The organism is Arthrobacter gandavensis (genome assembly GCF_039528575.1).
Classification (GTDB): Bacteria; Actinomycetota; Actinomycetes; order Actinomycetales; family Micrococcaceae; genus Arthrobacter_B; species Arthrobacter_B citreus_B.
The window spans coordinates 445,176-500,667 of record NZ_BAAALV010000001.1 but is presented as its reverse complement, the minus strand read 5'-3'; the positions used below and the strand labels follow the sequence as shown (position 1 = coordinate 500,667).

Below are 55,492 nucleotides of genomic sequence, written 5' to 3'. Positions count from 1 at the left end.
CCCGCGAACGACCGCGCCGGACGATTCCTCGCCAACGCCGTCGTAGGCATCAGCTACCAGTGGTGGATGAACAAGCACAGCCGGCACCATGCCAACCCGAACACCGTGGGCAAAGATCCGGACATCGAGATGGACACGATCTCTTTCCAGGTGGAGCAGGCCGAGACCCGCAAGGGCATCATGGCGTGGCTGACGCGCCGCCAGGGCTGGCTGTTCTTCCCGCTGCTGCTGCTTGAAGGCATCAACCTGCACGCCACCTCCATCAAGCACTTGTTCTCGAAGAACAAGGTCAAGGGACGCTACACGGAGATCACGATGGTCTTCCTGCGGCTGGGTCTCTACGTGGCTGCGGTGTTCTTCTTCCTTCCGGTTGGCATGGCGTTTGCCTTCCTCGGTGTCCAGCTAGGCGTCTTCGGTGTGTACATGGGTGCGTCCTTCGCACCGAACCACAAGGGCATGCCGCTGATCCCGCGTGACTCCAAGGTCGACTTCCTCAGCCGCCAGGTCCTTACCTCGCGCAACGTCACCGGCCGCGGCATGAACACGTTCATGGGCGGACTGAACTACCAGGTGGAGCACCACCTCTTTCCGAGCATGCCCCGCCCGCACCTGGCCCGTGCCTCCGAAATCGTCAAGGAGCACTGCGCCAAGCACAAGATCCCGTACACGGAGGCGACCCTGGTCGAGTCCTACGGAATCGTGGTCAAGTACCTGAACCGCGTTGGCCTCTCTGCGCGCGATCCCTTCGACTGCCCGGTGCGGTCCCAGTACCGGTAGTCAACCGGTACCGGTAACCACGCAACAGACATAAGGACGGCTCCCCAACCGGGGGCCGTCCTTTGCGCTATCCGCAGCTGAAGGCGGATATAAAGTGCCCTGTGCGTCTGCGAGACTGGGGGCATGCCTTCAACATCTGTCCCCGGACTGCCCGCCGTGAAACGGACCAAGGACCAGGCAATGCACATTGGTGCAAGGCTCGAGGACCGGATCCACTCCACCCGGATGAACGCCGCCCGCAAACGCGGGGGAGTTCAGACCGTCCTTTCCTTTACGGGTTACGGGTCGACTTCCTGGGTACGGGTGCTGGGGCGGGTGGTCCTGGCCAAGCCCGGCAAGCTGTCGGCTCGCACCGGCTCGGCACAGGCACTGCGGGACGGCGTGCGCGGCTGGCGCAATTTCATCAGTCCGCCGGTCAACGACGCCGTGGTCTGTATCGAGGTGGGCGAGGAAAAACACCTGGTGACCGCCGACCGCGGGGGAGTCATCGACGTCGTGCTCCCGGCGTCCCTTGCTCCGGGCTGGCAGAGCGTCACGCTCCGTCCGGAGGCAGAGCCCGACGCCGCGCCCGTCTCGTCCCCGGTGTACATAGTGGATCCGGCGGCCAAAACCGGCGTCATTTCCGATATTGACGACACGATCATGGTTACGGCCCTGCCGCGCCCCCTGCTGGCGGCGTGGAACACGTTTGTGCTCGATGAGCACGCCCGGACTCCCACGCCGGGCATGGCAGTGCTGATGGACCGGCTCATGAGGGAGAACGGGGGCGGCCCGGTCTTCTATCTCTCCACTGGTGCCTGGAATGTGGCTTCGACCCTGACGCGCTTCATCACCCGCAACCTGTACCCGGCCGGTCCGCTGCTGCTCACCGACTGGGGTCCTACCCGTGACCGCTGGTTCCGCAGCGGGCCGGAGCACAAGCGCACCCAGCTTGAGCGCCTGGCCAAGGAATTCCCTGAGATCAGCTGGCTCCTCATTGGCGACAACGGCCAGCACGATGAATCGATCTACGCGGAGTTCAGCCGTACCCATCCCGGGAACGTCCGGGCCGTGGCTATTCGGGAACTCTCCCCGAGCGAGGCCGTTTTGGCCGGCGGACGGTCATCCGGCCCCGGGGCCCCGCCGCGGGATATTCCGTGGATCTACGCTCCGGACGGCGCGGGCATGTCGCGGCAGCTGATGGAGAAAGGACTGCTGCCCGACGCCGGTTAGGGCTGGTCTTCCTCCGTGCGGATCGTGCGCATGATCCGCCGGAGGCTCATCGCCAGTGACGCGGTGGCGTCCATGGGAGAGTCCGGTGAAGCCTTGCCGTTCATGGTGGTGACAAGCTCCTGGACCGCGTTGACGGCCTCGGTGTATTCCTCGGTGTCCGCATCCCATGTTTCCACCGCTTCGGCGGAGGCGAGCATGGCACGTTCCAGGGCATCGGCCACCGTTCCCGGAACCGGAGTCTCCTCCGGCGAGGTCCAGATTGCAGTGGCCAGCACCTCCGTCATGTCCTCCACGTAGAGCGTGACGCGTTCCATGGCTCGAAGGGCTCGGAAATCGGCATTGACGTCGTGCTGATGGCGTCTGCGGCGCAGGTTGCCATACCGGCTGGAGTCCGCCAGCTGCACAGCTTCGCGGACTTCGCGGCTGAACGTGATCAGTTCCGTGCGCCGGTTGGACCAGTCCTCGTGTTCCGGCGGCCACGACTCGCCTACCGCCATCCCCATTTCCCGCAGCTGGCGGGCCAGGGTCAGGCGCAGCGACGCCAGGCCGTCCACGGCGCCGTTGAGGTGCAGCGGGGGATACAGGACGGCGTTCACGGTCAGGCCGACCAGCACACCGACGCACATTTGCACCGCATAGCCGTAGGAGTAGCCGTCGGCATCGTCCCCGCCCAGCACCAGGACAAAGAGCGCGGCCATGGGCAGGTAGTCCCGTCCGGCGCCCAGCCGGGGGATACCGGCCAGCAGCACGCCCAGACCAACGATCAGTGCGATGGTCCAGACGGTGGGCCCGCCAAAGAGCAGTGCAATCAGGGCCAGCCCGATTCCAATGACCAGGCCGATCAGGGTCTGGACGCCGGCGCGGGCTGATCCGGCCACTGTGGGGTACATGCTGACCAGTGCCCCCAGCGGCGCGTAGTAGGGATACTGCGAGGCAACGCCGGGTACCAGCGGGGCAATGCTCCAGGCGATTCCCACGGCTACTGCGGCCTTCACCGCCAGCTGGAACCGGGTGTAGCGCAGCATCCCGGTCAGCCGGTTGGACACAGTCGCCAACGACGGTTTGGGCAGGGACTTGCCTCGGAGAGCCATGCCGCAAGTATGCCTGCTGGCCCGCGGGAGCGTCGATTTATGCGGCCTGGCCCACTATCGGGGCACCGATGGCCCTAGTTTCGTGACGTGAGCGGCGGGCCGGGGGAGGGAGAGATGCTGATGCCCTCAAGCACATCGGCCAGCCGGTCCAGGAAGACCCGGGTGCGCGGACCCTGCCTGTCGTTGATGACCAGGGCAAAGATGCTGCGGGCCAGCCGGATCTCCGGGACGTCAAGGACAACGAGGCCGCGGCTGTGGTTCAGCATGGCAAGTTCGGGAACCAGCGCAGCCCCGATGCCTGCCGCAGCCATCTCAAGGCTCGCGTTGAAATCGTCGCAGTAGGCGGAGACCCTCGGGTGGAGGCTGCAGCTGGCGAACAGCCTTTCGATGACGAGCGCGTCCGGGGTGCCGGGGTGGTGCATGATCCACGGCATGTCCGAGAGCTGTTCAGCGGTGACCTTGGCACCCGGGCGGATTCCCCACGCCTCGGGCAGCACTACACGGAAGTTGTCATCCCCGAGCCACTGCCGGCTCACCGTTGCCGGCCATGCCAGGCCGCCCTGTCCTACCTGGAACACCAGGGCCACATCCAGTTCTCCGCCGCCGCGGAGCCCCTGGATGGTCTGCCCGGGTTCGGCCACGAAGATCTTCAGGTCGATCCCCAGGTCCTTCCAGTCCGGGGAACCAACCAGCCGCGGGAGGGCGAACGTGGCCAGGCTGGGAAAGATGCCCAGGCGCAGTTCGTGTCCGGTGCCGGCTTCGGCACGGGCGGCGGCTGCCAGCAGCGCGTCCATGTCCGTGAGCACCTTCGAGGCGTGGCGGGACATAACGACGGCGGCTTCCGTAGGCACTGCCGCGCGTGCCGACCGCTCGAAGAGAGTGGTTCCGGTTTCCCGTTCGAGTGCCGACATCTGCTGCGAAACCGCTGAGGCGGTGTAGCCGAGGTGCACCGCGGCGGCAGCGAATGACCCGCAGCGCATGACTTCAAGCAGCGTCTTGAGGTGGATCGGGTTGACCACGGCCGTCGTTTTCCCCTCTGTGGTGCGTCGGATCGACGTCGACCACAATATCTAGTGGTAGCAGCTACTACGCGCGACACGCCCAGCAGCGGCGACACGCGATCATTCATCTGGCCCCACAGCCTGTGCACCCAATCTCCACAGGCTGTGGAGAAGTACAGGAATCCCTGCGGAAACCCACGTAAATCAACGGGCTTGCCTGTGCAGAAACTGTGGACGGCGGACGTGTCGAATGACATACTTGTAATACATCATCTAGGGGTAGGGCATCGGCTGTCGCACTAGATGTAGTGGCTGGATGTAGTATCAATGGACAGACTTCAGCATTACCTAGGGGAGACCACCATGACCGTTACGGTTTACACCAAGCCTTCGTGCGTACAGTGCAACGCCACCTACCGCGCCCTCGACAAGAAGGGCATCGCGTACCAGAGCGTGGACATGTCCCAGGACCCGGAGGCCCTTGAGCGCGTACGGGCACTGGGCTACATGCAGGCTCCCGTCGTCATCACCGAGCAGGACTCCTGGTCCGGCTTCCGCCCGGACAAGATCGAGGAACTGGCTCAGGCCAGCGTCACCTCCGTCGCCTAACCTGGCCTGGCACGCCGGCCGCCGGGCCCTGCCAGGAAGGCACGGGGCGCCAGCCGGACCGCAGCACACAGCAGGGCAATAAACAGCCAGACCGTTGTCAAAGAAGCAGGATGCAATGACATTGGGAACCGTGATTCCGGGAGCCGGAGCCGCCGCAGGCTCCGGCGCACTGCACGTCCCGGGCCATTCGGCCGGTGGCGCGGGATCCCCCGAACCGAATCCTGTCACCGACGCGGACCTGGTGTTCTTCACCTCGGCGTCGGGCTACACCGGACGGTTTGCGGCCAAACTCGACCGGCCGTCCGCACGGATTCCGCTGCTGACATCGGCCCCAACTCTGCTGGCACGCCGGCCGTACGTCCTGCTGCTTCCCACCTACGGCGGAACGGCAGCACAGCCGGGAGCCGCAGCCAAGGGCGCGGTTCCAAAGCAGGTCATCAAATTTCTGAACGTCGAGGCTAACCGGGCACTTATCCGGGGCGTCATCGGCGCGGGCAACACGAACTTCGGCGAGAATTACTGCCTGGCCGCGGACATCATTTCCGCCAAGTGCCAGGTCCCCGTTTTGTATCGATTTGAACTCATGGGCACGTCGGAGGACGCTGCCAAGGTAAACCAAGGATTGGAAGAGTTTTGGACACATCAGTCGCAGAAGCCGGCATGACGGACTCCAAGGAGCTGCCGGAAGCCTATAAGGGCCTGGGCTATCACGAGCTCAACGCCATGCTGAACCTCTACGGCAAGAACGGTGAAATCCAGTTCGACGCCGACCGTGCGGCTGCACGCCAGTACTTCCTTCAGCACGTCAACAACAACACCGTGTTCTTCCACGACCTGGAAGAGAAGCTGGACTACCTGGTCAAGAACGACTACTACGAGCGCGAGACGCTCGACCAGTACACGATGAACTTCATCCGTGAGCTCTACAACCGGGCCTACAAGAAGAAGTTCCGCTTCGAGACCTTCCTCGGTGCTTTCAAGTTCTACACCTCCTACACGCTGAAGACCTTCGACGGCAAGCGTTACCTGGAGCGCTACGAGGACCGTGTGTGCATGGTTGCCCTGCACCTGGCCCGCGGCAACGAGCAGCTGGCAGAGCAGATGGTGGACGAAATCATCGAGGGCCGTTTCCAGCCCGCCACCCCGACGTTCCTGAACGCCGGAAAGAAGCAGCGCGGTGAGCTGGTTTCCTGCTTCCTGCTGCGCATCGAAGACAACATGGAGTCGATCGGCCGTTCCATCAACTCCGCACTGCAGCTCTCCAAGCGCGGCGGCGGCGTTGCCTTCGCGCTGACCAACATCCGCGAGGTCGGAGCCCCGATCAAGCAGATCGAGAACCAGTCCTCCGGCGTCATCCCCGTGATGAAGCTTCTTGAAGATTCCTTCTCCTACGCCAACCAGCTCGGCGCCCGCCAGGGTGCAGGTGCCGTGTACCTGCACGCCCACCACCCGGACATCAACCGGTTCCTGGACACCAAGCGCGAGAACGCGGACGAAAAGATCCGCATCAAGACCCTTTCCCTCGGCGTCGTCATCCCGGACATCACGTTCGAGCTGGCCAAGCGGGACGAGGACATGTACCTGTTCTCCCCGTACGACGTCGAAAAGGTCTACGGCATGCCGTTCTCCGACGTCTCGGTCACCGAGAAGTACTACGAAATGGTCGACGATTCCCGGATCAAGAAGACCAAGATCAAGGCACGCGAGTTCTTCCAGACCCTCGCCGAGATCCAGTTCGAATCCGGCTACCCGTACATCATGTTCGAAGACACGGTGAACCGGGAAAACCCGATCGACGGCAAGATCATCATGTCCAACCTGTGCTCGGAGATTCTCCAGGTTTCCCAGCCCACCACGTACAACGATGACCTTTCCTACGACCAGACCGGCAAGGACATCTCCTGCAACCTGGGTTCGCTGAACATCGCAAAGACCATGGATTCCCCGGACTTCGGCCGCACCATCGAAACCGCTATCCGCGCCCTGACCGCTGTGTCGGACATGAGCCACATCGGGTCGGTTCCGTCCATCGCCAAGGGCAACGACCAGTCGCACGCCATTGGCCTGGGCCAGATGAACCTGCACGGATACCTGGCCCGTGAGCGGGTCCACTACGGATCCGTTGAAGGCATCGACTTCACGAACATCTACTTCTACACGGTCGTTTACCACGCCGTGCGTGCCTCGAACCTGCTGGCCATTGAAACCGGCCGTACGTTCGCCGGCTTCGAGAAGTCCAAGTACGCCTCGGGCGAGTTCTTCGAGAAGTACGTGAACGGGGAATGGGTTCCGCAGACCGAGCGTGTGCGGGAACTGTTCGAGAACGTGCATATCCCCACCCAGGCCGACTGGGCTGCGCTGCGTGCCTCCGTCATGGAGCACGGTATCTACAACCAGAACCTGCAAGCCGTGCCGCCGACCGGCTCGATCTCCTACATCAACAACTCCACCTCCTCCATTCACCCGGTGGCCTCCAAGATTGAGATCCGCAAGGAAGGCAAGCTGGGGCGCGTCTACTACCCGGCTCCGTACCTGACCAACGACAACCTGGAGTACTACCAGGATGCGTACGAAATCGGCTACGAGAAGATCATCGACACCTACGCCGCTGCCACGCAGCACGTGGACCAGGGCCTGTCCCTGACGCTGTTCTTCAAGGACACCGCCACCACGCGTGACATCAACAAGGCGCAGATCTACGCATGGCGCAAGGGAATCAAGACCATCTACTACATCCGCCTGCGCCAGCTCGCCCTGGAAGGCACCGAAGTTGAGGGCTGCGTCAGCTGCATGCTGTAGCCGCCGTCCATCTTCAACTTCTTCAAGACAAGGAAAACAATGACCGAGAAGCTTAAGCTGATCGACCACGTGCAGGCGATCAACTGGAACCGCATCCAGGACGACAAGGACGTAGAAGTCTGGAACCGCCTGGTGAACAACTTCTGGCTGCCTGAGAAGGTACCGCTGTCCAACGACGTCCAGTCGTGGAATACGCTGACTCCCGAAGAGCAGCAGCTGACCATGCGCGTGTTCACGGGCCTGACCCTGCTGGACACCGTGCAGGCAACAGTTGGTGCCGTCTCCCTGATCCCCGATGCGCTCACCCCGCACGAGGAAGCTGTCTACACGAACATTGCGTTCATGGAGTCCGTGCACGCCAAGAGCTACTCTTCGATCTTCTCCACCCTGGCTTCCACCAAGGAGATTGACGAGGCGTTCCGCTGGTCCACGGAGAACGAGAACCTGCAGAAGAAGGCCCACATCGTCACGGATTACTACCGCGGCGATGATCCCCTGAAGCGCAAGGTGGCCTCCACCCTGCTGGAGTCCTTCCTCTTCTACTCCGGTTTCTACCTGCCGATGTACTGGTCTTCCCGGGCCAAGCTCACAAACACGGCCGACCTGATCCGCCTGATCATCCGTGATGAGGCTGTGCACGGCTACTACATCGGCTACAAGTTCCAGCGCGGCCTGGAGACTGTTTCCGAAGAGCGCCGCCAGGAGCTGAAGGACTACACCTACGAGCTCCTCTACGAACTGTATGAGAACGAGGTCCAGTACACGCACGACCTGTACGACGGCGTCGGGCTGGCTGAGGATGTCAAGAAGTTCCTGCACTACAACGCCAACAAGGCCCTGATGAACCTGGGCTACGAGGCCATGTTCCCGTCCACCCTGACGGACGTGAACCCGGCAATCCTGTCGGCGCTGTCCCCGAACGCGGATGAGAACCACGACTTCTTCTCCGGCTCGGGCTCCAGCTACGTGATCGGCAAAGCCGTGAACACCGAAGACGAGGACTGGGACTTCTAGCACCCCGGGCAGGTTCTTCTACAGCAACGCCGCAGCAGGCTTCACAGCCCGCTGCGGCGTCGCTGTTTAACCGGCTGCGGAAAAGGGGCTGGAGGCTGGGAACGCCCTAATCCCTCATCGGCTTCCGCCGCTGCTGCTTGGTGGCTGAGCGCTGCTTCTTCGCATCCAGGCGGCGGAAGGTAGAACCCCGGGTGGGTTTGGTCCGGCGGCGTGTTGCAGGGCCGGGTGCGAGCCCGTCAGCCACCATCTCGGCGAGCTTGGCCAGGGCTATCTCCCGGTTGCGCAGCTGGGAACGCTGTTCGGAAGCCGTGACAACCAGTGCTCCGGCAATCAGCCGGTTTTTCAGACGGTGCATGAGTCTCGCCCGCTGGTCTTCGGACAGCGCCGCCGATTCGGCAAGGTTCCAGGTCAGGGCTACACGGCTGTCCGTGGTGTTGACGTGCTGGCCACCCGGGCCGGACGAACGGGAGAACCGCCACTCAAGTTCGGCTGCGGGGATCGTCAGCGCAGGCGATACCAGTAAGTCCATGGATCCAGCGTCGCACGAATTCGGCGGAGGCGGCCCCGCTTTTACATGTCCGGGACGGGGTGGGAGTCAGGTGTGCTGGAAAAGGTGCTGCCGGCGGCCAGGCCCACAAAACGTCCGTTGACCTGCAGCTAAGGTGAGAACCAACGACTGGTTGGCGATGCACATTCGGGAAAGAAGGGCATCGAATTCTCATGGGGGGGGAGACGTTGAATATGAACAGAGGTCCAGTTTTTCGGAGGCCCTGGCTGGCGGGGAGCCTGCTGGCAGCGGCGGTACTGCTCTCCGGCTGTGCAAGCGAAGCAGCCGATGAGCCGGCGCAGGAGATGCAGCTGTCCAGTTTCAGCTCAGCGGATGAGCTGCTGGCCGCCGTCAACGGACTTCACGGCTGCGATCCGGACACGACAGCGGAGCCGGTGACTATCGTCTTTGACGGATACCAGCCCCAGTACGCGATGTGCTCTGAGGCGCTCCAAGTTGTCCGCTACGAGAATGAGGAAGACCGGATCACCGTCTCCGAGATGCTGCCGAACGGCCAGAATGCGCCAACGGGCATTGCCGAAGGCGCCAACTGGCATGTGCTGCCTCTGCCCGGAACCGCGGCTCCAGACGAGAAGGAAATGAAGGACCTCGCCTACCAGCTGGGCGGCCGCTACATGGAACTCACCGAAGAGGGATAAGACACGGCGGGACAGTCATGGACGCTGATGCAGGCGGTCCGTTGGAAGCATCAGCTCGATCCCGGCGGTCACTGTCTGCCGACTTGGCGATGGCCCCCTCAACCGCAGGTGCCACGCGTACACGGTCACGGCGAACTTCCTGGATGAGGACCTTCATCCGCTGTCCTTCGACCTCGAGCCACCAGTCCTCGGTAAACATGCGCAGTCCCAGCTCATCGAGCAGCTGCTCTGCAGCCTCCAGCTCCATGGCTTCCGCCCGCTGGCGGCGCAGCAGGTCGAACGGGATGAACTGGCCGGAGCTGGTCATGTGGATGTACCCGACGTGTTCACCGTCGCTAGGGCGCAGATGGTCGAAGGTGTTTTCAGCGGGCAGGATGCCTGTCATGGACAAACCCTAACCGAGCGCGCGGACACAGACGACGCTGAATAAACAGGCTTGCCGGGTGCCGCACTAATGTGAGGGAAAGAAGGATTCCATGATCAGAAAAGCGAGTTGAACGTGAATATCCCTACGGCGGAATTCGACACAGTTGTTGTGGGGGCAGGAGTGTCGGGCCTCAGTGCCGCGCGGGCGCTGGCAGCCAACGGTCAGCGGGTGGTGGTGCTTGAGGCACGGGACCGTATTGGCGGCCGGCTGCACACCGAACGCCTCGACGGCCGGGTTACGGACCTGGGAGCCTCCTGGATCCACGGGATCGACGGCGGACCGCTGCACGCTCTCACACGCGCCTTCGGCATGGCCGACGCCGAGTTCACGGTTGGCAGTTACCAGGCCGGCGGCCGGCCCATCGCCTACTACGGGCCCGACGGCGCCCGGCTCTCCGGCAGCGACGCCGAACAGTTCATCGCCGACGCCGCCCGGGTGGAAGTCCAGCTCAGCGCCGTTATCGAGGCACTGCCGCCGGGCGCCAGTTACGCGGACGCGGCCCGCACCGCCGTCGCCCAGGTGGCCGACGCGGAAGGCTGGGACCCGGAACGTGCGGCGCGCGTCGTCGAATACCTCGATCACCGCTCCGAGGAACAGTACGGCGCCGACTCGCGCCTGCTCGACGCCCACGGCCTGGAGGACGAAGTCATCATCGGCGACGAAGTGGTCTTCCCCGGCGGGTACGACCAGCTGGCAGCGAACCTCGCGGCAGGGCTCGACGTGCGCCTTGAACACGCGGCGGCCCGCGTAGCCCGGGCCGGAGCCGCAGGGGTTGAGTCCGGCGTCGTCGTGGAGACGGGCCGCGGCAGCTTCAGTGCCCGGCACGCGGTGGTGACGGTTCCGATCGGTGTCCTTCAGTCTCAGCTCCTCACGTTCGACCCGCCGCTGCCGGAGGGAGTTGCCGCCGCGGTCTCCAAATTCCGGATGAACGCCTTCGAGAAGATCTTCCTGCGCTTCCCGGAAAGGTTCTGGGATGAGGATGTGTACGCCGTCCGCCGCCAGGGCAAAGCCGCCCGGTGGTGGCATTCCTGGTACGACCTCACGGGCATCTCCGGCGAGCCGACGCTGCTGACCTTCGCGGCAGGGGAGTGCGCACAGGAGATTCGGGGCTGGTCCGATGAACGCGTGGTGGAATCGGTCATGGCATCACTGCGGGAGATCTACGGTTCCGGGATTCCCGCACCGGTGCACGCCAGGATCACGGACTGGCAGGGTGACGAGTTCGCCCGCGGGGCGTATGCGTACATGACGCGGGGTTGTACGGGGGAGGACCACAGCCGCATCGCAACGCCCGTTGACGCAGTGCTGCATCTGGCCGGGGAAGCAACCTGGGAGGATGATCCTGCCACCGTGAACGCTGCCCTCTGCTCGGGGCACCGGGCAGCGGAACGCATCCTCGGAACGAAAGTGCCCTACCACGTCCTGGGCGAACCGCTCTAGGCAGCCCGAACCTGCGCCGGGGTAGGGCAACCGCCGGCACGATGGGCTGCCCGCGAGCAACGCGTTTTGAGCGTGTCCGCCTGGTGTGCGGCGTGTGCACGCGTCATTTCCAGGGACCGTGAATGTTCGCGTCGGTACTCCTCCGCGCTGCCGGATTGTGGGAAAGTTGCAGGGGAGGAACAAATGCCGCGCCAGCTCGTCAAGACACACATCGCCCTCATCGGCTGTGTGTGCCTTTGCCTGCTGGGGTATCTCTCCTGGTTCGAGTCACAGGCGCAGCAGGCTGCCGCACAAACAGCGCAGCTGGACTTTGACTCGCCCGCCAGCCTTACCGTCGTCGTCAACAAGAACCGGCCGCTGGCAGATCCCGCCTATGTGCCGGCGGAACTGCACGACGCCGGGGGCGTGCTTTTGCGCCCCGAAGCCGCCGGAGCCTACGGCCAGCTAAGCGCTGACGCGGCTGCTGCCGGTGTTGGGATAACGGCCGTCAGCGGCTACCGCACGGCTGTGGACCAGGCGCACATCCATGAGTCGTACTCTGCCAGCTACGGGGCCCCAACAGCGGACGGCATCTCGGCCCGGGCCGGACACAGCGAACACCAGACCGGGCTGGCCGTGGACATTGGCAACGCGGATGGCACCTGCGCCCTCGAGGCCTGTTTCGAAGCGACGCCGGCCGGGGCCTGGGCTGCAGCCAACGCCCACAAGTACGGCTTTGTGGTCCGTTACCCCGCCGGGGCCGAGACGGTCACCGGCTTTGCCTACGAGCCCTGGCACCTGCGCTTCGTCGGCACGGAGCTTGCGGCCAAGCTCCACGGCTCCGGGCAGACCCTGGAACAGTTCGCCGGCCTTCCCCCGGCCCCTAACTACTGAGCTTCCCGGCGCACAGCTTCCCGCTCACCGTTAGGCCTGGTCACTGCTGTGACCTCACGAGGCACCATCCGTAACGAGAGCTGGGAAGCTGTGCCGCTGGCGTCCGGAACTACCTGGCCACCGCGCGGGGACTAACCGGCCGACGCCGCCCACCGCCCGGAATCGAGCCCCGCCACTACGCCGCCGTCGACCAGCAGATCCACGCCGGTAACAAAGGACGCGTCCGAGCTGAGCAGGAACGCCGCGGCATTGGCAATGTCCCCGGGAGTTCCTACCCGCCCGGTTCCCGAGCCCTCGATCATCGCCCGCATCTGCGCTCCCGACTCGCCCGCCAGTTCCTGCTGGCCCATCGGCGTCGAGATCACCCCGGGACTGATGCTGTTGACCCGGGCGCCCCTGGCGCCCCAGCGCACGCTCGCGGCCTGGACGCGCACCTGGTTGGCACGCTTCGCGGCCGAGTAGGCGAATCCGGGATTATCCACCCCGGCGACGAACGGCAGCCCCAGCAGGTCGTCGGCGGGTTTGGCCGCAAGCTCAGCCAGCACATCTTCGGGGATGTGTCCTCCGGCCATGTAAGCGGACATGGAGGAGATCACCACGCCTGCCCCGCCGTTGGCGATGACCTTCTCGAATTCCTCCAGGACCAGGGCGACTCCGTACAGGTCCACCTTCCAGATCGCTTCCGCCGGCGCCTGGGCAGGGGAGAGCCCGGCCGTATGCACCACTGCCGTGACCCTCCCGAGTTCGCGGGCCGTGGCCGCGAGCGCGGCCACCGAATTCCGTGAGGAGACGTCCACACCGCAGGATTCGACGTCGTACCCTTCAGCGAGCGCGGCGTCCACGGCATCCTGGAGCAGGGCTTCGTTGAAATCGGCCAGCAGGATCCTGCGTCCCGGCCCGCACCGCCGAAGCACAGCCAGTCCCATGCCTCCGGTTCCAATGACGACCAATACGTCCGCTGCCATGATCCGCTCCGTTCGGTAGGTTCCTTCCAGTCTTCACCGGCCGGTGGCGCGGAACAACGGCGGGCGCCCGCTTTGGCAAGCTTGGCGCAGCGGGGAGATACGACGCCGGTCTCCGCCCCCTGGACTACGGCACCCGCACTGGGCGGCTCAAAGCCCGGGGCGGCATCGCCGTTTCGGCGGAGGCCAGTTCTACCCGGTGGCTGCGGCATCGTACGCACCGCGCATAGACGACTAAGCCCTCGGAGGTGGCATGCCTGGAGGAGGTCACCCACCCGTGCTCACAGGCGGCTGCGGCGGTTTTCGGCGCTGTCCGCCGGTCCAGATCGATGTTCATGCCTTTGAGCATGCTGTAATGCTCTTATGCATCTCAACCCTTACGGCGAGTACGCCGTCCTGCTGGCGGCGTCGCTGGCTAACGACTGGCCGGATACACGGGCCGGAATCATCGCCCGAACCCGCGGGCACGGCATGACAATGACGTTCCCGGAAGGGCCGGAAGACCACCACGAGGTGCACGGAGTCATCCATCGCTGGCTGGAAGTTGTGGACGCCGGGACTCCGGGCCTGCGCGCAGAGCTGCTGAACGTGCTGATGAAGGACGCCGCGGCCTACCCGCGGCTGACCGATCATGATGGGGAAGGCTGGCACCTGCACTACCGCGACGGCGGACAGTCGCTGGCTGAGGTGCTGCTGGCGGTCTTCAGCGTGGGGACGGCCCTGCACCTGACCACGCGCGGCATGACCAGGCTGAGGCGCTGTGAGGCAGGTGCTGCCCCGGGCGATCCGTGCCGAAACGTGGTGGTGGATGTTACCCGCAACGGACGCCAGCGGTTTTGTTCCGTCCGCTGCGGCAACCGGGCGGCCGTCCGCCGCCACCGGGCGGCACACAGCCAGCCGGCATCAGCCCCCCGGTCCCCGCGCCGGCGCTGAAGGCTGTGCAGGGAGGGCGGGATGCGGGATTCTGGAAGCTAGACGCTGTTGCACGCTAGGAGCTTTTCGATGAACGCCATCATGCCCAAGCTGACCCTGAATAACGGCGTTGTCCTGGATGCGGTGGGCTTCGGTGTGTACCGCAGCGCCCCGGCAGAGACCACGGTTGCGGTGGAGACGGCACTGGCCAACGGCTACCGGCTGATCGACACGGCGGCGGCCTACCGCAATGAAACCGAAGTTGGCGCCGCCCTGGCCCAGTCCGGGGTTGACCGGGCAGAACTCTTCATCACCACCAAGCTGTGGGTTGACGACTACGGCTACGACGCGGCGCTGCGTGCCTTCGACGCCAGCATGGCCCGGCTGGGGCTGGACGTGCTGGACCTGTACCTGCTCCACCAGCCTCTGCCTTCGGACTTCGAAGCGACCATAGCCTCCTATCAGGCGCTTCAGACCCTCTACGAGCAGGGCCGGGTAAGGGCCATCGGGGTTAGCAACTTCGGCACGCAGGAGCTGAGTGACCTGCTGGCACGCACCGACGTCGTACCGGCGGTAAACCAGATCGAGGTCCATCCGTATTTCAGTGAACCGGCGCTGCGCTCCTTCAATCTGGAGAACGGGATCCTGACCGAAGCATGGTCGCCGATCGGCGGCGTGACCCGGTACTGGCCGCATGGCCCCGGCGCTGCACCGAAGGATCCGCTGCACGATCCGGTAATCGTCCGCATTGCGGCGGCACACCATAAGACCCCGGCCCAGGTGATCCTCCGCTGGGAGATTCAGCTGGGCATCTGCGTGATTCCCAAGTCGGTGACACCCAAGCGGATCGCGGAGAACATCGACCTTTTCGATTTTTCCCTCAGCGCCGCCGAACTTTCCGACATCAGCTCCCTGGACACCGGTGTCCGCGCCGGTCCTGATCCGGCAACCATCACCCGGAGCTGACACCGTCCACGGAAGACACAGTACGACGGCGCCGCGTTGGCTTTTGCTAGTGTCGCGGGCATGGAGAATCCTCAGTGGGCTGCGGCGGCGGCCCTGGTTGAGCAGGCGCTGGCAGAGCGCGGGTCGGCAGCGCAGCCAGTGGTGACGAACGGCTCTGCGCGGACCGCAGCAGAGGCCGCGCAGACCTTGGGCTGCGAGGTTGGCGCGATCGGGAACAGCCTCGTCTTTATGGCCGACGGTGAGCCCCTCCTGGTCATCACGTCAGGCGCCCACCGGGTGGACACCGCAGCGCTGGCCCGGCGCCTGGGCAAACAGCGGATCAAGCGGGCGACGCCGGACCAGGTGCGGGAGGCGACTGGCCAGGAAATCGGCGGGGTTGCTCCGGTTGGCCATCCGGCCCCCGTGGAAACCGTCATCGACCGGGACCTGGGCGGCTACCCCGAGGTGTGGGTTGCCGCCGGAACGCCGTATACGGTCTTCCGGACAGCCCTGGCGGAGCTGGTCCGGTTGACCGGCGGCACCGTGGTCCAGGTGGACTGAGTCCGGCACTGCGCCCCCAACGCGCTGTTGACGGCGAAGCCGGGCGGGCGCAGGGTGGTAGGCAAACCAGATGGGACGGACCGCAGCCAGCCGACCGGCGTCGTGCGCTGGCGCGTCCGCACGGCGGGAGGACACTGATGAAGACGCGCGAACTGGGTCCGGCAGGCCTGAAAGTATCCGAGCTGGGCCTGGGATGCATGGGGTTCAGCCAGGGGTACGGACCGTCCGGCAGCCGCGAAGAGGCCATCAACCTGATCCGCACGGCCTTCGACCGCGGGGTCCGGCTCTTCGACACCGCGGAGGTCTACGGACCCTACACCAACGAAGAACTGGTGGGTGAAGCCGTGGCCCCGTTCCGGGACCGGGTTGTCGTGGCCACCAAGTTCGGCTTCAAAATCAACCGGGACGGCCGCCAGATTGGCCTGGACAGCAGGCCGGAGCACATCCGGGAAGCGGTGGACGGTTCGCTCCGGCGGCTGGGGGCCGAACACATTGATCTCCTGTACCAGCACCGGGTTGATCCCCAGGTGCCCGTCGAGGATGTTGCCGGCACGGTGAGGGACCTCATCACCGAAGGCAAGGTGAAGCACTTCGGCCTGTCCGAAGCGTCCGCGGGAACCATCCGTGCCGCCCATGCGGTCCAGCCCGTCACCGCCGTGCAGAGCGAGTACTCCCTCTGGTGGCGCGAACCGGAAGAACACGTGCTGCCCGCCTGCGCAGCCCTGGGCATCGGGTTTGTTCCCTTCAGCCCGCTGGGGCGGGGTTTCCTTACCGGGAAGATCTCTCCCTCCACCCACTTCGCTTCCGGGGACATGCGCGGCAAGCTGCCCCGCTTTACCCGGCAGGCCCGTGAAGCGAACCAGGCGGTTGTGGACCTGCTGGAAACCACGGGCCGGGCCAAGGACGCGACGCCGGCACAGATTGCCCTGGCCTGGCTGCTCGCCCGGGAGCCGTGGATCGTGCCGATTCCGGGAACACGGCAGTTGGAGCGGCTGGAGGAGAATCTGGGCTCCGCCAGTGTGGTCCTCAGCGAAGAGGACCTGAAAGTCCTTGACGACGCAGCTGCCCGGATACCCGTCCAAGGCGCCCGCTACCCTGAAGAACTGGAGAAAACGATCGACCGCTAGCCAATGGGCCGGGAGGACACGCAGTAATGGGTAACCGCGGGGCTGACGCCTACCGGCGCCGGATGGAACAGGCAGCAAGGATCCGGGCGGCAGGCGTTCCTGCCGAAGAGGATGAGACGCCCGGGGAAGCGGCGCTGCGGCGGCGAAAGGAACAGGTGGATCCGGCGGACAAAGCCGACTACCTGATTCGCGATGCCATGATGCGCGGGGAATTCGAGAACCTGAAGTACGCCGGCAAGCCCATCCCGAACCTTGGCGAAGCCGACGATCCCGACTGGTGGGTCAAGGGGCTGATTCAGCGCGAGAACATCAGCGGCCTCGGACCGCCCGCCCTGCTGCTGCGGGTAGAGGACGCGGAACTGGACAGCGTGCTGGACGCCAAACCTTCCGCCGCCCAGGTACGGGAAACCGTGGAAGACTTCAACCGGAGGATCATCGAAGCCCGCCGGCAGCTTTTGGGAGGCCCGCCCGTCATCACGAAACTGCGGGACGCCGAACTGGAAGTGCAGCGCTGGCAGGAACGGCGGGCCGGGGACACCGGACCTGAACCGGATCCGGAGCAGCGCCGTCCATGGTGGCGCCGGGCCTGGAACCGCGCACAGTAGGATCCCCGGCCTTGCCCTGGAGCAGGCAGGAAACATACAGACACGAAAAGGAAGAACGATGGGAACAACACGCCTGGAGCACGCGTCAGCGGCAGAGATAACGGCCCTGGCCTCGGTTCTGGCGGAAGCCTTCGCCGACTACGCCTGGACCCGCTGGACCGTGGACAGCGAGCGCCGGGAAGCCCGCACAGCTGCCATCCAGCGGCTCTATCTGGAGCATCTGGCCCTGCCGCACGGGGAGGTGTGGGCCAATGAGGACCGCACCGCCGTCGCCGTCCTGCTCCCGCCGAATCTGGCAGCACTGGACCCCGCACCGCTGACCCCTGACCTGCAGGAAAAACTTGCGTCCCTGCACGGCGAATCGGTCCGCAACCTGGCGCATCCCCTTCCGCAGCCGCCGGCAGGATCATGGACGCTGGCCACCATCGGCGTCGCACCGCAGGCGCAGGGAAGCGGACTGGGCACCCGGCTCATGAAATCCGTGCTGGCAGCCAGCCCCGACCGGACCATTGCCCTCGAGACCTCCGCGGAATCCAACGTGGCCTTTTACCGCCGGTTGGGGTTCGATGTCTGGGCGGTCTCCGAGATGCCCGACGGCGGCCCGCCGGTTTGGTCGATGCTGCGCTCACCGGGCGCGGCCCGCGCGGGGTGAGCCCGGACAGGCAGGCCGCACCCTCGACGGAGCTGCCCGTGCTCGGCACACTTAAGTAGGCTGCCCGGCCGGGAAGCTGCCCGAGGGAAGGTTGGCCCGTGCTTGGTCTGGAACTCGTAGTGGCACTGGGGGTCGCCATCCTGGCCTGCTCGCTGGGTGCGGAACGGCTTCATATTGGTGCCCCGCTGCTGCTGCTGGCCGGGGGAGTGGCACTGGGTTTCGTACCGGCGTTCCGGCAGGTGGAGCTGCCGTCGGAAGTGGTGCTGCTGCTCTTCCTGCCGGCCCTGCTGTATTGGGAGAGCCTCAATACCTCCCTGCGGGAAATCCGGAGCAACCTGCGCGGCATTGTCCTGACCGGTACCGGGCTCGTCCTGGTCACCGCTGCAGCCGTTGCGTTCACTGCCCACGCCCTGGGCATGCCCTGGGGGCCGGCCTGGGTCCTGGGCGCCGCCCTGGCTCCCACGGATGCTACTGCGGTGGCAGTCCTGGCCCGCAGCCTGCCGCACCGCAACGTCACCGTCCTGCGAGCTGAAAGCCTGATCAACGACGGCACCGCACTGGTGATCTACGCCGTCGCCGTGGGCATCGTGGCAGGTGACGGGGGCTATACGCCACTTTCAATCTCGGGGATCCTGGCACTGTCCTATGGCGGCGGCATAGTCTCCGGCCTGCTGGTCGCCCGGGCCGGGATCTGGGTGCGCCGGCGGATCCAGGATCCCATGCTGAGCAATGTCGCCACCTTCATTACCCCTTTCGCCGCGTTCCTGCTTGCGGAGGAGACGGGCGGATCCGGCGTGCTGGCCGTCGTCGTCGTGGGCCTGATCATGAGCCAGGCCGGTCCGCGCGTGACGGCGGCACTGGCCCGCCGCCAGTCGCAGGCTTTCTGGTCCTTCTCCACGTATATGCTCAATGCCGCCCTGTTCGTGCTGATCGGGATTGAACTGCATGTTGCAGTGCGGTTGCTCGACGGACCGCAGATCACCGTCGGGCTGGTGGCGGTGGCCGCAGTGTCCGTGGTCCTGGTGCTGGTGCGCATCGCCTTCCTGTTCTCCACGACCTACCTGATCCGGCTGATCGACCGGCGGCCGTCACAGAAGCTGCGCCGGGTCAGCAACCGCTCCCGCATCCTCAGCGGCATGGCAGGCTTCCGCGGTGCGGTGTCCCTGGCAGCAGCGCTGGGGGTCCCGGCCCTGACAGCGGCCGGCACGCCCTTCCCGGACCGGGGGCAGATCATCTTCGTCACGGCGGGGGTGATACTGGTGACGCTGACCGTCCAGGGGCCGCTGCTTCCGGTAATCGTCCGCTGGGCGAAGCTGCCGGAGGACAACCGGTTGGAGGACGAGCGCCGCCTGGCGGAGATACGCTCCGCCGAGGACGGACTGTCTTCCCTGCCGGAACTCGCAGCGCGGCTTGGAACGGACGGCCGGGTGGTGGAACGGCTGGTCCATGAGTACCGGCATCACCTGGAGGTGCTGCGGGCCGACGGTGAAGTCCAGTCAGCGGGCGAGCCGGCACCGGCGCTGGAGCGCTGGCAGCAGGAGACCGAGCTGCGGCTGGCGCTCCTGGACCGCAAACGCACGGTGATCCTGGCGCTGCGCGACGAACGCACCATTGATGACCGTGTGCTCCGCCTGCTCGAAACCCGGCTTGATGTGGAGGAACTGCGCCTCACGCAGCCGGACCGCGATGAGTGAGGAACCCCGGGCGCCGGCGCACTCCACGGCCTTCAGTGCGGAACGAAGACCTGCTGCTAACGCGTCGCGGCGCTGACCTCATGCTCGAGCGAGGGATGGTCTGAACACTCGCTCTCGAGGGTCAGGAATGCCAGCACCGGGCTGGCCGAGTACACGATGAGCTCGCCTTCCTGCCCTTTGGCTCCCACACTGTACGGCATATCGGCTTCAGCACCTTCCGAAGGATCAATCATTGACGTGAGGGTGAATCCGCTGGCCTCAAGATAGTCGCGCATCTGGTCCCGTGCTGCACGGGGATCGGCAGGTGCCGGTCCCTCAAGCGCAAGCTGAAGGTCGCGGGCGTTCGGCCCTCCCTTGGATTCCGGGCAGCGATGCGGATAGAAAACCAGGTCAGGCGCCTCAGGATCCCAGGGGGATCCGTCTTCATGAATCCAGCCGCCGGTCTTCGTGGCATCCACGGCCCCGCTGGCCATGGCCATAAACCCGGCGAAAACCTCCGGAGCGGGACGGCCGGACGCTGAGGAAGGGTTCCCGGTATTTTGGGTGGGCGAAGCGGCAGAGTTATCCGGCACAGAAGCTCCTTGGGCGCACGAAGTCAGGGTTAGGACAGCAAGCAGCCCGGCACTAGTCAGAGCCCTGAAGCGCAACGAGCTTCTCCGCCACGAACTCAAACGCGCGCCACTTCCTCTTGAAGTATTCATCTGCTGCTTTCTGGTGGGCATCGATAATTGTGTCAACGGTACTCTGGGCCCCGTCCATTGCGTTATTGAACTGTTCCTGCAGCGCATCCGTTTTCTCGAGGGCTATTCCCTGCAAACCGTCGACCAGCGGGTTCAGCGGGTTCCGGAAGGGACCGACGTCCCTCAGGTGCTGTTCCTGCAGCGTGTCCGCGGCGAACATCAGACCCCCCTGGACAGTGTCTGCGGCCCTGTTCACTGACGCCTGGGCGGCGTCGGCGAACGCCGCTGCTCCGTCCTGCACGGAGTCCACGGCCCGTCCCGGAGCGTAATAGACGGCGCTGCCCCGGTCGGCGAGCCGGCCAAGGGCTGCATCGGTTTCTGCTTCCGGGATCAGGCCGATGCGCTCCCCGCTGCCGGAAGAAGCCGCCGCAATGTGGCGAAGGCTCGCCGTGTCCGGATCCAGGTATCCCCGGCCTTTCTCGGTCTCCGTGATACCTGCTCCGACCGTGGATCCTTCCCCGCCGTGGCCTCCGTTACCGAGGAGTTCCCTACCGTCAACAACGGCCGGCTCCGAACTGAAGACCTTTGCGCCCCAGGTCTCTGATGTGGGGGTGACCCGCGGGTCGCCGAAGTTGGACCCGAGTTGCCCGGCCGGAGCCACCTTGTCTGCGCGGCCCAGGGTGGCGTAGACCTCGCCGCTGCGCACCTTCAGGTCAGCGGCGCTTTCTGCTGCCTCAGGGTCAATACCGGCCGAACCATAGAAAACCAGCGAATCGATGGTGTTTTCGGTCTGGCTGAGAGCGTAGGCAGCGGTGGTGGTGCCGTAGGAATGGGCGGTCACGCTGATGAACGGAGGGTTCTCCGCGCTCCGGGTGTAGTAGAAGCCGTCAATGACGGTGGCCAGTTTCGCGCCGCCGGTCCGCGCCTTGTCGGAGAACAGCACTTCGGTGGACGGGGGCATGTCCGGAGCGTCATAGCCAATCCAGGCTAGGACCGCGGGATCGGCTCCCAGCCGCCGCTGTTCGTTGTAGAGGTTTTCAGCTTCCCGTACGGCGCCCCCCATGTCCTGGGTGGAGCTGCCCATGCCGGAGATGTTGGCGGTGATGCTGGTGGCCGTATCCATATTTCCGATGGCGACGGCGGCCAGGGGAGGCTCGGCCGGGTCGAAGGAAATCAGGCTGCGGTCCGCAGCCTTGGAGCCTGTCTTCTCAAGGGACTCTTCGATCGCCGCATATGACCGCCGCTGCTCTTCGGTCGCCCGCCAGGCGGGTTTCATCACCAGTGCCAGGACGGCAGCGTTGGCTGCAGCCCGCACGGTGTAGGGCACTCCCTCGGTATTGCCTGCGACGGCGGGCAGCGATTCTGCGAGCGCAGCCTGCTGCTCAGGACTCAGGGCCTGCCAGAAGGCGGCCTGGTGCTCTGCGGCCAGACCCACCCGGGGCGGAAGAACCGCCGCTTCCGGATAATCCGCGGCGAACTCCCGGTACCGGCCGGCGTCCATGCCGGCCAGCTGGTTGTAGTACGCCTGGACGTCCTCCGGCGCCGCGTCCGGGGACAGCGCCAGCCGGTGCAGGCGCTCGGCTTCGTGGCTGAGCAGGTCGAGCCGGCCCGAGCCATAGTAGGAATTCACGTCCGTGCTGGCTCTTCCCACCGCGGACAGGGCCTTCAGGCATACGTCCCGTGCCTCTTGGTAATCGGAGGCCAGCTTGCTTGCACGGTCCTCGAAATCCCACTGGTAGCGGATCAGGGAATTCGAGAAATCATCGCCGATCCCCGGCACCGGCTCCTCCAAGATGGCGCCCAGCTGACGGTCCGCAGCCGCTATGTCGCTGCGCAGCGAATTCGTTGCGGCCCGTATGGTGTCCACTGCATCCGCGAAGCTCCGGATGGCCGCGGCGACGGAGTCCGTGCTCTCGGCCAGCCCGCTGGCCTGGCGTGCCGGTGCCGCGAGGGCATTGAGGACTAGGTGCTTGTGGGGAGTTTCGTAGAGTCCCTCGAGGGCCTGCCATTTCCCGGCCGTATCCTCGACGGATTCAGCGAAGCCCATTCCGGCCGCAGCCAGCAGCGAGGCTTGGACCCGCAGGGTTCCCGGCGGGGGCAGCTTCTCGAGAGCCGAGAGGTCAACGTTGATGTATCCCATCTACTGCACCATCCAGCGCCGGGTCCCGCCGCTGAAGCCGGATGCTCCCGGGTAGGACAGTGAGGCGGCCTTGCCTGCCGTGTCTGCCATGTCCCGGTCGCCGTCTACGTAGGCCTGCACACTCTCCCGGGTGCCCTCAACGGCGTTGTTGCAGCGAACCATGATGTCCGTCATGTCATTGGCGATTACCTCGAAGCGCAGCCGGTCTACGGCGTCGGCGAGTTCAGGGCAGTCCGCCAGCGCCGTTTCCAGGGCGTTGAGTGCCTCCTGCGCAGAGTCTTTAGCCGGTTCGCATTCCAGGATCAGGTTTTCGGCGTCGTGCAGCAGGGAAAGTACTCCCTGCACTTGGACGTCCCACTGGTTTGCCCCCATAAGCGAAAACCTAGGGCAGCGGTCAGGGAGTGTCCATGGGGAGAACTGCCCATGTGGACAAACCGGCGGCTCTTGGACTCAGCGCGCTTTCACCACCGGAAGCTCGTCCCAAACGGTGGTGTAACGCGGCGAGGAGAACTTGCGGGACATGGTCCATTCAGGGCGGGCGCTGGGCATCCCGGCCACGCCCAGCCCAATGCTGGCCGATCCGTATTTGTCAGCAACTTTGCCCAGCAGCTCCCCGAGGTTGCGGTGTTCCTGGTCCGGGACGAAGGCGTCAAAGACCGGCTGGGCCCCCGCGTCGGAGAGGCCGCTGAGCATGACCCCCGCCTTGGTGTAGGGGATGCCTTCCACAATCTGGTCTTCGAGCGCCCCCACCGCAGCGCGGGTCAGCACCACCGGATCGGACGTGGGGCTCTGGAGCTTGACCGTGATGGAAGGGAACGACGCCGCTTTGTGGCTGAAGTGCGAAGTCCCGGCATACGCGGTGAGCACGCGTGCCTGCTGGTGTTCCCGCTGCAGGCGGGAAGCCGCCTGCTGGGCGTAGATGCTCATCACCTGCCTCATCTCGGCCGCCGTCGTTACCGGCACCGAGAAACTGCGGGAGAAGATCAGCTGCTGCCGGTCAGCACGTTCTTCTTCCAGCGGCAGGCACGGTGTGCCGTTGAGTTCCAGGACAGTCCGCTGCAGGGTCACGGAGAAGCGGCTGCGAATTACTGCAGGATCGGCTGCCTTGAGGTCGGCGACGGTCCGGATACCCAAGGCCTCGAGCCGCTTGCCCAGTTTGGCTCCTACGCCCCAGAGCCCGGTGACCGGTACCCGGGACATAATCGTCGCCACGGCACCGGGGTCCATGGTGTCCAGGTTGCAGACCCCGCCCAGGTGCCCGTTCTGCTTGGCGATCCGGTTGGCGAACTTGGCCAGCGTCTTGGTGGTGCCGATCCCCACGCATACCGGCAGCCCGGTATGGCGGGCCACTGCGGCGCGGATCCGTGTGCCCTGCGTATCCAGTTCCTGTGCCGTGCCGGTCAGGCCCAGGAATGACTCGTCAATGGAGTAGACCTCCTGCCACAGGGCGTACCGGCCCAGCAGCTCCATGACCCGGGAACTCAGGTCGCCATAGAGTTCGTAGTTGCTTGAACGCTGGATCAGGCCGAGGTGCGGCGCGGCTTCAGCCAGCTTGAACCAGGGTTCCCCGGTCTTGATGCCGAGGGCTTTCGCCTCATCAGAGCGCGCCACCACACAACCGTCATTGTTGGAAAGCACGACGACGGGCACGCCTTCCAGCCGCGGGTCGAAAGCGCGCTCGCAGGAGACATAGAAACTGTTGACGTCCACCAGCGCGATCCGGTGCAGTCCTCCTGCGGGGGAGCGGGCCCCGGCGGTGGTACCAGGCGGGGGCACCGGACCTTCAGACATGGTGGAGGCAGCGGGTCACGACGCCCCAGATGGTCAGCGCCGCCGGGTCCGGAACGTTCACGTCCGCATAGCCGGGGTTCTCAGCGGACAGGACGATTCCGCGGCCGGTGAGCCGGAGCCGGCGCACGGTTAACTCTCCGTCGAGGACAGCGACAACCACTGACCCGTCACGTGGAGTGAGGGAGCGGTCCACAATCAGTTCGTCTCCGTCGCTGATTCCGGTGCCGGACATGGAGTCCCCGGAGACCCGAACAACGTAGGTGGAAGTGACGTCCCTAATGAGGTGCCGGTTGAGGTCGATCCGCCCGTCGAAATAATCGCGTGACGGGCTGGGGAAACCGGAGGCGGCATCGGCGTCGGACACCGCCGCGGAGCGGGAACTGCCGGAGACATTGAATACAGGCATATGCCGGACCCCTCCGCTGGTTCTTAGAACATACTTTCGATTACCAACCCTAGCACCGTACGGGTGCCCGGAAGATAGAGTGCGGTGCTGTGGAAACGTTCATGTCGCCCGAGGCACAGGCGGTGCTTGGGTCGGTGGCTGCGATGCTGCCTTTACCTGCGCCCGGACGGCGTGTGTTCATTGGCGTAGACGGAGTGGACGGGGCCGGGAAAACCACTTTCGCCGATGCCCTGGGCGCGCGCCTCCCCGGGCCTGTGGTGCGGATTTCGATTGACGGGTTCCACCGGCCCAGCCGGGAGCGTTACCGGCAGGGCAGGTCCTCGCCGCGCGGATTCTTTGAGGACTCCTATGACTACGCCGCCTTTCGGCAACTTGTGGTGGATCCGCTCCGTCCGGGCCGTTCGGGGCGGTACCATGCGGCCAGCCACGATCTCGCCTCCGACCGGCCGGTATGTGGCCCTGAACTCACGGCGCCTGAACCGGCGGTGGTCCTGGTGGATGGGCTCTTCCTGCACAGGCCGGAACTGTCCGGTATCTGGGACGCGACAGTTTTCCTGGATGTGTCTTTCGAAACATCCTGCCGGCGCCTCCAGCGTCGGGATGGTTCCGATCCCGACCCCCGTGCTGCTGCCAATGCCCGGTATGTCCGCGGGCAGGAGATCTACCTGGCAGCCTGTGATCCGCTTGCCGCCGCGTCAGTTGTGCTGGATTACAACGACGCGGCAGCTCCGTTGATTCTCAGGGCTTCATCCAAGGGTGGTCCCCGGCGCCGGTAAAAAGGGAGCGCTGGCGGCCTCCAGGACCGGTTGCCCCTGCACAGCGGATGACGGCGGCGGGACTGCTCGGTTCGGACGGAGCGTGCGGCGGCGATACCGTTAACCGCATGAACGTTGAGGTGAACATCCCGCCGAAGCTTGGCCGGGAGCTGGAAGAGCTGGCCGCGGAGCAGGAAGTTCCGGTGGAGACCCTTATCCTCAACGGAGCCCGGCTGCTGCTTGAACACCGCAACCGCCGGAACCGTGTCCAGCCCTAGCTGAGGCGCCCCGCAGTTTTTCCCCACACCCTTCCATGCAACCCGTTGGTTGCCTATGGTGTCCGCATGGACGCTGTCTTCCGGGCCCTGGCCGATCCGGTCCGCCGGATCCTGCTGGAAGAGCTCGCGTCCGCGCCGGGCCAGACACTGTACGAGCTCTGTGTCCGGCTGATCACACATCACGCAGTACGCATTTCGCGGCAGGGAGTTTCAAAACATCTGGCGGTGCTCGAAGCGGCCGGGCTGATCAGGGTGGAAGCGGACGGGCGCTACCGCCGCCACCATGTTTGCCTGGAGCCGCTGACCCTGGGGGTGGCCGGATGGGTTCGGGCTCTGGCACCCGTGCTGCCGCTGCAGCCACCCGGACGGAACGAAGCGGAAGGACAAGACCCATGAGGATTGTGACGGCAAGCATCTTTGTTGATGACCAGGAGAAGGCCCTGGATTTTTATACGAGGGTCCTCGGATTCGAGAAAAGGCAGGACCAGCCTGCCGGCGGTGCCCGCTGGCTGACGGTAGGGAATGCGGGTGAGGAAGGCGGCGTCGAACTGCTCCTGGAACCCAGCGCGCATCCCGCCGTGGCTCCGTTCAAGGAAGCGCTGGCGGGCGACGGGATTCCCTACAATTCCTTTGCCGTGGAGGACGTTGCAAAGGAGTACGAGCGGATGCTGGCTCTCGGCGTCGAATTCACCCAACCCCCGGCGCACATGGGGCCGGTGACTACCGCAGTGTTCTCCGACACCTGTGGAAACCTCCTGCAGATCGCCTCGATGAGCCACGGCTGAGAGGTGGTGTGGAGGGCGCGCTCCGGCGTCCGGGGCGCCGGGGCGGGCGCCTGCGGCTAGCGCTGGGAGCCGTAGCTTGGTTCCCGCAGGGTGGAGCCGCTGATGCGGTGCATCCGCTGGCGGCAAAACGGGTCATAGACGGCGACGCCGATCCGGCCGGTTGCGGGATCGGCGCAGCGGATGCAGGTGCACGGAGCGTTCACGTGCCATGAACCTTTCTACTGCTGGGAACCGGAACTAGCTTCTTCCATTTTTACTCTCCGGCACCGGTGTCCTGTCGCCGAGGGGTGTCCGGGACCGGCCGGAGGAACGCCTGGAAACAGCCGAGGCCCAGACCCAGGTGGAGCGCCTGGTGCCGGCGTCTTGCCACAGCACCTGCACTGCTTTCGCAGACCAGGTGCAGGTTTCTCCGGCAACATGTTCGGCGCAGCCGGGAAAACGGATCCATGCCCAGATGGGAATGGCGGGCATGGAAGTGGTGGGCGGAAAGTGGTCAAAATCAAGTTCTTCGGGGGTTAGCCCGATGGGTTCCGCGCGCCTGGCATACCTGGCCGCCAGCCGCGCCTCAGCCTGAGGGTCCATGTTTTAAGTAGAACATATGTTCGAATCCTTTCCCCGGGTGCGGCGGCAGGAGGCTGCTCTGGGTTCCCCCGCCGAAGTGCGGCACAATGCTGTCCATGTGCGGACGATATGTGATGGCCCGGGCCACGTCGGACCTGGTTTCCGCTTTCGCGGCGGATCAGGTTGTGGGGGAAGACGTAGAGCCGTCCTGGAACGTTGCCCCCACAGACGATGTGCGCATCATCACGGAACGCCGCGGACCGGACGGCACCGTGCGGCGGCTGGCCACGGCCAAATGGGGCCTGGTTCCGGTGTGGGCGAAGGATCCGAAGATTGGCGCCAGGATGATCAATGCACGCCGGGAGACCATCCTGGAGAAACCGGCGTTCCGCAAGGCTGCGGTGAAGAGGCGGGCGCTGGTGCCTGCGGACGGCTATTACGAGTGGGAGAAGACCGAAGGCGGAAAGATACCGACCTACCTTCACCCCACCGTTCCCGACCCGATTGCGTTTGCCGGCCTGTACGAGTTCTGGCCTGATCCGAACCTGCCCGAAGACGACGAACACAAGTGGCTGCTGAGCGTCACCATCATTACCACCGAAGCGGCAGACGAACTCGGGCACATTCACGACCGGACTCCGCTGGTGGTGCCGCCGGATCTCTACTCCGAATGGCTGGACCCGCACCTGACGGACGCGGAGGCAATCGCGACCCTGCTGGACGCGATCCCCGAACCGGTCCTCAGCCCGCGGGTAGTATCCAGCCAGGTCAACTCGGTGCGGAACAACGGCCCGCAGCTGATCCAACCCGCAGAACCGGCAACGGACTAGGCCCGGGCAGGCACGTTACCAGGCGTAGTCTTCCGGCGCCGGCTTATGGCCGGGGAAGATCTCGTCCAGTTTCCGGAGCGTGGCTTCGTCCAGTTCCACCTCTAGGGCGGCAAGGGCGTCGTCGAGCTGGCCCATGACCCGCGGGCCGACGATCGGGGCGCTGACGGCAGGCTGGTGCAGCAGCCAGGCCAGGGCCAGGATCCCCGGCTCAATCTCCAGTTCCGCCGCGAGGTCCTCGTACGCCTGGATCTGGTCACGGTGCTTGGCCAGGAGGTCCTGGACCCGCCCTTCGGCGCGCCTGCCGCCCTCTTCCTGGGATTTCAGGATGCCGCCCAGCAGCCCGCCCTGCAGCGGGGACCAGGGGATGAGTCCCAGCCCGTACGCCTGCGCAGCGGGAATCACTTCCAGCTCCACGGACCGGTTGACCAGGTTATAGATGCTCTGCTCCGAGATCAGGCCGGCGAAATTGCGCCGCCGGGCGCTCTCCTGGGCCTGGGCGATATTCCAGCCGGCAAAGTTGCTCGACCCGTTGTAGATGATCTTGCCCTGTGCCACGGCGGTTTCCATGGCCTGCCAAATCTCGTCCCACGGGGTGTTCCGGTCAATGTGGTGGAACTGGTACAGGTCCACGTAGTCCGTCTGCAGCCGCTTCAGGCTGGCGTCCAGCGCCTGCCGGATGTTCAATGCCGAAAGGAAGGTCTGGTTGGGGCCCGGTCCCATGGAACCGTAGAGCTTCGTGGCGATGACGGTTGACTCCCGCCGGCCGCTGCCCTTAGCGAACCAGCGGCCGATGATTTCCTCGGTCAGGCCCTTGTTCTCCCAGCCGTACACGTTCGCCGTGTCAAAGAAGTTGATGCCGGACTCACGCGCGGAATCCATGATGCCGTGCGCTTGGTCCTCCGGCGTCTTGGGTCCGAAGTTCATGGTGCCCAGGCAGAGGCGGGAGACCTGCAGGCCGGAACGGCCCAGATGCGTGTACTTCATGGTTCCTCGGTTCCTTTGTTTGCCGGGACCGGCTGAAGGGGTCCCGGTCCTGCATGAGTTTGCTCCACGGGCCATTCAACACCGCCGCGCAGACACGGGGAAGGGGCCAGAGCCGTGCCGGAGGCGCAGGCAGGATAGCCTGAGTACGCATAATCCAGGACGCGCCGGGAGGATAAGTGGCCGAATCGTACTACCGCTCACTGGGTGAGGGGACTTTCGCATCAACCCATCACACACAGGGAGCCTGGAACGAGGACGAACAGCACATGGCGCCGGTCGCCGGGCTGCTGGTGCATTGCCTGGAAGAGGCGGATCCCCGTCCCGGGATGCGGCTGGCGCGTGTCAGCTTCGAAATCCTCGGTGTCATCCCGCAGGGAGTCTTTGACGTCACCACCAAGGTCATCCGCGCCGGACGCACCATCGAACTGCTCGAGGCCGAGCTGACAGCCGGCGGCCGTACGGCCGTGCGTGCCACAGCCTGGCGCCTTGCCCTGGGAGACACCACTGAGGTGGCCGCCGTGGAAGATGAGCCGATGCCCGGTCCCGGGCAGGCCCAGGGCTTCGACGGAATGACGGCCTGGCCCGGCGATTTCATCAACAGCCTGGAGTTCCGGGCGGTTCCCGGCCTGCGGCCCGGACGCGGCCAGGTGTGGGTGCGCTCGCCGTTCGAAATGCTCGACGGCGTGCAGACGCCTTCCACGGTGCGGCTGCTCGGCCTCGTCGATGCCGCCAACGGCATTGCAGCGCGGGTACCGCCGGGAGGGGAGAGCTGGATGTTCCCCAACGTTGACCTGCAGATCCATCTCTACCGCCAGCCCGCCGGGCAATGGCTGGGCCTGGATACCCGGGTCAGTTTCGGCACGGACGGGATCGGCCTGACGTCCTCGGTACTGCACGACGAATCCGGGCCTTTTGGGCGCAGTGAACAGATCCTCACGGTCCGTCCGCTGGGACGGAACTGACCCTGTGGAGCCGCGCCTGCTGGACGTCTACCGCCAGGAAAAGTCCTTTGGCGCCGCCGGTGACCTGCAGCACGCCCTTGACCTGCTGGCAGCCGCCCGCCGCGGTGAGCTGGGCCCGACCCTGCGGATCTACCAGCCGCGTCCCACCGTGGCTTTCGGGCAGCGTGACGCCCGCCTTCCCGGATTTCCCGACGCCGCAGCTGCCTGCCGGGACCTGGGTTTCGAACCCCTGGTCCGCAAGGCCGGCGGCCGGGCGGCCGCCTACCACCAGGGCTGCCTGATCCTTGACCACATAGAGCCCGAATCCGACGCCGTCGCGCACTCACTGGCGCGCTTCGCAGGCTTCGCGCAGCTGCTCGCCGGTGCCCTGCAGGACGCCGGGGTTCCGGCCGGGGTCGGGGAAATCCCCGGCGAGTACTGCCCGGGGGAGTACAGCGTCCATGGAGGAACCGGTCCCGGGATCAAACTGGTGGGCACTGCGCAGCGCGTGGTGTCCGGGGCGTGGCTCTTTTCCTCAGTGGTGGTCATCCAGGATTCGGCACCGCTGCGCGAAGTCCTCACGGCCGTGTATGAAGCGCTGGGCCTGGACTGGGACCCGGCGACGGCCGGTGCCGCCGAGGACCTCCGTCCCGGACTGAGCGTAGCGGGGGCCGAAGCATCCCTGCTCGCAGCCTACGGAGGCTACGCCGAGCTTCGCACGTCAGATCCCGGTCGCCTGGAGCGGATCGCCGCACCCGGGGCAACTGTCTTTCCAACCGGAGCCCGGTCCCGTTAGGCTCGGGCAGCGGAAGCAGGCGCGCATCCCCGCCTCAGCCACAACAAGCAAAGGACCCGCACGTTGCCCAAGAAGAGCGTCGAAAACACTGCCCTGCGGCTCAAGGCCATTCTCGAAGTCCTGGCCCGGCAGGACCCGTCAGCACAGAAGAAGACATCCCGCGCCGAGGTGCTGCGCCAGGCCCTGGAACAGGTGCCGCTGGAAGGCAGCGAAGCGCAGCTGCTGGCCAGCGGCGTCGCCCGCGGTGAACGGGCACTGGTTACCGCCAGCACCAAACTGGTCAAGGCCGGATGGATCCTGAAGGAAGGCCGGGCCGGCTGGAGCATCACCTCCGAGGGGCGTTCCGCGCTCTCCGATTTCCCCGATGTGGAGCACCTGCACGCTGCGCTCAGCGGCAGCGAACACTCGGTCACGGCAGTGACCAGCGCCGAGGCGCACAGTGAAGCCGTGCTCGAGGAAGCGCTGGTTGTCTCCGACGCCGCGGCCGAACCCGCAGCCCGGATCCACGGCGCGCATGCCGAAGAGCACTACGCCGGACCGTCCTTCCCCCAGCCAAACGCCGTTGCAGTGCCGGGGACGTTCGGCTCGGTGCTGGGCGGTACCGACTGGGATCCGGCGTCAGAGGCCGTGCAGCTGGGGTTCGACCGCAGCGACGAACTCTGGAAGCTCAGCGTAGACCTGCCGGCCGGGGACTATGAGTTCAAGGCTGCACTGAACCGCGGCTGGGACGAGAACTACGGCGAGGGAGCGCACTTCGACGGCGCCAACTACCGGATGGGACATGCGGGAGGGCCCGTGACCTTCCTGTACGACCACGCGACCCACACGGTGGTGACCAAACCTGACGGGCTATAACCGCGCAGCCGGTGCCGGACACCGGTATCACGGGACTATCATCGAGGGCACGGCAACGGTGAAGGAGTGCCCATGTTCGAGTACGGCAAGGCGTTCAGCGGATTCGCCGTAGCTGATGTCGATTCCGCCCGCCGGTTCTACGGCACCACGCTTCAGCTCCCCCTGACACAGATCCACGGGCGGCTGCGGCTCGAACTGGCTCCGCAGAACCACGTGCTGGTCTATGAGAAGGCCGGTCATGCCCCGGCCGCCTACACAGTGCTGAATTTCCCGGTGCAGGACGTGGATGCAGCCGTGCGCGAACTCAGCGGCAGGGGCGTGGTCTTCGAACCCCTCGACGCCGCCGTCGGCGACGGCATCTTCCGCCGGGGCGGTGCGGCCATGGCCTGGTTCCGCGACCCGTCAGGGAACATCCTCTCCATTCTGGAACAGGACTAGCGGCCTTTCGTGGCAGGGTGGCGCGGTGCATTTGGCCCAGCAGGCAGGCCGTACCGGCGGGTGCTGGCGGCTGCAGCAGCCGCGGGTTCGGCTGCGGGGGTCTACCTCCGCCTTGTCCGGCCGCTCCGCCGGCATGCCGCCGAATCGGGTGCCGGCCACCGGATGCCGGGGGACGCAGTCCTCACCGGCCCGGTGCTGCAGTACACCCGCAGCATCCTGATACCGGCATCCGCGGCGGACATCTGGCCGTTCCTGAACCGCATCGGGCACGGACGGGCCGGCTGGTACGTCGTTGACCGGGTGGGCCTGCCCGACCAGCGCGAGGCAGACCGTGCAGTTCCGCAGCTGCGTGACCTGGATATCGGGGACCTGCTGAGCACCGGAACCGGACACCGCCTGCGGATCAAGGAGGTCCAGCCCCGGGACTGGATGCTCTGGGCTGACGGAGACGGACGGTCAACGTGGCTGTGGCTGCTGAAGCCGCTGCGGCCAAACCAGACCCTGCTGGTAGTGCGTGCCCGTTTCCAATACGGCCTCCGGCGGCCCGGCGCCCTGACGGCCCTTCCGCTCGACGCCGTTGACTGGACTTCTGTCCGCAGGGTCCTGATGGCCGTCCGGGACCGGGCCGTACTGCGTTCGGCGACCCGTCTGGGGAAGCAGTGAGGCAATCCTGACGCCCTGCGATACGGGGGCCCGGCAGCGCTGGTAATTTTGATTCATGGAAGAACTTCCCGCCGCACAGCTGTTGCTGGCTGGACCCCGCGGACGGGAACTCTGCCTGGACCTGGCCCGGTCCATCCTCCCGGAACAGCAGGGGTTCTCCTGCGGGAGCAGCGCCCCGCAGCCAGGTGGCATCACGCCGGAGTCCAGGAGAGTTCTGCAGGCGCTTGGGGCGCTGCCGCAACGACCCGGGATCACGGTTGCGCAGGTACTCCAAAGCCTGGACCGCGTGGTGAAAGGTGCCTCGTACTGGCAGCCGCCGTCGGACATCGCCCGTGTGCTGGCTGAACCCGAATCGAGGAACCTCCTGCTTCCCGTGGCCATCGCCGTCGTCCGGGCGCGGCCCCAGTGGTGGTTGGCCCCCGGTGCGCTGACCCAGCACTACGTCCAGTGGATCGCCAGTACTACTGTTCCCGGTACGGACCCGCCATCCCTAACCGGCAGTGCCGCCGGACTGCAGCGATGGCGTGAATCAATTGCTGCCGAGGAAGGCAACACGCCCCTGGTTGCCAACTGGACCGGCCGCTGGTGGTCCGTGCCCGCTCTCTCCGACGTCCCCGCCACCACCCCGGCGATTCCCGGGAATGGACCGGCTGGGCTGCGGCTGGTCGAAGATCCGCTGCCCTGGACCGCGGCGCGGACCTATCCGCTGAAAGCCGCGGAAGGCGCCCGCATTTACGAGATCCGGGAAGCGCGCAGCTGGCAGAACCTGGTCTCCGCTTATCCGCTGGAAGTAACCCGCTCGCGCGGACGCAGCTGGGCAGTGAGCTCAGGGGACGCGGAGGCCGATACCTGGCTCTGGGCGATCCCCGACTGGCAGGCGGTGGCCAGGGACTACGACGGCGTCCACCTTAGCGTCGCAGGCTACCTGCGCACTGCAGGGAGCGTGCTCGACGCCGCAGGCGTGAAGACCATGCTGGCGGGCTGGGCGCCGGCTGAGACCTGGTGGCTGAACGATGTCCTGACCCCGGCAGGGGAACCCGTGAACTGGACTGCAGCCCCGGGAGGCCAGGGCTGGCAGCTCCAGGCTGCGGCTGCTTCCTGACGCACTCCAGAACGCCGAAAGGGCAGTTACGGCTGCTTTGAAGCTTCTTTCGAGCCGTAACTGGCCTCTCGGGGGGGGGGGGGGGGGGGATCCTGGAACCGGGCCTAGTGGCCGCGGGCGATCCATTCGTCCAAATGCGGTGCCTCGGCGCCGATCGTGGTGGAATCGCCGTGCCCGGTGTTCACCGTCGTCTCCGCCTGCAGGCCCAGCAGGCGCTCCCGGATGGAGTCGATGATGGTGCCGAAGTCGCTGTAGGAACGGCCGGTAGCTCCGGGGCCGCCGCTGAACAGCGTGTCGCCGGAGAACAGCACGGGTGCGCTGCCTTCCTCGTCTTCGAGCAGGAAGCAGACGGACCCGGGGGAGTGGCCCGGGGTGTGCAGCGCCTCGAGGGTGACGCCGGCGATTTCGAAGGTGTCACCGTCTTCAATGACGTCATCGGGTGCTTCGTCCGGGAACACTGCATCCCAGAGCATCCGGTCCGCCTCGTGCAGGAACACCGGGGCGCTGAAGCGGTCCTGGGCCTCGGCCACGGCACGGATGTGGTCGTCGTGGCCGTGCGTGAGCAGGATGCCCATGACTTCCCTGTCTCCCACGGCCTCCGCAATGGCGTCCACGTCGTGGGCGGGGTCGATGATGATCACCTGCAGGTCATCGCCGATGATCCAGACGTTGTTGTCCACGTCCCAGGTGCCGCCGTCCAGGCTGAAGGTGCCGGAGGTGACCACCTTGTCGATGCGGGCCGCCATTAGAGCTCCACCACCGAGCGCAGGACCTTGCCGTCATGCATCTTGTTAAAGGCTTCCTCGATGTCCCCCAGGCCGATCCGTTCGGAGACGAACGCATCCAGGTCCAGCCGGCCGAGCTTGTACTGCTCCACGAGCATGGGGAAGTCGCGGCTGGGCAGGCAGTCGCCGTACCAGGAGGACTTCAGCGATCCGCCGCGGCCAAACACGTCTGCCAGCGGCAGCTCGATCTGCATCTCCGGCGTGGGGACACCCACCAGCACTACGCGGCCGGCGAGGTCGCGGGCGTAGAAGGCCTGCTTGTAGGTTTCCGGGCGTCCCACGGCTTCAATCACGACGTCGGCGCCGTTGCCGCCGGTGAGCGCGCGGATGGCTTCCACCGGATCTTCTTCGCGGGAGTTGATGCCGTGCGTGGCACCGTTGGCCAGGGCGAGGTCAACCTTGGCCTGGTCGATGTCCACGGCGATGATGGTGGTGGCGCCGGCCAGCTTGGCGCCGGCAATGGCAGCAATGCCCACGCCGCCGCAGCCGATGACGGCCACGGATTCGCCGCGCTTTACCTCACCGGTGTTGATGGCGGCACCAATGCCGGCCATGACGCCGCAGCCGAGCAGGCCGACGGCGGCGGGATCGACGTCGTCGTCCACCTTGGTGCACTGCCCGGCGGCAACCAGCGTCTTTTCGGCGAATGCGCCGATGCCCAGTGCCGGGGAGAGTTCCGTGCCGTCTTCCAGCGTCATCTTCTGGGTGGCGTTGTGGGTGTTGAAGCAGTACTGCGGCTGGCCCTTGCGGCAGGCACGGCATTCCCCGCACACGGCGCGCCAGTTCAGGATGACGCGGTCGCCCGGGGCCACTTCGGTGACGTCGGGGCCGACGGCTGAAACCACGCCGGTGGCTTCGTGGCCGAGCAGGAACGGATAGTCATCGCTGATGCCGCCCTGCTTGTAGTGCAGGTCCGTGTGGCAGACGCCGCAGGTGAGGATGTCCACCAGTGCTTCTCCGGGCCCGGGATCCGGAACCAGGATGGTCTCCAGGGAGACCGGCGCGTTCTTTTCCTTGACTACTACAGCTTGGACCTTGTGAACCATGGGGGAGGGCTGCCTCTCGGGAGATGTCTCAGGGGCACCCCGGCGTTCCGGGGCTACTGTTCCATCCTAGGGACGCCGATGCCGGGAGTCACTTTCGCGGCTCCCGGCATCGAATAGGTGAAAGGTCAGGTCAGAGGCCCAGGCGGGACTTCACCTCAGCGGCCGAGGGATTGGTGGCTGCCGAGCCGTCGGGGAAGACCACGGTCGGAACGGTCTGGTTGCCTCCGTTGAGGGCTTCCACCAGTTCCGCCGTGCCTTCGGTGTTCTCGATATTCACCTCGGTGTAGCCGATTCCCGCCGCATCCAGCTGGGACTTCAGCCGCCGGCAGTATCCGCACCAGCTGGTGGAGAACATGGTGATGGTTCCGGCCTCGGGAGTGAACGCTTCGGCAGTGACGGACATTGGAGCTCCTTGGTGGGTTGTGCGGGTGTTCTGCTGCCTCGTCAACGCCGCTGTGGCCGCTTTGATTCCCGGGTTGGGACGGCCGGGACCGTGCGGGGCAGACTGGAGGCATGTGCGGACGATACGTGATGGCCCGGGCCATCGGTGACCTGGTGGCGGAAGCAGAGGCCGAGGCCGATGCCAACCTTGAGCTGCGCCGGTCCTGGAACGTTGCGCCGACCTCGGACGTGCCGGTGGTGCTTGAACGCGTGCTCGACGGCGCCGCCGTCCGGCAGGTTCACGTAGCCCGCTGGGGACTGGTCCCGGGCTGGGCCAAGGACAGCTCCGTGGGCGTGCGTGCCTTCAACGCCCGCAGCGAAACCCTGTTGGAGAAGCCCACCTTCCGTGACGCGGTCCTTTCCCGCCGGTGCGCTGTGCCCATGGAGGGATACTACGAGTGGCAGGCTGGTCCCGGCGGCACCCGCAAACCCTATTTTGTCCGCCGGGCTGACGGCAGGCTGCACTGGTTCGCCGGATTGTACGAATGGTGGGCGGACCCGGCCCTGTCCGCCGGGGACCCGAACCGCTGGCTGCTGTCAGCATCCGTCATCACGCTGGCCTCACCGGAGCCGGAAAGCGCAGACCCGCTCCTGCGCAGGCTCGGCGAACTCCACGACAGGATGCCCCTGCCCCTGGCCGGGGAGGACCTGGACGCGTGGCTCGCGCCGGGGACGCTTAGCGCCACCAAGGCGCTCGAAGCGCTGGGATGCGCACTGGGCAACGCCTACGCTGCCGCCGCCGGCTGGATCATCGAACCGGCCAACCCGGCGGTGGGAAACGTACGCCATGACGGTCCCTGGCTGCTGGACGCCGAAGCTGAACCCGGGAACGAAACCGAGGCCGTGCTGTTCTAGGACTGCGGCGAACAGGCGCGGTCAGGAAACCGAACTGGTGGGAAGTGCCGCGCCGGGGTCTCCGGGGTCCAGGGCCGAGAGGCTCACGGTGCCGTCTTCGGCAACCCGCAGCCCGGGGTTGTGGCAGATCTCCCAGCGGAAACCGTCCGGATCCGTGAAATACCCCGAGTAGCCGCCCCAGCTCATCTGCATGCCCGGAGCAGCTATGGACCCGCCGGCCGCAGCGGCCTCATGCAGGATCGCATCCACGTCCTTCGGGGAGTCGACGTTGTGCGCCAGGGTGAACGGCGCCAGGCTGGCCGACCCGGTGGCTCCTGACTCCGCGGCCAGGTGGTCGCTGCGGAAGAAGGAGAGCAGGATTCCGTGTCCCACCTGGAAGAACACCACCTCGCCGGGAACATACTGCACGGGGTTCCAGCCCAGGCGGCCGTAAAAGGCATAGGACACTTCAACATCGCGCACGCCTAGGGTGACGACGCTCAACTGGGGCAGCATGTAGGAATCTTCCCACCGAAACCCCGGCAAACCCAGAACATGACCTGCCTGGATTTTCGCGCCGGACCGGACCGGTCTTTGGCAGCGGCCGTTGACTCGGCCTGTGCAGGGAGCCTCTTATTGAAAACGGCAGTGCACGTCCAGGGACGGAGTGAAGACCGGCAAACTCTTCCCCGCGCTATCGCGAGAATGCGACGAGGCCCATGAGCACAGCGATCCCCCCGAATTCCGGGCATTCCCAGCCCGCCCGGCCCTCCTCCGCGGAAGGTGCGGCGGCTGTTCCTTCAGGCCGCGAAGGCCCGCCCCGCGAAGGCCCGCCCCGGGACGGCGGGCGCAGCGCAGGCCCACCTGCCTGGCTGCGGATCGTGATTCCCGTACTGCTGATCGTCATCTGGTTCGGCCTGGGCGGGGTGGGCGGACCGTACTTCGGCAAGATCAGCGAAGTCCAGCAGAATGACCAGGCTTCCTACCTTCCCTCCAGCTCCGAGTCCACTAAGGTCAGCGAGCTTCAGCCGGAGTTTACCGACAGCGAGGCGATCCCCGCCGTCGTGCTTTACGTCAACGATTCCGGGCTGACCGATGCCGACCGCACCTTCATCCAGGACCGGGAGAAGGCCTTCGCGGACGCCCCGGGGGTCAGCGGCGGCGTGTCCCCGGCCCAGTTCTCGGAAGACGGAAAGGCTGCGGAAATCTTTGTGCCGGTGACGGATGACGACGCCGCGGCAGACAACGTGGAGAACCTCAGCACCGTGGCGAAGGACGGACTGCCGGACGGGCTCAGCGCGTATGTGACCGGACCGGCCGGACAGCTGGCGGATATTTCCCAGGCGTTCGGCGGCATTGACGGGGCCCTGCTGATCGTTGCCGTGATCGCCGTGCTGGTGATCCTGGTGATTGTCTACCGTTCGCCGCTGCTGCCCATCCTGGTGCTGCTCACCTCCATCCTGGCGCTCTCCGCCGCGATCCTTGCCGTGTACTGGCTGGCCAAAGCCGGTGCAGTAACGCTGAACGGGCAGGTACAGGGAATCCTGTTCATCCTCGGCATCGGCGCAGCCACGGACTACTCCCTGCTCTACGTCTCCCGGTACCGCGAAGCCCTGCGGGACCACGCGGACCGCTGGGGAGCAACCCGGGCTGCGCTGCGGGGCACGCTGGAACCCGTGACCGCCTCCGCCGGCACCGTGGTGGCGGGGCTGCTGTGCCTGCTGCTCAGTGACCTGAACTCAAACAAGGCCCTCGCACCGGTGGCCTCCCTGGGGATTGTCTGTTCCTATCTGGCGGCCATGACGCTGCTGCCGTCCCTGCTCTTTGTCTGTGGCCGGGCCGCGTTCTGGCCGCGGCGCCCGGCGTTCGGCTCCCCGCACCCGGACCGGGACCACCAGGCGCACGGTTTCTGGCCAGGCGTTGCCCGCACCGTGCGCAACCATTCCCGGCGCACCTGGCTGATCTGCGCCGTCGTACTGGCCGCCGCCGCGGTGGCAGTGGTGGACTTCCGCGCCTCAGGGGTGCCGCAGAGCGACTTTGTGCTGGGACAGACCGAAGCCAAGGAAGGGCAGGCGGCCCTGGGCGAGCATTTCCCCTCAGGATCCGGCAGCCCGGTGCTGATCGTGGCCCCTGAATCGGAACTGCAGTCCGTTGCGGACACGGTGCTTGGCACCAGCGGCATCTCCGACGTCACCGTGGTGGCGCAGGGCACCCCGGCAGGTTCCCTGCCCGTCACCGACGCCGGAGTGCAGGTTCCCCCGATCCCCGGTTCCGAGAACGCGTCCCCCAAGACCGTGGACGGGCAGGTGCTGCTGCAGGCGACCCTGACGGAGAACGCCGACTCGACCGCAGCCGAGGACACGGTCCGCGAACTGCGGGAGAAACTGGCGGATAAGCCGGAGGTCCTGGTGGGCGGAACGACCGCCACGACAGTGGACACGAACGACGCCGCGGAGCACGACCGCAACCTGATCATCCCGGTAGTGCTGGTGGTGATCTTCTTCCTGTTGATGCTCCTGCTGCGGGCGGTGCTGGCACCTTTCCTGCTCATCCTTACCGTGATGCTGTCCTTCGGAGCGACACTGGGCATCTCCGCGCTGCTGTTCAACTACGTGCTGGACTTCCCGGGTGCTGATCCGGCAGTGCCGCTGTACGGGTTCATCTTCCTGGTTGCCCTTGGCGTGGACTACAACATCTTCCTGATGACCCGTGTGCGGGAGGAGAGCCTTGTCCTGGGCACCCGGGACGGGATCGTCCGGGGACTGATGATCACCGGCGGGGTCATTACCTCCGCCGGAATCGTGCTCGCCGCTACCTTCGCGGCACTGGGCGTGATCCCCGTGCTGTTCCTGGCCCAGCTGGCTTTCATCGTCGCCTTCGGCGTGCTGCTGGACACCCTTGTGGTGCGCTCGCTGCTGGTCCCGGCGCTGTCCTATGACATTGGCCCGCGGATCTGGTGGCCCTCGAAACTGGGCCGGCCGGCCGAGCCGGAAAAGTCCGAAACGCCGTCCCGGTAAACTGGAAGCCATGGGAGAAACAGTGGAAACAGACCCGACTACCGAACAGCTTGTGGCCGTACGCACGGCCATTGACGAGATAGACGAAGAAATTGTGGCGCTGATCTGGCGCCGCGAACGCCTGGTGCGCCTGGCCGGGGGACTGAAGGACGACGACGCCCAGGTCCGCGCGCGGGACCGGGTAGAGGAAGTCATCAACCACGTGCGGGAAGCCGCGCAGGCGCAGGAACAGGACTCCACGGTGGTGGAAAAGACCTACCGCGCGATGATCGACGCGTTCATTGACTACGAGCTGCGCACCCGGCACGAGGATGAAGCGCAGGCACGCCTGGACGCGTTCAGCCGCAGCTAGCCGGGGCTGTTCCCGGCGCCCCCCGGCTACCACGCTGCGGGAGCTGATCCCAGGGGCGCGGCAGGCACGTCCCACCGCATTTCGGGAACCGGTCCTTCAGAGCGAAACGCCAGCGGAGGTGCCAGCCGCTCGCCCGGGCCCCACCAGGTCTGTTCCGCAGCCCGGGGCAGGGAGGGCGGCGCCGGATCGGGCGGTGACTCCCAGAGCGGAGGCACCGGCCCGCGGGCATCGGCGGCCCGTTGGAGTTCCACAGCCGTCCGGGCCAGGGAAAGCCTTGCGGCATATACCTCACCGTCCAGCCGGCGGGTCCACGCCCGCACGGCTGCCGCAGCGGCCAGGTATCCGGTGGCCTGGTCCAGTGCCTGGACAGGCAGCGGCAGCGGCGCATCCGCGGCGGACCAGGCCATGCCGGCGTCGGCAATGCCCGAGGCCGTCTGCACCAGGGAATCGAAGCCGCGGCGTCCGCGCCACGGCCCGGTCCAGCCCCAGGCATCCAGTGCCACGGTTACGACGCCGGGGCGCAGCTGCTGGAGGCGGTGTTCGTCCAGTCCCAGCCCGGTGAGGGCGCCGGGGCGGTAACCGTGCACCACCAGGTCGGCCGTGGAAATCAGCTCACGGACCTTCGCCGCCCCGTCAGGGGTGCCCAGGTCCAGCCGGGTGCAGCGCTTTCCCACTGTCATCTCCGCCTCCAGCGACGGCTCCTGCCAGCCGGGCGGATCAATGCGCAGAACCCGTGCTCCGAAGCCGGCCAGGAAGCGGGTGGCCACCGGCCCCGCGATGACACGGGTGAGGTCCAGGACCCGGACTCCGTGCAGCGGCCGGAGCGGAGTTCCGGAGGTTTCGGCGGGACGCCGCGCCGCGCGCCGGGTCCAGCCAATGAGGGGCTCGGCGCTGACAGCCTGTCCCTGCGGGTGCGCCAGCCACTGTTCCGCCGTCCGCAGCCGGGCAGCGCAGCCGCCGGCTGCCACCACCGCTTCTTCCAGTTCCCCGCCTTTCCAGGCCCTCACCGCCACGGACGCTGTCTCCGGGCCGGCATCTCCCGGAAGTCCCAGGACAGCGAGCGCCGCGCGCCGGTGGTGCGGGGCGTTGGTGTGCAGCCGGACCCAGCCGTCCGCACACCGGTAGTCACGCGAGAGCGGGTCCCAGGGCGGGGGAACCTCCCACCCGGCCGGGCGGAATGACGGGCCGAACCAGGCGCGGGCAAGATCCGAATCTACTTGAGCCTGCACCGGAACTCCGGAGAGCCGGGACGCAAGTTCCGCAACCGCGCTGCCCGCGGCCGCAACGGACGCAGCCGCGAAAGAGCGCACGGGGTAGCAAGACTCCATGCGGCAGCTCCCCTCGGGTCCGGATTCCTGTTGCAGTAGGCTACGTCACGGACCGGAGCCCGGACAGGGCCAAGGCCGCAGAATAAACCAGGCATGAAAGGCACGATCGTTGAACACCCCCGGCACCGCAGGCAGCCCCAACTGGAAAGCGGTGGCCGCCGCGCTCGCAGATTCCCGCAGGCTGCAGGTGTATGGCCGGGTTATTGCCGCTGCCGGGCAGGGCGAACCGCTCTCCGCCCGGGAACTGGACCGTGCCGGAAGCAAATCCCTGGCCGCGCTCCTCAAGGCCGGCCTGGTCCGGGAAGGGGAGGACGGTCTGCACCCGGTTCCGGAGGTCTTTTCCCGCCTGCTCGCCGCAGACCGGGCACCCCGGGATGAGTCCCCGCTGCGGCACCTGGGTCCCGGGAGCTCCGGCAGCCTTCCATCCAAACGGGCCGACCGCCTTGAAGTCCTGCACTATCTGGCCGGTGAGGTCTTTTCCCGGCACGGGGTACTGGACGCCGGTGCCGGGGATCCCGCCGCCAGTCCTGCCCGGTTGACGGAAGCCGAGGTCACCGTCCGGCTGGCTTCCTTCACCCAGGACCCGGCGATGTTCCGGCGGGCGATGGTGGATGAAGGAATCGTGCAGCGCAGCCCGGACGGTTCCAGCTACTGGCTCAGCAGGCCGCGCCCGGCCCCCGGCATGGAGTTTGCCGGCTGAGGAGCAGTTTTCCCGTGCCGGCGCTACGACGTTCCCTCTTCGAGGATGGACACGATTGAGAAGAGCGTAAAGCAGACAGCTCCGAGTCCAACCAGTACGTGCGCTCCGACAAAGAACGCCGGATCTGTGCCTGCGGCTTCAAAGAGGAAAGCGGCGAAGAACAAGCAGGTGAGAGCCGTTCCGATGGGCATGAGCGGGATGCGGTTGGCCAGGGCAAACGTGCGGCGCCAGACGAGCGCGAGCAGCAGCACTTTTGACAGGATGCTGAAGCAGATCAGCCCCAGGCCGAGCAGCACGCATCCCGGGGCCAGCCGGTAGGACTCGTCCGAGCTGAACAGTACGAAGATCCCGAGCAAGAGGTTGGCTGTGCCCGCGGCAGCGACGAGCCAGGCCCAGGCGAAACGCTCACCGTCGCTGAAGACGTTGCGTACCTGGCGCACAATGCTGGCCACCAGGGCGATGAGCGACGTGCAGATCGCTGAGAGGCCGAGCAGGACGTGACCGGCTACGAACCCGGGAGCGTCTCCGCGCAGCAGCAGGCCGGTTGCGAGGGAGAAACCGGTGACCGCGGCCGCAGCCGGTACTGCGATCAGCACGGCGCCGGCAGCCCGGGAATGCGCACCTTCCGGAGGGCCGCCCAAAGGCTCGAGAAGCTGTGCCGACTGGATCAGCGTGAATTTCGTGGACGCGGCCGCCACCGTGCTTACGCACGCTGCGACCAGGCCGACGCCGATGACCACGAAGCCTGCGGTGAGGTTCTGCGGGGTGTTGCCCCGATTGGCCAGGATGATGCCCCAGACGACGGCTGCGGCAGCAGCCACGTAGCCGGTGAGCGGCAGGGCGATACTCCAGCCGCGCCCGTAGCGGCCGATGAGCTGCCGGATGATGGTGGCCGCCGTAGTGAACAGCGCATAACAGATGGCGGTCAGTCCCACGTTGACGTGTCCGGCAACAAAATGACCGGCATCGCCGGGCCCGGCAAGGATGTACAGCCCGTAGGACAGGCAGAGCGCTCCCATCAGGAGGGGTATGGCGCGAAAGATGACGCTCATCGTCCAGTTCATGGTGTGCTCCGGAAGGACTCAGGGATCCTGTGCGCCGGCGCTCTGGCCGGTCCGCGGTTTAGTGCAAGTCTGCGCCCGGCCCACCCGCGGAACAATGCCCACATGGCGGGGCGCAGATCCCGGCAACGGAACTTCACACCCGCCGCCGCGGCGCCTGCCCTTCCCGGTGCGGCCGCTCCCATCGGCCGCTGCGGACCGTTGACTTGGCCGGACGGCGGGCGTCGAATGGGTAGTGGGTTTTGGTTCCAGACCATCCATGGATGACTTCCCTAGGAGGCGTCATTGGCCGCTCGATTCACTGCCCACGGAGCCGAAGCCATCCATCCGGTGGCCCGGACCGCCACAGACCTGGGGTCACCGGCGTCGACCTCCCAGACGGTACCCGCGCCCGCATCCCCGGCACCGCCTGAACCGCCGCCCGGGCACGGGCCGGGAGCCCCGGCACCGCATAGCCGCCGCCAGCTGGCGCTGGTCTTCAGCGGACTGATCATGGCAGTGCTGATCTCAGCGTTGGACCAGACAATCGTCTCCACTGCACTGCCCACGATCGTGGGCGACCTGCGCGGACTCGAGCACCTGTCCTGGGTTATTACCGCCTACCTGCTGACGTCCACCATCGGGCTGCCTATTTACGGCAAGCTCGGTGACCTGCTGGGACGCAAGAACATCTTCATCTTTGCGATTGCGGTCTTCCTGCTGGGATCAGCGCTATCGGGCCAGGCCCACAGTATGGGCGAGCTGATTGCCTACCGGGCGCTGCAGGGCGTTGGCGGCGGCGGGCTGATCATCGGCGCGCAGGCGATCATCGGGGACATCGTTTCGGCACGCGACCGCGGCAAGTACATGGGGCTGATCGGCGCAGCCTTCGGAGTTGCTTCCGTCAGCGGACCCCTGCTGGGCGGCTACCTGACTGAATACTGGTCCTGGCGCTGGGTGTTCTACATCAACCTGCCGCTCGGGGCGATTGCCCTGGCACTGATCATCACCTCCCTGCACCTGCCCAAGCGCAGCGCTGCCGGAATCAAACTGGACTATCCCGGCGCCATCCTGCTTGCGTTTGCGAGCGCAGCACTGGTGGGCATCACCAGCTGGGGCGGAACCACGTATGCCTGGACGTCCCCGACCATCCTTGGGCTTGGTGCGGCAGCCCTGGTGGCCATCGCGGTGTTCATTCCCGTGGAGCTGCGGGCACCGGAACCAATCCTTCCGCTGCGGCTGTTCAGGATCCGCAACTTTGTTGTCTGCTCACTGGTGGGGCTCGCCGTCGGGCTGGCGATGTTCGGCAGCATTTCCTACCTGCCGACTTTCCTGCAGATGGTCAACGGTGCCAGCGCCACCGACTCGGGGCTGATGATGCTGCCCATGACCGCAGGGCTGCTGCTCAGCTCCATCGGAACCGGACAGCTCATTTCCCGCACCGGCAGGTACAAGATCTATCCGATCCTGGGGTCGCTGGTGATGATCCTGGGGCTGCTGCTGCTCTCGCGCATCTCCGCAGAAACTCCGTACTTGTTCACGGCGCTGGGCATGTTCGTACTCGGCCTGGGAATCGGGGCGCTGATGCAGAACGTCGTGCTGATCGTGCAGAACAGTGTTCCGCCCCAAAACATGGGCACAGGGGTCTCCTCGGCGAACTACTTCCGGCAAATAGGCGGAACGCTTGGAATCGCCGTCTACGGCTCGGTGTTTATCTCCCGGCTCAACGACCAGGTGGCCAACGCCCCTGAAGCCGTGCGCGGGGTGACCAGCCAGGGGGTGAACTCCATTAGCCCGTCCCAGCTCAAGGCGCTGCCGGCTCCGGCACGAGACTTCATTGCCGACGCGTTTGGCACCGCGCTTCCCCCGATCTTCCTGCTCGGAATCCCAGCGCTGGGCGCCGCCTTCGTGCTGACGCTCTTTATTCGAGAGATACCGCTGGCGAAGACAGCCAACGTTCAGCTGGAAGGCGAGGCGCAGCGCTGATGGTCCCTGGTGCACATGCGGCAATCCCGGCAGTCCCGGACGCTGCAGCGAGCGCGCAGGACGACGGCGCGCGGCGCGGGCGGGTGCTGGTATTCACCGGGCTGGTCCTCTCCGTCCTGCTGGCGGCGCTGGACCAGACCATCGTCGCCACGGCCCTGCCCACCATCGTGGGAGACCTGAACGGGCTGGAACATCTGTCCTGGGTAGTGACCGCCTACATCCTGGCCGCGACCATCGGCCTGCCCATTTACGGCAAGCTTGGAGACCTCTTTGGCCGCAAGAACATCTTCATCTTCGCCATTGCAGTTTTCCTCCTCGGATCCGTCCTCTCCGGCCTGTCGCAGAGTATGGGCCAGCTGATTGCCTTCCGGGCAATCCAGGGCATCGGCGGCGGCGGCCTGATGATTGGAGCGCAGGCGATCATCGGTGACCTGGTCTCACCGCGCGAACGCGGACGCTACATGGGGCTGATCGGAGCTTCCTTCGGCCTGGCGTCCGTCGGCGGGCCGCTGCTGGGCGGCTGGATCACTGACTCGTGGTCCTGGCGCTGGGTGTTCTACATCAACGTGCCCATCGGAGCTGCCGCGCTCGCCGTCGTCATTACCTCCCTGCACCTGCCCAAGGTGGCCACGTCCCGGCCGCGGCTGGACTATGCCGGTGCCGGGCTGCTTGCCGTTGCCTCAACGGCCCTGATCCTGGTGACCAGCTGGGGAGGAACCACCTATGACTGGGGAAGCCCGCAGATCCTCGGCCTGTCCGCGGCTGCCCTCCTGGCCGGAGCGGCGTTTGTCTGGGCGGAACGCCGCGCGAGTGAACCCATCCTGCCGCTGGGCCTGTTCCGGCTGCGGAATTTCCTGATCCCGGTGCTGGCGGGCATCGCCGTCGGAATAGCGATGTTCTCCACCATTTCCTACCTGCCCACGTTCCTGCAGATGGTCAACGGGGCCAGCGCCACCGAATCGGGTCTGATGATGCTGCCGATGATGGCCGGCCTGCTGCTGACTTCCATTGGGACAGGGCAGCTGATCGCCCGCACCGGACGGTACAAGGTCTATCCCGTTGCCGGCTGCGCCATGGTCATTACCGGACTGGTACTGCTCTCCCGGATCTCCCAGGAGACCCCGTACTGGTTCACGGCAATCGGGATGGCGGTGCTGGGCCTGGGCATCGGCGCGCTGCTGCAGAACCTGGTGCTGATCGTGCAGAACAGCGTGCCGCCCAAGAACATGGGCACCGCCATCTCCGCCGCGAACTATTTCCGCCAGATCGGCGCTTCCTTCGGAATTGCTGCCTTCGGATCCATCTTCATCCAGCGCCTGACCGACCAGCTTGCCGAAGCCCCCGCCGGCACCGCGGGGACGCTGCCGGCGGAGGGCATCAATTCGCTCACGCCGGCGGTCCTGCAGGCCCTGCCCGGCCCGGTGCAGCAGGAAATCGGTGCGGCCTTTGGCACGGCACTGCCGCCAATCTTCCTGCTCAGCATCCCGCTGGTGGCAGCAGGGGGCGTGCTGTGCCTGTTCATCCGCGAGGTTCCGCTCTCGACGCAGTCCCGGGTGGAGGCGGCGGCTGAGTAAACCAAACTCCCACCGGCTTCCTAGGGGGCACCGTGCCGATTGTCAGAGAGCAGTCGTACACTGGAGATTCGAATATATGTTCGAATCAGGTTTTGCCTGAACCGATGTATGAAAAGGATGTATGAAAAGGATGCACGCATCGGTTCCGGGCACCGGCCGGATACCAATTTCAGGCACAGCGAGGGGCAGCCATGGGACTTTTCAGTGAAGCGGTAGAGGTGGTGTGCTCACCCGCAGGCATACCGCTGCGCCTTGTCTGGCAGGGAAGGACGTACAAGGTCGCAGCTAATCCCGTGCGCTGGTACGAACGGCGCAGCTGGTGGGACGAAGAACCCCGGGCAGAACGCGGACACGGCCCCGGGCTGGTGGATTCGGAGATCTGGCGGGTCCAGGCCCGCCTGAGCCCGCGATCGCCGCTGCGCACGCTGGACATTTCCCGGCAGGCTGCCTCAAACACCTGGCGGCTGATCCGGATTCATGATGCCCTCCGGGAAAGCGCTTAGTGCCGTGTCATGAGTACCGTGCCATGAGTTTTACCCATCTCCACGCCGCCACGGCATTTTCCGCCCACTACGGCACCTCCTGGCCCGAAGAGCTGGCCCAGGCCGCCGCAGCGGACGGCGCCGATGCGCTCGCCTGCACCGACCGCGACGGCCTGTACGGCACGGTCAAGCACCTGCGTGCCTGCATGGACGCCGGCATAGACCCGATTATCGGCGTGGACCTGGCAATCCTGGACGGGGAAGGCAGAGACGCGGAAGTGACCGGACGCGCGGTCATCCTTGCCCATGGGCATAACGGGGGAGCGGGCTATCACGCGCTCTGCCGGCTCATCTCAGATGCCCATGCGGGAACCTCGCCCTCCCGGGGACGTGCAGGGCGTCCGCCCGGCGTCACCCTGGAGCAGCTTGCCGCCCGGGTGCCGGGCAGGGACGGGGAGCCGGTACTGAGTGTGCTGGTAGGCCCGCACACCGACGTCGGACGCGCCATGCGCAGCCGCAGCTACGCCGTCGCCCGTACCCTGTTCCGGCGCTGGCTGGGAGTTATGCCGCGTGCGGCGCTCGCCGTGGAGGTGGTCACGCACCTCAGCGCCCCGGGCACCAACCTGAGCCTGGCCCATGCCGTGCGGATGTACCGGCTGGCAGACGAAATGAACATTCCCGCCGTACTGACCAACGCGGTGCGCTACGTGGATGAAGACGGCGCCGCCACCGCGGACGTGCTCGACGCCGCCCGGGCCCTGACGTCCATGGCGCAGCTGCAGGACCTGCAGCCCAACGGGCAGGGCTGGCTGAAGCCGGGAAAGCAGATGGCCGCGCTTGCAGCAGAGATCAGCGGGGAAGCAGGCTACGGGAGGTCCGGGGCAGCAAAGCTGCTGGCCGGAACCGAGGCGCTCGCCGATGCCTGCCGGATCGACCCGGCCGCAGACATGGGGTGGAAGCAGCCCGTGGTCCCGGAAGCCGGGGTCATAGGGATCGACACGGAACCGGTGCTGGAACTGCGCGGACGCTGCGAAGCCGGGATTGGCAGGCGCTTCGGGCACCTGGGCGGTGCAGCGGAAGCCGCCATGCGCAACCGGCTGGAACATGAGCTGGGGATTATCGAGCGGCTGGGCTTCGCTGCCTACTTCCTCACCGTCGCAGAAGTTTCCACCATGATCCGGGACATGGGAGTGCGCGCGGCGGCACGCGGATCGGGTGCCTCCTCACTGGTGAACTATCTGCTGGGCATCAGCCACGTGAACCCGCTGGCGCACGACCTCATCTTTGAACGCTTCCTCTCCCGTGACCGCTCCACGCTGCCGGACATCGACATTGACGTTGAAAGCGCTGAACGGCACAACGTGTACCACCGCATCTTTGAACGCTTCGGTGCTGAGCGGGTCACGCTGATGAGCATGCAGAACGGTTACCGGGCACGGGGGGCGGTGCGCGACGCCGGCCTGGCCCTGGGATTGCCCGATGAGGAGGTCGGCGCCGTGGCCAAGGCGCTGTGGCGCTTCTCGGCGAGCCATTTCCGTGAGGCGCTCGCCGAGAAACCCGAACTGCGCGGCGTTGCCGAAGCCGTGCAGCAGAACCGTCAGCTGGACCTGCTGGTGGACCTCACCGAACGGCTGGACCGGCTGCCCCGGCATATTTCGATGCATCCGTGCGGGGTGATCCTGGGGGACACCTCGCTGCTGGACCGCACGCCCGTGCAGCCCAGTGGCCTGGGCCTGCCAATGTCCCAGTTCGACAAGCACGACATGGATCCCATGGGCATGCTCAAGCTGGACGTGCTGGGCGTGCGGATGCAGTCCGCCATGGCGTTCGCCCTGAATGAGGTGGTCCGGGTCCATTCCGGCGGAGACGACGTCGCCCGGGCAGGCGGACACGTCCAGGAATCCGAAGCGCGCCCGGAGTGGATAGCCGAAGACGGGCGGATCGACCTGGATGCCGTCCCGCTGGATGACGAACCCACCTTTGAGCTGATCCGCAGCACCCACACGCTGGGCTGCTTCCAGATCGAGTCACCGGGGCAGCGCGAGCTGGTGGGCAAGATGGCACCGCGGGACTTCAACGACCTGATCATCGATATTTCCCTCTTCCGGCCCGGGCCGATGAAATCGGACATGGTTCGGCCCTTCCTGGAACACCGCCACGGCTGGGCCCCGGCGGTGTACCCGCACGAATCGCTGCGCCCGGTGCTGGCCGAGACCCACGGGGTGACGGTCTTCCACGAACAGGTGCTGCGGACCTTCGACGTGTTCACCGGCTGCGGGCTGGCAAAGGCCGATGAGCTGCGCCGGCTGCTGGGCAACCCTGCTGCCGAACAGGGAGTAGAGGACTTCTTCCGGCAGGCAGCGGAAAAGCGCGGCTACGACGCGCAGACCATCGACAACGTCTGGGGAACACTGAAAGCCTTCGGCAGCTTCGGTTTCTGCAAGGCCCACGGCGCCGCCTTCGCCGTACCCACCTACCAGTCAGCCTGGCTAAAGGCACACCATCCCGAAGCGTTCCTCGCCGGAATCTTCGAACATGATCCCGGCATGTACCCCCGCAGGCTGCTGGTGGCAGAAGCCCGCCGCATGGGCATCCCCATCCTGCCGCTGGACATCAACCGCAGCGGCGAGCAGTACCGGGTGGAATGGGTTCCGCCCGTAACGGCGGCTCCGGGCCGCAAGGCCAGTCCGGGGAGGTTCGGGATCCGGCTCAGCTTCGCCGGGATTTACGGTCTTTCCGCCGCGGAAGTCCGCCGCATCGCCGCCGGGCAGCCGTTCGACTCCCTGGCCGACCTGCGCGCCCGCGCCAGGCTCTCCCGGCCGTCGGTCCAGCGGCTGGCCCAGCTTGGTGCCTTCGATTCCCTTTCCCGCCAGAGCGGTTCGCTCGGCAGCCGGGCGGACCTGCTGCAGCACCTGGCCGAAACGTCCGGTAAACCCGGAACCCGCAAATACGATCCGATTCCCGGCCAGCTGGCGCTTCCGCTGGGCGATACCGAGCTGGCCAACCTCGTTCCGCAGCTGCCTGAGCCCACACTGCCGGAGCGGGTCCGCACCGAACTGGACCTGCTCGCCGTCGACGTCAGCGCACACCTGGTGGACAGCTACGAACCGCTGCTCGCTGCCCTGGGCGTGACCAAGGCCGAATCCCTGCTTGGGCTGCGCAACGGGTCCGAGGTCCTGGTTGCGGGCATCCGGGTGGCCACCCAGACCCCGCCGATGCGCGGAGGCCGCCGGGTGGTCTTCATCAGCCTGGACGACGGGACCGGCTGTGTGGACTGCACTTTCTTCACCGAGGCGCAGGAGAAAACCGGTCCGCTGCTCTTCGGCACTGAGCTGATGCTGATCCGGGGACTGACCCGGCGCACCGGACCACGGGGCATGAGCCTGCAGGCGCTCCAGGCCTGGGACCTGGCAGATACCGGTTCCCTTCCCCTGCCGCGGGCGGCGGGAAAAGGCGCGGGACACGGCCCCGGAAAGAGGGCGGGCCAGCCGCGCGGCCGGTTGGTCGGGCTTAGGAACAGCGGATAACATCGTAAGGGCGCGCCGTTAGCTGCACGGGCCAACCCGTGCTCAAGCGCCAGTACAAACGAATCTAGGAGACAAACGTGTCAGTGCCGGAACAGTTCACCCTCATCGTCGACGGCGAAGAGACCACGGTGGATACTGGCACCACCGGTGCTCAGCTCTTCTTTGAGCGGCGCGAAGTCGTTGTGATGCGCGTCGACGGAGTCCTGAAGGACCTCGACACCGCGCTGGCTCCGGGCCAGAGCATCGAAGCCGTGACCATCGACTCCGAAGACGGGCTGAACGTGCTGCGCCACTCCACGGCCCACGTGATGGCCCAGGCTGTCCAGCAGCTGCGCCCCGACGCCAAGCTGGGCATCGGCCCGTACATCAAGGACGGCTTCTACTTCGACTTCGACGTGGCAGAGCCCTTCACCCCGGAAGACCTGAAGACCCTCGAGAAGATGATGCAGAAGATCGTCAACTCGAACCAGAAATTCGTGCGCCGCGTGGTCACCGAAGACGAAGCCCGCGAAGCCATGGCCAACGAGCCGTACAAACTTGAGCTCCTCGGCAAGAAGGACGGCGCCGAGGAAGCCGGCGAAGGCGCGAACATCGAAGTGGGCGCCGGGGAAATCACCATCTACGACAACGTTGACCGCAAGTCCGGCGACGTCGTCTGGTGCGACCTGTGCCGCGGCCCGCACCTGCCGAACACCAAGCTGATTTCCAACGCCTTCGCGCTGACCCGCTCCGCTGCCGCCTACTGGCTGGGCAACCAGGCCAACCAGCAGCTGCAGCGCATCTACGGCACCGCCTGGCCCACCAAGGACGACCTGAAGGCCTACCAGGAGCGCCTGGCCGAGGCCGAGCGCCGCGACCACCGCAAGCTGGGCACCGAACTGGACCTGTTCTCCTTCCCGGACGAGCTAGGCTCCGGCCTGCCGGTGTTCCATCCCAAGGGCGGCATCATCCGCAAGGCCATGGAGGACTACTCCCGCCAGCGCCACACCGAGGCCGGCTACGAGTTCGTTTACACCCCGCACATCACCAAGGGCCACCTGTACGAGGTCTCCGGCCACCTTGACTGGTACCGCGACGGCATGTTCCCTCCCATGCACGTTGACGAAGTCACCGATCCGGAGACCGGCGAGGTCACCAAGCCCGGCCAGGACTACTACCTGAAGCCGATGAACTGCCCCATGCACAACCTGATCTTCCGCTCCCGCGGACGGTCCTACCGGGAACTGCCGCTGCGGCTGTTCGAATTCGGTTCGGTGTACCGCTACGAGAAGTCCGGCGTGATCCACGGCCTGACGCGAGTGCGCGGCATGACCCAGGACGACGCCCACATCTACTGCACCCGCGAGCAGATGAAGGACGAGCTGACCAACACCCTGAACTTCGTCCTGGACCTGCTCAAGGACTACGGGCTGGACGACTTCTACCTTGAACTCTCCACCAAGGACCCGGAAAAGTACGTCGGTTCCGATGAGGTCTGGGAAGAAGCCACGCGCACCCTGGCCGAGGTTGCCGAAGCCTCCGGCCTGGACCTGGTTCCGGATCCCGGGGGTGCCGCGTTCTACGGTCCCAAGATCTCCGTGCAGGCCCGTGACGCCATTGGCCGCACCTGGCAGATGTCCACGATCCAGCTGGACTTCAACCTGCCCGAACGCTTTGAACTTGAATACCAGGCTGCGGACGGCACCCGCCAGCGTCCGGTCATGATCCACCGCGCACTGTTCGGCTCCGTGGAACGCTTTATGGCCGTACTTACCGAGCACTACGCCGGCGCGTTCCCGGCCTGGCTGGCTCCGGTCCAGGTAGTAGGCATCCCCGTTGCCGAAGCGTTCAACGATTACATGTACGACGTCGTGGACAAGCTCAAGGCCGCCGGCATCCGCGCCGAGGTCGACGCCGGAACCGACCGCTTCCCGAAGAAGATCCGCACCGCGTCCAAGGAGAAGGTCCCCTTCGTCCTGATCGCCGGCGGTGAGGACGCCGAAGCCGGCGCAGTCTCCTTCCGCTTCCGCGACGGCAGCCAGGACAACGGCGTGCCGGTGGAGGAAGCCGTGAAGCGGATCGTCGAAGCCGTCCGGAACCGGGACAAGTAGCGGTACGGGGGGAGTCCAGATGGAAAGCCGGGAACAGTATCCGCACGACGGCGATGTGACGGACAACTTCGAACTCGCCGGAGTGCCGGACGCCTTCCAGCGACTCTGGACTCCCCACCGCCTTGCCTACATCAAGGGCGGGCAGGACCAGGTCTCCTCCAAGGACAACTGCCCGTTCTGCACCGCGCCCTCCCACACGGACGAGGAAGCGCTGATTGTCCACCGCGGCAGGCACGCCTTCGTGATCCTGAACCTGTTCCCGTACAACGCCGGACACCTGCTGGTGTGCCCGTACCGGCACGTACCGGACTACACCGACGTCGACGCGGAGGAGACGGCGGAAATCGCAGCCCTGACGCAGACCGCCATGCGCGTGCTGCGGAAGGTCTCAGCGCCTGCCGGTTTCAACCTGGGAATGAACCAGGGAACTGCTGGCGGCGCCGGCATTGCCGCGCACCTGCACCAGCACATTGTGCCGCGCTGGAGCGGTGACGGGAACTTCCTGCCGATCATCGCCCATACCAAGGCCATCACGCAGACCCTGGGCGAAGTACGGCAAATGGTTGCCGATGCCTGGCCTGCCTCTGCTGACGAAACTTCTTCCGGCGGCCCGTCCGCTGCCGCCGGAACCGACGAGGCTTAGAACGTGCTGAACAAATATGCCCGCGGTTTCTTTACCGCACTGTTTACCCCCATTGCCTCCTGGCTGATCCGGCACCGGGTCTCACCGGATGCAGTCACCATCATCGGAACCCTCGGCGTTATGGTCGGGGGCCTGGTGTTCTATCCGCTGGGCCAGCTCTTCTGGGGCACGATCTTCATCGTGCTCTTTGTGTTCTCCGACGTCATTGACGGAATCATGGCCCGCCAGCAGGAGCGCAAAGGCAAGTGGGGCGCCTTCCTGGACTCCACGCTGGACCGGTTTGCCGACGGCGCGCTGTTTGCCGGAGTAAGCATCTGGTTCTTCACCGGAGGCGGCAACGACGCGATAGGCGTTGCCGCCATCATCTGCCTGGTCCTGGGCATGCTGGTCTCCTACATCCGGGCCAAGGCCGAGTCACTCGGGTTCGACGCCAACGTGGGGCTGGCCGAGCGGGCTGAGCGCCTGGTCTTCCTGCTGACCGCCACCGGCCTGGTTGGCCTCGGGATCCCGGAAGTAGTACTGCTGGTTGTCCTGGTGGCACTGTGCCTGGCCAGCTGCGTCACCATCGCCCAGCGCATGGGCACGGTTCGCCGGCAGTCCGCAGCCGGTGTCGCGGGTGAGGACCTGGAACCGGGCCTGGATAAAGACCTGGGTAAAGATACGTAGCGAAGGCGCTCTGAAAGCTGTACGCGGGCTTACTATTGGCTTTCCTGCCGTACTACCAGAGAGCCTTGTCATGCCTACAGAAACACCGTCCCAGCCCTCCGCTTCAACCGGCGGCAGCCGTGTGAAGCGCGGCATGGCTGAGATGCTCAAGGGCGGCGTCATCATGGACGTCGTCACCGCCGAACAGGCACGGATTGCCGAAGACGCCGGCGCCGTTGCCGTTATGGCCCTGGAACGGGTTCCGGCAGACATCCGCGCGCAGGGCGGTGTCTCCCGGATGAGTGATCCGGACATGATCGACAGCATCATCGACGCCGTCTCCATTCCCGTCATGGCCAAGGCCCGCATCGGACACTTCGTCGAGGCCCAGGTCCTGCAGTCCCTCGGCGTCGACTACATTGACGAGTCCGAGGTCCTGACCCCGGCCGACTACGCCAACCACATCGACAAGTGGAAGTTCACCGTTCCCTTCGTCTGCGGTGCCACTAACCTGGGCGAAGCGCTCCGCCGGATCAATGAGGGCGCCGCCATGATCCGTTCAAAGGGGGAGGCGGGAACGGGTGATGTTTCCAACGCCACCATGCACATGCGCCAGATCCGCACTGAGATTGCCCGGCTTTCCTCGCTTCCCGAGGACGAGCTCTACGTCGCCGCGAAGGAACTGCAGGCACCGTACGAACTGGTCAAGGAAGTGGCCTCGGCCGGCAAGCTCCCCGTGGTCCTCTTCACCGCCGGCGGTATTGCCACCCCGGCCGATGCCGCGATGATGATGCAGCTCGGCGCCGACGGCGTGTTTGTTGGTTCCGGCATCTTCAAGTCAGGCAATCCCGCCCAGCGTGCAGCCGCGATCGTCAAGGCCACCACCTTCCACGATGATCCGGATGAGATCGCCAAGGCCTCCCGCGGCCTCGGCGAAGCCATGGTTGGCATCAACGTGGACGAGATCCCGCAGCCGCACCGCCTCGCCGAGCGCGGCTGGTAAGCGCCAAAGCGTTAGAGCGTTAGAGCAAAAGCGCACCGGCACCGGGTTTTCCTCGGTGCCGGTGCGCTTTTGGTTTCCTAGCCCAGT

The 55,492-nt window shown here is 66.0% G+C and carries 58 protein-coding genes (2 of these 58 only partly in view); 39 read left to right on the top strand and 19 right to left on the bottom strand.

The features are described 5' to 3' along the window. Together ABFX29_RS02355 and ABFX29_RS02350 are read left to right on the top strand one after the other, a co-directional pair. A protein-coding gene (locus ABFX29_RS02355; RefSeq protein WP_152227597.1) for a fatty acid desaturase family protein crosses the window boundary here: on the top strand, positions 1-777 show its 3' portion. 294 nt of this gene lie to the left of the window's left edge; the window shows 777 of its 1,071 coding nt (coding positions 295-1,071); its start codon lies beyond the left edge, outside the window; it ends in the stop codon at positions 775-777. A 123-nt stretch (positions 778-900) separates the two neighbouring features. Further along, the gene (locus tag ABFX29_RS02350; protein WP_246167423.1) at positions 901-1,989 is read left to right on the top strand and encodes an App1 family protein phosphatidate phosphatase; all 1,089 of its coding nucleotides are present in this window, start codon (positions 901-903) and stop codon (positions 1,987-1,989) included. Here ABFX29_RS02350 and ABFX29_RS02345 read toward each other — a convergent pair. Together ABFX29_RS02345 and ABFX29_RS02340 are read right to left on the bottom strand one after the other, a co-directional pair. Further along, positions 1,986-3,080: an FUSC family protein gene (locus ABFX29_RS02345; RefSeq protein ID WP_246167426.1), complete on the bottom strand. Its 1,095-nt coding sequence runs from the start codon at positions 3,078-3,080 to the stop codon at positions 1,986-1,988. The genes ABFX29_RS02350 and ABFX29_RS02345 overlap by 4 nt on opposite strands. 74 nt (positions 3,081-3,154) lie before the next feature. Further along, positions 3,155-4,099: a LysR family transcriptional regulator gene (locus ABFX29_RS02340; protein WP_152227599.1), complete on the bottom strand. Its 945-nt coding sequence runs from the start codon at positions 4,097-4,099 to the stop codon at positions 3,155-3,157. 345 nt (positions 4,100-4,444) lie between these two features. On the opposite strand from ABFX29_RS02340, the gene nrdH reads away from it, so the two are divergent. The 4 genes from nrdH to nrdF all read left to right on the top strand — a co-directional run bounded on the left by nrdH (position 4,445) and on the right by nrdF (position 8,503). Then, a complete protein-coding gene (nrdH, locus tag ABFX29_RS02335) occupies positions 4,445-4,690 on the top strand; it encodes a glutaredoxin-like protein NrdH (RefSeq protein ID WP_055240898.1) in 246 nt (81 codons plus the stop codon). Between the two features lie 115 nt (positions 4,691-4,805). Further along, a complete protein-coding gene (nrdI, locus tag ABFX29_RS02330; protein WP_152227601.1) occupies positions 4,806-5,354 on the top strand; it encodes a class Ib ribonucleoside-diphosphate reductase assembly flavoprotein NrdI in 549 nt (182 codons plus the stop codon). After that, positions 5,351-7,489, top strand: a complete 2,139-nt coding sequence (gene nrdE, locus ABFX29_RS02325) for a class 1b ribonucleoside-diphosphate reductase subunit alpha (protein ID WP_211372373.1) — start codon at positions 5,351-5,353, stop codon at positions 7,487-7,489. The genes nrdI and nrdE overlap by 4 nt, the downstream gene beginning before the upstream one ends. Before the next feature lie 39 nt (positions 7,490-7,528). Beyond that, complete coding sequence (nrdF, locus tag ABFX29_RS02320; RefSeq protein WP_152227603.1) at positions 7,529-8,503, top strand: class 1b ribonucleoside-diphosphate reductase subunit beta; 975 nt, start codon at positions 7,529-7,531, stop codon at positions 8,501-8,503. Between the two features lie 106 nt (positions 8,504-8,609). Here nrdF and arfB read toward each other — a convergent pair whose 3' ends face one another. After that, positions 8,610-9,032 carry an alternative ribosome rescue aminoacyl-tRNA hydrolase ArfB gene (gene arfB / locus ABFX29_RS02315; protein ID WP_152227604.1) on the bottom strand — a complete coding sequence of 141 codons (423 nt, stop codon included), beginning with the start codon at positions 9,030-9,032 and terminating at the stop codon, positions 8,610-8,612. A gap of 212 nt (positions 9,033-9,244) precedes the next feature. Here arfB and ABFX29_RS02310 point away from each other — a divergent pair, with 212 nt between their 5' ends. Further along, positions 9,245-9,709, top strand: coding sequence for a hypothetical protein (locus tag ABFX29_RS02310; RefSeq protein WP_152227605.1), 465 nt, complete (start codon positions 9,245-9,247; stop codon positions 9,707-9,709). Here ABFX29_RS02310 and ABFX29_RS02305 read toward each other — a convergent pair. After that, the gene (locus ABFX29_RS02305; protein ID WP_211372374.1) at positions 9,693-10,094 is read right to left on the bottom strand and encodes a serine/threonine protein phosphatase; all 402 of its coding nucleotides are present in this window, start codon (positions 10,092-10,094) and stop codon (positions 9,693-9,695) included. The genes ABFX29_RS02310 and ABFX29_RS02305 overlap by 17 nt on opposite strands. A gap of 114 nt (positions 10,095-10,208) precedes the next feature. On the opposite strand from ABFX29_RS02305, the gene ABFX29_RS02300 reads away from it, so the two are divergent. Continuing rightward, on the top strand, positions 10,209-11,576 hold the full coding sequence (locus tag ABFX29_RS02300; protein ID WP_246167428.1) for a flavin monoamine oxidase family protein: 1,368 nt from the start codon (positions 10,209-10,211) through the stop codon (positions 11,574-11,576). A 183-nt stretch (positions 11,577-11,759) separates the two neighbouring features. Next, entirely contained in the window at positions 11,760-12,449 is a 690-nt protein-coding gene (locus tag ABFX29_RS02295) for a M15 family metallopeptidase (protein WP_152227606.1), read from the top strand. Between the two features lie 131 nt (positions 12,450-12,580). Here the strand turns inward: ABFX29_RS02295 and ABFX29_RS02290 are convergent, their stop codons facing one another. Next, entirely contained in the window at positions 12,581-13,414 is an 834-nt protein-coding gene (locus tag ABFX29_RS02290; RefSeq protein ID WP_152227607.1) for an SDR family oxidoreductase, read from the bottom strand. A 360-nt stretch (positions 13,415-13,774) separates the two neighbouring features. On the opposite strand from ABFX29_RS02290, the gene ABFX29_RS02285 reads away from it, so the two are divergent. The 7 genes from ABFX29_RS02285 to ABFX29_RS02255 all read left to right on the top strand — a co-directional run bounded on the left by ABFX29_RS02285 (position 13,775) and on the right by ABFX29_RS02255 (position 19,907). Continuing rightward, positions 13,775-14,344, top strand: a complete 570-nt coding sequence (locus ABFX29_RS02285; protein WP_152227608.1) for a CGNR zinc finger domain-containing protein — start codon at positions 13,775-13,777, stop codon at positions 14,342-14,344. Between the two features lie 69 nt (positions 14,345-14,413). Continuing rightward, positions 14,414-15,289 carry an aldo/keto reductase gene (locus ABFX29_RS02280; protein ID WP_152227609.1) on the top strand — a complete coding sequence of 292 codons (876 nt, stop codon included), beginning with the start codon at positions 14,414-14,416 and terminating at the stop codon, positions 15,287-15,289. A gap of 60 nt (positions 15,290-15,349) precedes the next feature. Further along, complete coding sequence (locus ABFX29_RS02275) at positions 15,350-15,829, top strand: YbaK/EbsC family protein (RefSeq protein WP_152227610.1); 480 nt, start codon at positions 15,350-15,352, stop codon at positions 15,827-15,829. 137 nt (positions 15,830-15,966) lie between these two features. Continuing rightward, positions 15,967-16,956, top strand: a complete 990-nt coding sequence (locus ABFX29_RS02270) for an aldo/keto reductase (RefSeq protein ID WP_152227611.1) — start codon at positions 15,967-15,969, stop codon at positions 16,954-16,956. A gap of 26 nt (positions 16,957-16,982) precedes the next feature. Further along, a complete protein-coding gene (locus ABFX29_RS02265; RefSeq protein WP_152227612.1) occupies positions 16,983-17,561 on the top strand; it encodes a DnaJ family domain-containing protein in 579 nt (192 codons plus the stop codon). A gap of 58 nt (positions 17,562-17,619) precedes the next feature. Next, the gene (locus ABFX29_RS02260; protein WP_152227613.1) at positions 17,620-18,213 is read left to right on the top strand and encodes a GNAT family N-acetyltransferase; all 594 of its coding nucleotides are present in this window, start codon (positions 17,620-17,622) and stop codon (positions 18,211-18,213) included. Between the two features lie 98 nt (positions 18,214-18,311). After that, positions 18,312-19,907: a Na+/H+ antiporter gene (locus ABFX29_RS02255; protein ID WP_152227615.1), complete on the top strand. Its 1,596-nt coding sequence runs from the start codon at positions 18,312-18,314 to the stop codon at positions 19,905-19,907. 56 nt (positions 19,908-19,963) lie between these two features. Here ABFX29_RS02255 and ABFX29_RS02250 read toward each other — a convergent pair whose 3' ends face one another. From ABFX29_RS02250 to ABFX29_RS02230, 5 genes are all read right to left on the bottom strand, one after another. Next, positions 19,964-20,479, bottom strand: coding sequence for a hypothetical protein (locus tag ABFX29_RS02250; protein ID WP_152227617.1), 516 nt, complete (start codon positions 20,477-20,479; stop codon positions 19,964-19,966). Between the two features lie 52 nt (positions 20,480-20,531). Beyond that, positions 20,532-22,727: an alpha/beta hydrolase gene (locus tag ABFX29_RS02245; protein WP_152227619.1), complete on the bottom strand. Its 2,196-nt coding sequence runs from the start codon at positions 22,725-22,727 to the stop codon at positions 20,532-20,534. Next, positions 22,728-23,099: a DUF6507 family protein gene (locus ABFX29_RS02240; protein WP_152227621.1), complete on the bottom strand. Its 372-nt coding sequence runs from the start codon at positions 23,097-23,099 to the stop codon at positions 22,728-22,730. Between the two features lie 78 nt (positions 23,100-23,177). Continuing rightward, the gene (locus tag ABFX29_RS02235; RefSeq protein WP_246167429.1) at positions 23,178-24,503 is read right to left on the bottom strand and encodes a Y-family DNA polymerase; all 1,326 of its coding nucleotides are present in this window, start codon (positions 24,501-24,503) and stop codon (positions 23,178-23,180) included. A gap of 7 nt (positions 24,504-24,510) precedes the next feature. Then, positions 24,511-24,924, bottom strand: a complete 414-nt coding sequence (locus ABFX29_RS02230) for a LexA family protein (RefSeq protein ID WP_152227623.1) — start codon at positions 24,922-24,924, stop codon at positions 24,511-24,513. A gap of 89 nt (positions 24,925-25,013) precedes the next feature. Here ABFX29_RS02230 and ABFX29_RS02225 point away from each other — a divergent pair, with 89 nt between their 5' ends. From ABFX29_RS02225 to ABFX29_RS02210, 4 genes are all read left to right on the top strand, one after another. After that, positions 25,014-25,700 (top strand): nucleoside/nucleotide kinase family protein, encoded by a 687-nt coding sequence (locus ABFX29_RS02225; RefSeq protein WP_246167432.1) that lies wholly within the window; start codon positions 25,014-25,016, stop codon positions 25,698-25,700. 107 nt (positions 25,701-25,807) lie between these two features. Next, positions 25,808-25,957: a hypothetical protein gene (locus tag ABFX29_RS02220; protein ID WP_170287748.1), complete on the top strand. Its 150-nt coding sequence runs from the start codon at positions 25,808-25,810 to the stop codon at positions 25,955-25,957. A 66-nt stretch (positions 25,958-26,023) separates the two neighbouring features. Beyond that, positions 26,024-26,353, top strand: coding sequence for an ArsR/SmtB family transcription factor (locus ABFX29_RS02215; RefSeq protein ID WP_152227625.1), 330 nt, complete (start codon positions 26,024-26,026; stop codon positions 26,351-26,353). Further along, a complete protein-coding gene (locus ABFX29_RS02210; RefSeq protein ID WP_152227627.1) occupies positions 26,350-26,742 on the top strand; it encodes a VOC family protein in 393 nt (130 codons plus the stop codon). The genes ABFX29_RS02215 and ABFX29_RS02210 overlap by 4 nt, the downstream gene beginning before the upstream one ends. A gap of 56 nt (positions 26,743-26,798) precedes the next feature. Here the strand turns inward: ABFX29_RS02210 and ABFX29_RS02205 are convergent, their stop codons facing one another. After that, positions 26,799-26,945, bottom strand: a complete 147-nt coding sequence (locus ABFX29_RS02205) for a hypothetical protein (RefSeq protein ID WP_170287749.1) — start codon at positions 26,943-26,945, stop codon at positions 26,799-26,801. A 474-nt stretch (positions 26,946-27,419) separates the two neighbouring features. Here ABFX29_RS02205 and ABFX29_RS02200 point away from each other — a divergent pair, with 474 nt between their 5' ends. Next, a complete protein-coding gene (locus ABFX29_RS02200; RefSeq protein WP_152227631.1) occupies positions 27,420-28,133 on the top strand; it encodes an SOS response-associated peptidase in 714 nt (237 codons plus the stop codon). Between the two features lie 15 nt (positions 28,134-28,148). Here ABFX29_RS02200 and ABFX29_RS02195 read toward each other — a convergent pair whose 3' ends face one another. Continuing rightward, the gene (locus ABFX29_RS02195) at positions 28,149-29,117 is read right to left on the bottom strand and encodes an aldo/keto reductase (RefSeq protein WP_152227633.1); all 969 of its coding nucleotides are present in this window, start codon (positions 29,115-29,117) and stop codon (positions 28,149-28,151) included. Positions 29,118-29,293: 176 nt separating this feature from the next. Here ABFX29_RS02195 and ABFX29_RS02190 point away from each other — a divergent pair, with 176 nt between their 5' ends. From ABFX29_RS02190 to ABFX29_RS02165, 6 genes are all read left to right on the top strand, one after another. Further along, positions 29,294-30,079: a thioesterase family protein gene (locus ABFX29_RS02190; RefSeq protein ID WP_152227635.1), complete on the top strand. Its 786-nt coding sequence runs from the start codon at positions 29,294-29,296 to the stop codon at positions 30,077-30,079. Between the two features lie 4 nt (positions 30,080-30,083). Beyond that, positions 30,084-30,854, top strand: coding sequence for a lipoate--protein ligase family protein (locus tag ABFX29_RS02185; protein WP_246167434.1), 771 nt, complete (start codon positions 30,084-30,086; stop codon positions 30,852-30,854). 63 nt (positions 30,855-30,917) lie between these two features. Beyond that, on the top strand, positions 30,918-31,709 hold the full coding sequence (locus ABFX29_RS02180; RefSeq protein WP_152227637.1) for a pullulanase X25 domain-containing protein: 792 nt from the start codon (positions 30,918-30,920) through the stop codon (positions 31,707-31,709). A gap of 72 nt (positions 31,710-31,781) precedes the next feature. Further along, positions 31,782-32,147 (top strand): VOC family protein, encoded by a 366-nt coding sequence (locus tag ABFX29_RS02175; RefSeq protein ID WP_152227639.1) that lies wholly within the window; start codon positions 31,782-31,784, stop codon positions 32,145-32,147. Between the two features lie 9 nt (positions 32,148-32,156). After that, complete coding sequence (locus tag ABFX29_RS02170; RefSeq protein ID WP_152227642.1) at positions 32,157-32,810, top strand: hypothetical protein; 654 nt, start codon at positions 32,157-32,159, stop codon at positions 32,808-32,810. Positions 32,811-32,865: 55 nt separating this feature from the next. After that, complete coding sequence (locus tag ABFX29_RS02165) at positions 32,866-33,912, top strand: hypothetical protein (protein WP_152227644.1); 1,047 nt, start codon at positions 32,866-32,868, stop codon at positions 33,910-33,912. A 104-nt stretch (positions 33,913-34,016) separates the two neighbouring features. Here the strand turns inward: ABFX29_RS02165 and ABFX29_RS02160 are convergent, their stop codons facing one another. The 3 genes from ABFX29_RS02160 to ABFX29_RS02150 all read right to left on the bottom strand — a co-directional run bounded on the left by ABFX29_RS02160 (position 34,017) and on the right by ABFX29_RS02150 (position 36,146). After that, a complete protein-coding gene (locus ABFX29_RS02160) occupies positions 34,017-34,658 on the bottom strand; it encodes an MBL fold metallo-hydrolase (protein ID WP_152227646.1) in 642 nt (213 codons plus the stop codon). Continuing rightward, the gene (locus ABFX29_RS02155; RefSeq protein WP_152227648.1) at positions 34,658-35,743 is read right to left on the bottom strand and encodes an S-(hydroxymethyl)mycothiol dehydrogenase; all 1,086 of its coding nucleotides are present in this window, start codon (positions 35,741-35,743) and stop codon (positions 34,658-34,660) included. The genes ABFX29_RS02160 and ABFX29_RS02155 overlap by 1 nt, the downstream gene beginning before the upstream one ends. Positions 35,744-35,873: 130 nt before the next feature. Then, positions 35,874-36,146, bottom strand: a complete 273-nt coding sequence (locus tag ABFX29_RS02150) for a mycoredoxin (protein WP_152227650.1) — start codon at positions 36,144-36,146, stop codon at positions 35,874-35,876. A 110-nt stretch (positions 36,147-36,256) separates the two neighbouring features. Between ABFX29_RS02150 and ABFX29_RS02145 the strand changes: the two genes are divergently transcribed. Next, the gene (locus tag ABFX29_RS02145) at positions 36,257-37,039 is read left to right on the top strand and encodes an SOS response-associated peptidase (protein ID WP_152227652.1); all 783 of its coding nucleotides are present in this window, start codon (positions 36,257-36,259) and stop codon (positions 37,037-37,039) included. A gap of 21 nt (positions 37,040-37,060) precedes the next feature. On the opposite strand, the gene ABFX29_RS02140 is transcribed toward ABFX29_RS02145, so the two are convergent. Next, positions 37,061-37,534, bottom strand: a complete 474-nt coding sequence (locus tag ABFX29_RS02140) for a VOC family protein (RefSeq protein WP_152227654.1) — start codon at positions 37,532-37,534, stop codon at positions 37,061-37,063. Positions 37,535-37,737: 203 nt separating this feature from the next. On the opposite strand from ABFX29_RS02140, the gene ABFX29_RS02135 reads away from it, so the two are divergent. Both ABFX29_RS02135 and ABFX29_RS02130 read left to right on the top strand, forming a co-directional pair. Next, on the top strand, positions 37,738-40,035 hold the full coding sequence (locus ABFX29_RS02135; RefSeq protein ID WP_152227656.1) for an MMPL family transporter: 2,298 nt from the start codon (positions 37,738-37,740) through the stop codon (positions 40,033-40,035). A 10-nt stretch (positions 40,036-40,045) separates the two neighbouring features. After that, positions 40,046-40,387, top strand: a complete 342-nt coding sequence (locus tag ABFX29_RS02130; protein WP_152227658.1) for a chorismate mutase — start codon at positions 40,046-40,048, stop codon at positions 40,385-40,387. A 26-nt stretch (positions 40,388-40,413) separates the two neighbouring features. On the opposite strand, the gene ABFX29_RS02125 is transcribed toward ABFX29_RS02130, so the two are convergent. Continuing rightward, positions 40,414-41,715, bottom strand: a complete 1,302-nt coding sequence (locus ABFX29_RS02125; RefSeq protein WP_152227660.1) for a CoA transferase — start codon at positions 41,713-41,715, stop codon at positions 40,414-40,416. A 109-nt stretch (positions 41,716-41,824) separates the two neighbouring features. On the opposite strand from ABFX29_RS02125, the gene ABFX29_RS02120 reads away from it, so the two are divergent. Further along, positions 41,825-42,415, top strand: coding sequence for a DUF2087 domain-containing protein (locus ABFX29_RS02120; RefSeq protein WP_152227662.1), 591 nt, complete (start codon positions 41,825-41,827; stop codon positions 42,413-42,415). A gap of 23 nt (positions 42,416-42,438) precedes the next feature. Here the strand turns inward: ABFX29_RS02120 and ABFX29_RS02115 are convergent, their stop codons facing one another. Continuing rightward, complete coding sequence (locus ABFX29_RS02115; RefSeq protein WP_211372376.1) at positions 42,439-43,467, bottom strand: DUF2776 family protein; 1,029 nt, start codon at positions 43,465-43,467, stop codon at positions 42,439-42,441. A gap of 294 nt (positions 43,468-43,761) precedes the next feature. On the opposite strand from ABFX29_RS02115, the gene ABFX29_RS02110 reads away from it, so the two are divergent. The 8 genes from ABFX29_RS02110 to pdxS all read left to right on the top strand — a co-directional run bounded on the left by ABFX29_RS02110 (position 43,762) and on the right by pdxS (position 55,405). Further along, a complete protein-coding gene (locus tag ABFX29_RS02110) occupies positions 43,762-45,441 on the top strand; it encodes an MDR family MFS transporter (RefSeq protein WP_246167436.1) in 1,680 nt (559 codons plus the stop codon). Continuing rightward, the gene (locus tag ABFX29_RS02105; protein WP_152227667.1) at positions 45,441-47,015 is read left to right on the top strand and encodes an MDR family MFS transporter; all 1,575 of its coding nucleotides are present in this window, start codon (positions 45,441-45,443) and stop codon (positions 47,013-47,015) included. Before ABFX29_RS02110 ends, ABFX29_RS02105 begins: the two co-directional genes overlap by 1 nt. 191 nt (positions 47,016-47,206) lie before the next feature. Next, entirely contained in the window at positions 47,207-47,518 is a 312-nt protein-coding gene (locus tag ABFX29_RS02100; protein ID WP_055240935.1) for a DUF6504 family protein, read from the top strand. Positions 47,519-47,541: 23 nt separating this feature from the next. Further along, positions 47,542-51,024: a DNA polymerase III subunit alpha gene (locus ABFX29_RS02095; protein ID WP_152227669.1), complete on the top strand. Its 3,483-nt coding sequence runs from the start codon at positions 47,542-47,544 to the stop codon at positions 51,022-51,024. A 77-nt stretch (positions 51,025-51,101) separates the two neighbouring features. Continuing rightward, the gene (gene thrS, locus ABFX29_RS02090) at positions 51,102-53,114 is read left to right on the top strand and encodes a threonine--tRNA ligase (protein WP_152227671.1); all 2,013 of its coding nucleotides are present in this window, start codon (positions 51,102-51,104) and stop codon (positions 53,112-53,114) included. A 19-nt stretch (positions 53,115-53,133) separates the two neighbouring features. Continuing rightward, positions 53,134-53,757, top strand: a complete 624-nt coding sequence (locus tag ABFX29_RS02085; RefSeq protein ID WP_152227673.1) for an HIT family protein — start codon at positions 53,134-53,136, stop codon at positions 53,755-53,757. A gap of 3 nt (positions 53,758-53,760) precedes the next feature. Further along, positions 53,761-54,423 (top strand): phosphatidylinositol phosphate synthase, encoded by a 663-nt coding sequence (gene pgsA / locus ABFX29_RS02080; RefSeq protein ID WP_152227675.1) that lies wholly within the window; start codon positions 53,761-53,763, stop codon positions 54,421-54,423. Between the two features lie 70 nt (positions 54,424-54,493). Further along, the gene (gene pdxS / locus ABFX29_RS02075) at positions 54,494-55,405 is read left to right on the top strand and encodes a pyridoxal 5'-phosphate synthase lyase subunit PdxS (RefSeq protein WP_091604401.1); all 912 of its coding nucleotides are present in this window, start codon (positions 54,494-54,496) and stop codon (positions 55,403-55,405) included. Between the two features lie 77 nt (positions 55,406-55,482). Here pdxS and ABFX29_RS02070 read toward each other — a convergent pair whose 3' ends face one another. Next, on the bottom strand, positions 55,483-55,492 hold the final stretch of the coding sequence (locus tag ABFX29_RS02070) for a GNAT family N-acetyltransferase (protein WP_152227677.1). It continues 704 nt past the right edge of the window; 10 of the gene's 714 nt are visible here — the last part of the coding sequence; the start codon falls outside the window, past its right edge; the stop codon is at positions 55,483-55,485.

What these genes read in the sequence shown, in the direction of transcription:
- ABFX29_RS02350 (WP_246167423.1), top strand. Translation starts at nt 901, where the DNA reads ATGCCTTCAACATCTGTCCCCGGACTGCCCGCCGTGAAACGGACCAAG.
- ABFX29_RS02345 (WP_246167426.1), bottom strand. Translation starts at nt 3,080, where the DNA reads ATGGCTCTCCGAGGCAAGTCCCTGCCCAAACCGTCGTTGGCGACTGTG.
- nrdH (WP_055240898.1), top strand. Translation starts at nt 4,445, where the DNA reads ATGACCGTTACGGTTTACACCAAGCCTTCGTGCGTACAGTGCAACGCC.
- nrdI (WP_152227601.1), top strand. Translation starts at nt 4,806, where the DNA reads ATGACATTGGGAACCGTGATTCCGGGAGCCGGAGCCGCCGCAGGCTCC.
- nrdE (WP_211372373.1), top strand. Translation starts at nt 5,351, where the DNA reads ATGACGGACTCCAAGGAGCTGCCGGAAGCCTATAAGGGCCTGGGCTAT.
- nrdF (WP_152227603.1), top strand. Translation starts at nt 7,529, where the DNA reads ATGACCGAGAAGCTTAAGCTGATCGACCACGTGCAGGCGATCAACTGG.
- arfB (WP_152227604.1), bottom strand. Translation starts at nt 9,032, where the DNA reads ATGGACTTACTGGTATCGCCTGCGCTGACGATCCCCGCAGCCGAACTT.
- ABFX29_RS02310 (WP_152227605.1), top strand. Translation starts at nt 9,245, where the DNA reads ATGAACAGAGGTCCAGTTTTTCGGAGGCCCTGGCTGGCGGGGAGCCTG.
- ABFX29_RS02305 (WP_211372374.1), bottom strand. Translation starts at nt 10,094, where the DNA reads ATGACAGGCATCCTGCCCGCTGAAAACACCTTCGACCATCTGCGCCCT.
- ABFX29_RS02295 (WP_152227606.1), top strand. Translation starts at nt 11,760, where the DNA reads ATGCCGCGCCAGCTCGTCAAGACACACATCGCCCTCATCGGCTGTGTG.
- ABFX29_RS02290 (WP_152227607.1), bottom strand. Translation starts at nt 13,414, where the DNA reads ATGGCAGCGGACGTATTGGTCGTCATTGGAACCGGAGGCATGGGACTG.
- ABFX29_RS02285 (WP_152227608.1), top strand. Translation starts at nt 13,775, where the DNA reads ATGCATCTCAACCCTTACGGCGAGTACGCCGTCCTGCTGGCGGCGTCG.
- ABFX29_RS02280 (WP_152227609.1), top strand. Translation starts at nt 14,414, where the DNA reads ATGAACGCCATCATGCCCAAGCTGACCCTGAATAACGGCGTTGTCCTG.
- ABFX29_RS02275 (WP_152227610.1), top strand. Translation starts at nt 15,350, where the DNA reads ATGGAGAATCCTCAGTGGGCTGCGGCGGCGGCCCTGGTTGAGCAGGCG.
- ABFX29_RS02270 (WP_152227611.1), top strand. Translation starts at nt 15,967, where the DNA reads ATGAAGACGCGCGAACTGGGTCCGGCAGGCCTGAAAGTATCCGAGCTG.
- ABFX29_RS02265 (WP_152227612.1), top strand. Translation starts at nt 16,983, where the DNA reads ATGGGTAACCGCGGGGCTGACGCCTACCGGCGCCGGATGGAACAGGCA.
- ABFX29_RS02260 (WP_152227613.1), top strand. Translation starts at nt 17,620, where the DNA reads ATGGGAACAACACGCCTGGAGCACGCGTCAGCGGCAGAGATAACGGCC.
- ABFX29_RS02245 (WP_152227619.1), bottom strand. Translation starts at nt 22,727, where the DNA reads ATGGGATACATCAACGTTGACCTCTCGGCTCTCGAGAAGCTGCCCCCG.
- ABFX29_RS02240 (WP_152227621.1), bottom strand. Translation starts at nt 23,099, where the DNA reads ATGGGGGCAAACCAGTGGGACGTCCAAGTGCAGGGAGTACTTTCCCTG.
- ABFX29_RS02230 (WP_152227623.1), bottom strand. Translation starts at nt 24,924, where the DNA reads ATGCCTGTATTCAATGTCTCCGGCAGTTCCCGCTCCGCGGCGGTGTCC.
- ABFX29_RS02220 (WP_170287748.1), top strand. Translation starts at nt 25,808, where the DNA reads ATGAACGTTGAGGTGAACATCCCGCCGAAGCTTGGCCGGGAGCTGGAA.
- ABFX29_RS02215 (WP_152227625.1), top strand. Translation starts at nt 26,024, where the DNA reads ATGGACGCTGTCTTCCGGGCCCTGGCCGATCCGGTCCGCCGGATCCTG.
- ABFX29_RS02210 (WP_152227627.1), top strand. Translation starts at nt 26,350, where the DNA reads ATGAGGATTGTGACGGCAAGCATCTTTGTTGATGACCAGGAGAAGGCC.
- ABFX29_RS02200 (WP_152227631.1), top strand. Translation starts at nt 27,420, where the DNA reads ATGTGCGGACGATATGTGATGGCCCGGGCCACGTCGGACCTGGTTTCC.
- ABFX29_RS02195 (WP_152227633.1), bottom strand. Translation starts at nt 29,117, where the DNA reads ATGAAGTACACGCATCTGGGCCGTTCCGGCCTGCAGGTCTCCCGCCTC.
- ABFX29_RS02175 (WP_152227639.1), top strand. Translation starts at nt 31,782, where the DNA reads ATGTTCGAGTACGGCAAGGCGTTCAGCGGATTCGCCGTAGCTGATGTC.
- ABFX29_RS02165 (WP_152227644.1), top strand. Translation starts at nt 32,866, where the DNA reads ATGGAAGAACTTCCCGCCGCACAGCTGTTGCTGGCTGGACCCCGCGGA.
- ABFX29_RS02160 (WP_152227646.1), bottom strand. Translation starts at nt 34,658, where the DNA reads ATGGCGGCCCGCATCGACAAGGTGGTCACCTCCGGCACCTTCAGCCTG.
- ABFX29_RS02155 (WP_152227648.1), bottom strand. Translation starts at nt 35,743, where the DNA reads ATGGTTCACAAGGTCCAAGCTGTAGTAGTCAAGGAAAAGAACGCGCCG.
- ABFX29_RS02150 (WP_152227650.1), bottom strand. Translation starts at nt 36,146, where the DNA reads ATGTCCGTCACTGCCGAAGCGTTCACTCCCGAGGCCGGAACCATCACC.
- ABFX29_RS02145 (WP_152227652.1), top strand. Translation starts at nt 36,257, where the DNA reads ATGTGCGGACGATACGTGATGGCCCGGGCCATCGGTGACCTGGTGGCG.
- ABFX29_RS02140 (WP_152227654.1), bottom strand. Translation starts at nt 37,534, where the DNA reads ATGCTGCCCCAGTTGAGCGTCGTCACCCTAGGCGTGCGCGATGTTGAA.
- ABFX29_RS02135 (WP_152227656.1), top strand. Translation starts at nt 37,738, where the DNA reads ATGAGCACAGCGATCCCCCCGAATTCCGGGCATTCCCAGCCCGCCCGG.
- ABFX29_RS02130 (WP_152227658.1), top strand. Translation starts at nt 40,046, where the DNA reads ATGGGAGAAACAGTGGAAACAGACCCGACTACCGAACAGCTTGTGGCC.
- ABFX29_RS02125 (WP_152227660.1), bottom strand. Translation starts at nt 41,715, where the DNA reads ATGGAGTCTTGCTACCCCGTGCGCTCTTTCGCGGCTGCGTCCGTTGCG.
- ABFX29_RS02115 (WP_211372376.1), bottom strand. Translation starts at nt 43,467, where the DNA reads ATGAGCGTCATCTTTCGCGCCATACCCCTCCTGATGGGAGCGCTCTGC.
- ABFX29_RS02105 (WP_152227667.1), top strand. Translation starts at nt 45,441, where the DNA reads ATGGTCCCTGGTGCACATGCGGCAATCCCGGCAGTCCCGGACGCTGCA.
- ABFX29_RS02100 (WP_055240935.1), top strand. Translation starts at nt 47,207, where the DNA reads ATGGGACTTTTCAGTGAAGCGGTAGAGGTGGTGTGCTCACCCGCAGGC.
- ABFX29_RS02095 (WP_152227669.1), top strand. Translation starts at nt 47,542, where the DNA reads ATGAGTTTTACCCATCTCCACGCCGCCACGGCATTTTCCGCCCACTAC.
- ABFX29_RS02085 (WP_152227673.1), top strand. Translation starts at nt 53,134, where the DNA reads ATGGAAAGCCGGGAACAGTATCCGCACGACGGCGATGTGACGGACAAC.
- pdxS (WP_091604401.1), top strand. Translation starts at nt 54,494, where the DNA reads ATGCCTACAGAAACACCGTCCCAGCCCTCCGCTTCAACCGGCGGCAGC.